The organism is Monashia sp. HAY1-5C, assembly GCF_056755255.1.
Window position 1 is genome coordinate 1 of sequence record NZ_JBPGXG010000022.1, and the last position, 41,049, is coordinate 41,049.

The window sequence follows — 41,049 nt, forward strand, 5'->3', positions numbered from 1 at the left end:
GGTGTCCAGGCTCTTGATGGCGTAGGAGGTCTGCTGCCCCGCCGCCCAGTCCTTGGTAGTCGGCCGCGGTGTACCTGTACCCGTAGATGGCGAACAGGCCGGCGGCGTTCACGTCGGCGACTGCGTGGACTGCACCCGTCGCCTTGTCGACGGCGAGATAGGTGCCGTCGCCGGCGGCGATGTGGACGACTGCCTGCGCGGAGGCGCCGTTGGACGGGTAGTCGGCGAACCGCTGGGCGATGGGATAGTCGACGGCTGGCTCGTCGGTGACGGAGGCGACCTGCACCCATGGCCGGTCCGCCGCATTCGGCGCACGCGTGGAGTAGACGTCGGTGCCGGCGATCGTGAGATCGTCGACTGCGGTGGTCGTCAGATGCACCGTGAGCACGTCGCTGTGCGCCGCCTTCGCAGACTTCGCCAGTTCCGTGATGTCGAGCGGCACGGCGGAGGTGCCCTGCGGTGCCGTCGCGGTGACGGCAGGTGAGCCCACGATGTCGAGGGGCCGAGTGTTCCAGGTGACGTTCGACTCAGACCATCCGGTGGTCGTCGGCGAGCCTGCGTTCGTCAGGTACTCGCTGCTTCGCGTGGCGACCAGTGTCGCGGCGTTGTTGTACTTCGTGATGTTGAGGACGACCGAATCGAGCACCGCGACATCGAGCTGGGAGATGTCCAGCCGGAAGTAGGCGTGCCCGCCCTTGCCGACCACGAGGTTTGCGGCAGTACCGAAGTTCGTCGCCGGCGAGGTCGACCGCACGTAGACGTTGTCCTCGAGCAACGCCGCTGCTCCGGTCGCCCGGCTGGGCGTCGCGGTGGCGGTGACGGACGCGATGGGGAGCAACGCCGCGAGGACCAGGCCGACGATGGTTCGCACGCCGCGACGCGCCGTCGGTGGGGCGTCGCCGCCTGATACAGGTGGAGTCGATCGGTGGGACATCATGCTCCTTCGCATTCAGGGACATAGGGGCCGCCGTCACAGGCCGCCACAATGGATACGGCGCGACATCCGGCCGGTAAGGAAAGCGCCTTCCTGCAACCGCGAAGGGGCTCGGTAGCGGCGTTCCGTCTCGGTGTGTCTTGTCGGTCAGGTGACGGTGACGGTCACCGGCGTGCGCGTGACGTCGTGGCCGTCGTCGCCGATCAGGACGATCGGCTGGTCACCGCTCTGGCGCGGCGTCCACACGATGACGTTCCCCTCGAGTCGAGCGCCCGGCGGCAGTGTCTCGGCACTGATCTTGACCGGGTGCCCATCGGGGTCGTAGGCCGTCACCGGGACACGGACCTCGGAACCGGTCTTCACCGAGTCGGGGACCTGCACCGTGACCTGCGGCGGTGCGGCGTTCACCGGGTCGGCCTGCACCTGCTCGAGGACCAGCGGCGCATCGACGGAGATGAACAGCATGTGCGCCCGCTTCGGCGACGGCGTGAGCGGCAGCCGTGCAGTCCTGAGCAGTCCGTCGGGCGACGCGGGCAGCACGCCGACCGCAATCGGGTTCGATTCCACCGTGTCCGAGTACACGTTCACCGAGACCGGCAGGGCGCTGCGGTAGGTCATCGCCAGGGTCTCCGCACCCGACTTGAACTCGACGAGCGGCAGGGCGATCGTGCTCTGTGCCTGCACGAGCAGGGCGGAGTCTGAACCCATGACGGTTGACCGCCCCGCGGGGGTGCCCATCACGGCGGTTGCGGGGGTGGCGAGGTAGGGGTCGACGCCTTCGGTCCAGCGCACCGTTCCCAGCGACACGTCCGCGCCCCCGGTCTGCACGAGGTAGACGTCCTTGCGGCCGAGGACCGCTCGCGCCTTCTGCGCGCGCTGCACCGGCAACCAGGCGCCGCGGGTGTCCGGCAGGGCGTAGGTCGCAACGGCCGGCCCGTCCGGTGATCCGGTGCGCAGCTCGAGCGTGGCCGGACCGGTCGTCCGGACGTTGGCCGTGAAGGACTGGGATCCGCTGTCGAAGTCCAGGTCCTTCCAGCCGAGCGAGGAGCCGGTCGAGAGAGTGACCGAGCCGTCCGGGCCGGGCTTCGTCCCATGCTGGACGGGTGCGGCGGCCGCCGCGTTGTCCAGCTGAGCGGAGCCGGACGCGACCTTGATCCAGTCCACCGCGCCCTGCCAGTGGTACACGTTGTTCGACCCGGTGAACGTGAGCACGATGGTGTGCTTGCCGCTGAGCGGCCGGGTGAGCCGCGTCGCGGTGGTCTGGAAGATCGTGTACCACCCGGTCGGGGCGATCGTGGCGTTGCCGATGAGCTCACCCGTGGGCGAGTCGAGGTGGATGGCGACCTGGGTCGGCACCGTGGTGCTGGCTCCGCCCCGAAGCAGGAACGTGTCGCGCGGGATGTCACCGAAGTCGAAGTCGGCGTACTTGATCCACCCGCCTTGCTGGATGTCACGCACGATGAGACGGGAACCGTCGGCGTCTACCCAAGGGTCGTTGCGGATGTCGTTCTTGCCGGACGTCTCCGTCCAGTCGGCGGCGGCGACCCGCTCGAAGGAGGGGTCCGGGCCGTAGTTGCCGTCGGGGGCCGGCGGACCGGCGGGCGGCACGGACGACGCGGCCGCGGCCGGGCTCCAGAGCAGGTCGTTCCAGTCGGAGCCGATCTGCTTGGCCATGGCGGACAGGTACGGCATGTCCTTGTCGGGCACGCCGAGCTGGTAGTGGTAGTGGTTGTAGATCAGGGCCTTCAGCGGCGAGTTGACGTTGAACTCGCTGAGCTTGCCGGTGAACTCACCGCGAGTGGTGGGCGACACCGTCTTGTAGACGGTGGTGGGGTTGAGCTGGTGCGGCGTCCATGGGACGTCGTAGCCCAGGTTGTACTTGGCGAAGAACTCCGCACCCGAGAGCAGTCGGTTGTCGTGGTAGGTGAACAGGTCCTTCCCCGCGTCGCCGAGCCGGCCCTCGCGGGACTGGATCCATGTGGTCTGGGCGATCTCGGCAAGTGTCGTCAGGTCGCCGTGAGCGTGGGGCTGATCACGACCCATCTCGTTGAGCTGGCCGTTGTCGCGGATCTGACGGTCCAGGGAGAAGTCCTGCCCGGGAACGGGGTTCGTCCCGATGGTGGCACGGTTCAGATACTTCGCGTAGAGCGCCTTGTCGTCGAGGAAGACCGCAGCAGCGAAGAGCGCGGTGTGTCCGTAGCCGGCCTGGTTCTGGAACATGTCGTCCCGGTCGACGCCGACAGGAGGTGGCGATGCCACGATTCGCAGTAGGTGGCTGAACGCGGCAGTGTCCGCGTCGGTCCAGCCGGATCCTTTGGTGTACCTGAGGATCTCGGCGGCGCTGGCCATCCGTGCAACACCCGGTGCGGCATGGATGAACTCGGTCAGGTTGGTCAGCTTGGCGGACCACTGACGGATGATGTCGAGCGCCTTGTCCCGGTGGGCCGGGTTGCCGGTGACGTACCACTCCAGGGCGTTCGCGTGGGCCGCGAAACCATCCGTGCCGATGGTGTACTCGATCGGGCGATTGAACCCCTCGACGACCGCCAGCGGCCCCTGCAGCTGGTAGCTGCTGCTCGCGCGTGGGTCCTGGCGCACCGACTCGTAGGCGCTACGCCAGGGTTCCACACCCTTCTGCACCATGTCGCGCATGAGGTTGAGCTCCTCGCGGGAGCTGACGATCCCGGGATGAGCGAAGCCAGCGTCGCTGACGACGGTGCCTTCACCGCGGCCGATGTTCGGATCCACGATGGCCGAGCTGCCGGCTGCCGAACTGACTACACCATCAGCGCTTGGAACGGCGGCGTTCGCCGGAGCGCCGGAGCCGATACCGCCCAGGGCGAGTGCAACCGTGGCGGTGAAGAGTGTTGCGAGCAGCCGACGCTGGCTACCCAGGGAAACGTGCATTGCGATCTCCTGTGACCTTCTCGATGTTTCGGCCGCCCCTGCACGTGCGCGCAGGCCAGCGTCAAAGCGCCGGGCTCCCGTTCGCTCAGCCGGCCAGACAAGCCGCCGCGGTGTCGCCGATTCCTCTGTGCCAGTTGGTCGCAGAGGTGTCCACTGAAAGTGCCAGACGGGAATGCGCTTTCCAAGTTCGTCGATCACGGTACTCGCCGGGGTCACCGAAGATCAACCCCCGACCTGCAATGGATGACATCCGGGTCACCAGGGAGGGCCGTCACCGACGTTCCGTGGGACTTCCCGCCGGGCAGGCGCGAGTCCGCACCGCAGTGGTGTCCTGTCAACCGAGCTGGGCGCGGCCGTGCGCGCGGAGGCCGTCCGGCTGCTGAAGGGGAAGGACCCTGTCGCGGTGGCTCATCACGCTCCTGGGGCCTCTTCACGGCCGCAGGCACTCCGCGTGGTGCTGTGTTGCCCGTTCACTCAGAAGGCTGGCAAGGGCTGCTGGGCGTTGGGGCCCTGCCTGCGTGCCTCGAGCACTGCGTCTCCCAACCGCTCCCGAGCCACCGCCAGGCACGCGTACACCGCTCCTCGTGCCACCGACAGGCCGAGGACCTGGGTCACCGTCCTGACCTCGGGGACCGCCGGAAGGCTCTTGTCGAGCCGGCTTCGCACCTCGGGGAGGACTTCGTCGACGAGCGGGCTGAGCCGACCCACGAAGAAGACCGACTCCGGGTCCAGCGTCACGGCGACGGCGGTGACGGCGGTGACGACTGCCGTGGTGAAGGCATCCAGCACCTCGGCACGCGGACCGTCGTCGTGGGGTTGCAGCCACAGGTCTTCGACGCGCTCGAGGGCCAGTCCCCGCTCTCGGGCGAACCGGAGCAGACCGCTGACGCTGAGGAGCCCGTCGAGGGGCTCGGCGCCGACCCCGGAGAACAGCACACCGATGTCGCCGAAGGCAGGCGTCCGCCCTCGGAGGAGCTCCTGGTCGGTGCAGCTGGCGACGTTCAGGATGCTGCTCACGCTGAAGAGAGCAGCGTCTCGCAGGGTGGTGTCCTCGACGAGGACCCCGAGCAAGGACGCGTTGGCATCGCTGTCGAGGAGCACGGGAGCGTCGACCAGGTCGGCCAGGGCTCGCTGGAGGCCAGAGCCCGCGAAGACCGTCATCGACTCCGCCGGGCCGAAGATCTCTGTGCCGTTCCGGACCCGGCCGGGCACCGCGACGACGACCTGGCGCAACGGCCCCTCTGCCGCGGCGCTGGTCTCCGCCATCAGGGCGACCAGCCACTGCGCGGTGTTCCCGACCTCCTCGCGGGTCACCGTGGGCACGATGACCTGTCCCAGCTCGCGACCCCTGAGGTCGGCGACCAGGACACAGGTCGTCTGCATGCCGAAGCTGATGCCCACGACGTGCCCCATCGTGCCGGGCACGTCCAGGTACGTGGACCGGCGGCCACGGCCGGCGACCTCGTCGACTCCGCCGTCGACGACGAAGCCGTCCACCCGAAGCTCCTCCACGGCGCGCGACACCGTGGCCTTGCTCAAGCCCGTCAGGTCGATGACCTCGTTGCGCGTCAGCGGCGCCCGAGACAGCAGCACGTCGAGGACGGATGCCTTGTTGTAGTCGCGGGACGTGGGGTTGCTGCTCACGCGAGGACCCTAGCGATGCGGAGTCGGTCAGGGCTGCTCACGACGGCGAACCCCGGAGCTGGGCAACGACGTCCGCCAGGGGCACCGCCAGGGCACGTTCGACGTTGACCCAGTCGTCCTTGGCGTGGGCCAGGAGGTAGTCGCGCCGTTCCGGCACGCGCTCCGCGCGCCAGTTGGTGATCAGCGCGCGGAGCGTGAGCCGCGCCAACGCGGTCGCCGGCAGCAGGGGCAGCTCCCGGTCCCTGATCGGCCGGGCGCTCTCGTAGCCGGCGACGAAGCCGCAGGCCTCCCGCCACGGCTGCTCCGACGTCCGGCCCAGCAGGTTCGCCATCGCCACCGCGGGATCGAAGATGACGGCGCTGCGCATGGTGTCCCCGAAGTCGATGACACCGGTGACGTAGTCGACGCTCTGCTCGTCGACGACCACGTTGTACGGGCTGTAGTCACCGTGGATCACCTGCGTCTCGAGGTCGTCCAGCCTCGGGACGATGGTTGCCTCGAACAGCTCGAACACCCTGTCGGCCAGCCGCCGGTGCTCGGCATCCGGGGTGTGCTCGACGAGCTCGGTCAGCTCGTGGAAGTGCCGGATGTCCCACACCAGGCCCCGGCGGTCCGCCGGGTGCGCAAACGCCTCGAGCGCCACGTCGACTCGTCCGAGCATCTGGCCGACCTTGGCGAGCTGCTGGCCGTCCGGGTTCACCTGAGCCCAGACCGCACCGTCGACGAAGTCGAAGACGCGCAGCACCCGGGCGGTGCCGTCACCTGCCTCGATGAGCACGTGGTCGCGTCCGTCCACGGTCAGCCTCACCCGCTGGACGGGCAGCTCGGGCGATGCGCTTTCGAGGAAGCGCATCGCGGCCGTCTGAAACTCGACGACCGCCCGGGCCTCGTCAGGTGGTGAGACCTTCACGAGGTAGCGGGCCGAGTCACCCCTGAGCCGGAACGTGTCGTCCTTCTCCGTCGCCAGCGGGTGGAGCCGTCCGGAGAGGTGGTAGTGCTCGTCGAGGAGGAGCCTGACGAGCCCCACGTCGATGGGCGTGTGCGACGACCCCATGCCGCTTTCGGCGAAGAGCCGTTCAGCCGGGCTCGAGCGTGGTGAGGCGTGCACTGTCGGTCCCTTCGGCCGGGCTGCTACAGACGGTCCTTGGCGACCTCGGCGAAGGTCTCCAGGAACCGGGTCACATCGGCGGAGCTGAAGGCCAGCGGAGGACGGACCTTCAGGACGTTGGCACCCCGGGCAGTGCCGCTGATGAGGATTCGACGATCCCGCATGTCGTTGATGACGTCCTCGGCTCGGGCCCGGTCCGGCGCCCGCGTCTCCAGATCCTCGACGATCTCCACGGCGACGTACAGACCGCTGCCGCGCACCTGGGCGACGTGCGGTGACTCGCGGGTGATCTCCTCGAGTCCGGCTCGCAGCGCCGCGCCGTTCTCGAGGACGCGCTGCTGCACGTTCTCCTCCTCGAACACGTCGAGCACCGCGGCCCCGGCCGCCACCGGGATCGAGCTGCCGGCGAACGTGTTGAAGTAGCGGACGTTGCGCCCGAACTCCTCGGACACCTCGGGCCGGAAGACCACACCCGAGAGCGGCACTCCGTTGCCCATCGGCTTGCCCAGGGTGACGATGTCCGGCAGCACGCCGTGGCGGGCGAACCCCCACATGGCGTCCCCGAGGCGGGCGAAGCCCGACTGCACCTCGTCCGCGATGTAGACGCCTCCGGCGGCGTGGACCTCCTCCACCACGGCCTGCATGTAGCCGACCCTGTCGGTGAAGATCCCGTCGCTGCTGTAGGCGCTGTCCGTGACCAGGGCCGCGAGCCGGTAGCCGTGGCGCTCGAGGTCGTCGATTGCGGCACGCACCTGGGCGCGCATGTGCTCGGCCAGCGTGGATCCGGGAGCAACGAGTCGCGGGTCAGGCGGATCGATGAGCCGGACGTTCGGTCCCAGCGGTGAGCCCTTGCCCAGAGTCGGTGAGAACCGCGAGACCTCGCTGGTGATGCCGTGGTAGGCCCACCGCGTCACGACGATTCCCTCGCCGCCGGTGTGGTACTTCGCCACCCGCATCGCGAGGTCGTTGGCCTCCGAGCCGCTGCAGGCCAGGCTCAGCTTCGACAGGCCCTCGGGGAACGTCGCCAGGAGCCGCTCCGCGTAGTCGACCAGCGCCTCCTGGACGTAGCGCGTGTTCGTGTTGACCGCCGCCATCTGGCGGTGGACCGCTTCGACGACGTGGGGATGGGCGTGCCCCACGCACGGCACGTTGTTGTAGGCGTCGAGGTAGTCGTTGCCGTCGAGGTCGAACAGGTGCGCTCCGCGACCGCAGACGAACTCCACCGGCTCGCGGTACATCAGCATGTAGCCCGGGCCGAGCACCTCGTTCCGCCGCCGGATGGTCTCCTGGAGATGCTGCGGAAGTGTGCCCACCACCCCGGGGTCGAACCCGTTGGGAAAGCCGGCGATCGCTCGGCTGAGGCTGGAAGACATGGTGAGGACCTTCGTCGCAGCTCAGATGCCGAGCAGCGTGTTGAGCTCGTCCAGGGACTTCACGACGGTGAGGCCGTAGCCCGGCGGCACCGGGTCGTAGCCGCGGTCGAGGAGCACGAGGTTGCGGAAGCCCATGTCGTGCATCGGCAGCGGGTCGTAGCGGGTGTGCGAGGACACGTGGACGAAGTCCTCGGGCTTGGCGTCGAGCTGGTCGAGCATGTACTCGAACGCGGCGTACCGGGGCTTGTAGTAGCCGGCCTGCTCGGCGGTGAAGACGGCGTGGAAGGGCGCCTCCAGCCGCGGCACGCTCTCCTCGAGGAAGTCGTTGCTGGCGTTGGAGAGGATGACGAGCTTGTAGTGCTCGGCCATCTTCTTCAGCGGCTCGACGACGTCGGGGTGCGGGCCCCAGCTGCGGACGCCGTCGGCGAACCGCTTGCCCGCCGTGGGGTCGGACTCGATGCCCCACTTGCGGCAGACCCGGTCGAAGGCGCTCTGCAGCACCTGCTCGTAGGGGTAGTACGCGTCGAGGACGGCGTCGTAGCGGTAGCCGCGGAACTCGGCGACGAACTGGTCCCACTGCTCCGCCGGGATCTGGTCGCCGACCAGCTCCTTGGTGATCGGGGTCATCGGCCAGCTGATCAGCGTGCCGTAGCAGTCGAACGAGACGTACTTCGGCCGGAAGGTGGAGGTGCTCATGGTGCGCCTTTCGATGAGTGTGCGTGGGGAGGACGGACCCTCGTGCTGGGCTCAACACTAGCAGACTTAGTTCCAGTTGCAAACTGAAACATAAACTGGCAATGCCGAGCAGCCCTGCGCTCGCCCTCCAACTCACAGCCGGCCAATCTCCCACCGAGCGCGCGCGTGTGTCACCGTGGAGATCCGGACCGGTGACGCGGCCCCGCGGGCCTGCTCACCCCGGACCGGAACTGCACGGACTCGCTCGCCCCGCCGCGGCGCCCCCGGACCCAGGCACTCGCCTCCCGGACCTGGCCACCCGAACGCGGCGGGGCGCGCCACGTCCCGCCCCGGGGCGCCCGACGCGTCCGGCGCCCTCCCCGACCCATGGTGTCCCGAGCGCCCGACCGGGTACGGCTCCACGGCACCAGCGTCGGAGAAAGGACGGACAGCATGAGTGTCACGAGCTTCCAGGATCTGCCGCTCGCCGACCGCGACCGCGAGTGGGACGGCGACGCCGCCGAGAAGCGGGTCCGCGCCTGGGCCGGCGCCGAGGAGGAGCCGAACGAGAAGTACCGCGACGCCCACGTCTGGTACGACAAGGACAAGAAGGACAACTTCACGGCCTACAAGCTGCTCATCGCCGACGTCGTCGACGGTCGGCTGCGTGCGGTCCCCCGTGGCGTCATGGCGGCCGCCGCCGTCATGCAGGGTTCCCGCGGTGGTGTCGACCTGCCCTCCTCGGATGTCGACCGGGTCCGCAGCCATCTCGCGAAGTACTACGCCAAGATGGGCGAGGACGCCCCATGGGAGCGGGACTGAACGCGTCCGCAGGCAGTCCGACGCGCCCGCAGGGAACTCGCGGGCGACCCGGCCGAGGTCACGTGCCGACCTGTTCCAAGCCGGCGGGCGGCGGGTACGGCGGGCACATGAGCAGAACGGTTGCAGCGATCGTCGCCGAGCTGGCGCAGGTCGAGGACGAGGTCCGCTGGGCCTCGCTCGCCTCCGGTACCCGAGCCCCCGACGCCTCGCGCCTCGCCGAGCTGAGTGCTCGCGAGGACGCGCTGGTGCGAGAGCTGCGAGCCGTCGACGTCAGCATCGACCTGTCCGTCGCGCCGACGCCTGCCTGACCAGCCCGATCGGCCGGGCCTGAGCGCGCCCGGCGCCCAACGGCCCCTGCAGGATCGGCCCACACTCCGCGTCAGCCCGTGCCACGATGAACGCGTCGCACGACGAACGGAGCGCCTGATGGCCACCGACCCCGCCCACGGGTTCCTCACCGAGCCGCCGCTGACCGACGCCGTCCGCGCCTCCTTCGAGGGCGACCTCGGCACCCAGGGGTTCGTCATGAACCTGTCGCACCTGTGGGCGCACGACCCGGCGGCGCACGACACGCTCTTCGGACTCCTCGCCGACATGGTGCGCCTGGGCGGCCTCACCTTCCGGCAGCGCGGCATCCTCATCAGCGCCGCCGCGGCCACGGGCAGCGACTCCTACTGCGCCCTGGCGTGGGGCAACCGGCTCGCCGGCGAGGCGGGCCCGGACGTCGCCGCGGCGGTGCTGGCCGGCGACGACGCTCCGCTCGACCCCGCCGATGCCGCACTCGCCGGCTGGGCGCGCACCGTCGCCCGCGACGCCAACTCCACGACACCCGCCGACCTCGAGCCGCTGCGCGCCGCCGGCTTCGACGACCGGCAGATCTTCGCCATCACCGTCTTCGTCGCGCTGCGGCGGGCCTTCTCGATGGTCAACGCCGCCCTGGGGGCGCTGCCCGATGCCCAGCTGCGCTCGGCCGCGCCAGGGCCGGTCGACGAGGCGGTGTCCTTCGGCCGCCCCAGCGCCGGGGCGCCCTCGGCGAAGACGCTCGGGGACGCGTCGCCGACCGCCGCCGGCTAGCTACGCCTCGTCGCCACCCTGCACGGCGACCCCGCGCAGCAGGGCGAGGTAGTCCTCGACCGGGCGGGCCCCCGGTACGGCGGCGAACCCGTTGGCCAGGACGAACGGCGTCACCGTGATGCCGAGGTCGCGGGCCTGCCTCTCGTCGGCGCGCACGTCGTCGGCGTACGTGTCGGACGCGAGCACGGCGGCGACCCGCCGCTCGTCGAGGCCGCACTCGGCGCAGAGGCGCTGGAGCACCTCGTGGTCGTCGAGCGCCAGCCCCTCGCGGAAGTGCGCCGAGAAGAAGCGCTCGACGGCAGCCGCCTGCAGGGCCCGGCCGCCCATCTCGCGCGCCAGGGCCACGAGCCGGTGCGCGTCGAAGGTGTTGGCCATGACCGCGGTGTCGAAGTCGAAGACGAGGTCGTGGGCCTCGGCCGCCTCGATGGCCTTGGCGTTGAGGATGTGCCCGGCGACGGGGTCACCGTTGGTCCGCGAGCCGATCTGGTCCTGCGCGCGGTCGTTGCGCCCGACCGGCCACTCGGGGTCGAGCTCGTAGGCCCGCAACCGCACCGACACGTCGTGGGGCCGCTCGAAGGCGTGGATCGCGGCCTCGATCCGGTGCTTGGCGATCCATGACCACGGGCAGACGAGGTCGCCCCAGACGTCGAGCTCGATGAGGGTCGTGGACTCTGCAGCAGCCTGGACGGTCATCACGTCATCCAACCACGCCGGCGAGGAACGACGTCGCGCCCCGGACCCGTTCGGGTCGGGGGCGCGACGGAAGCCACGGGTCGGTCAGGCGCGGCCGTAGCCCGACGGCGTCGTCCAGATCGAGTGGTACCCGATCGTCGTGCCGGGGCGCTGCGCGTCGATCATGACGCCGGGGCTGACGTAGATGCCGACGTGGTAGACCGGCGAGCCGAAGAAGACGAGGTCACCGGCGCGGGGGTTGCTCACCGGCGTCGTCGCGGCCTTCTGCTGCGAGGCCGTGCGCGGCAGCGAGATGCCGGCCTGGCGGAAGACGTACTGGACGAAGCCGGAGCAGTCGAAGCCCGACGGGCTCGTGCCGCCGTAGACGTACGGGACGCCGAAGTAGGACTGGGCGATGCCGACGATGCCGGACGCGGTGGGCGCCGGGTCGGACAGGGCCGTGCGGGAGGCCGAGCGGGAGGAGCGGTCCGCAGCCTGCTGGCGCGCGTCCTCGGCAGCCTTCTCGGCGGCGCGCTGCTTCTCGACGGTGACGTCCTTGATGACGAGCGGCTTGACGCTCGCCTGCTTCGCCGCCGGCTTGGCGTAGCCGATCGCCGAGAGGGCGCTGGCCGCCTTGAGCGTGCCGACCTGCGGGCCGACGACCGACGGGGCCGCGGTGCTCGAGCCGTCGGCGGCGCTCGCCGGCCCGGCGAACGTCGCGACGAGCCCACCGGAGGCGGCCACGATCGCGGCCCCCTTGACGGCGGGCTGAGCGGACTCCTTGGCGATGAGCTTGAGCTCGGCGATCGCGTTGAACCGACCGGGGGCGCGGTGGCGCCCGGGAACGTTCTGAGCCACGTTTGACCTCTCGACGCCTACGAGGTGAGCTGTCGGGTTCGGGCGGAATGAGGTGCTGCTCGCCCGGCCTTCACTCGGACCTTGCGGTCCACGGAGGGCTTCACCCCGAGGACGTCGTGCGACGCCCGAAGGTGGGTCCCCCGCTCCTGCCATGCGGATCGTTCAGGGGCTCAGGGTCGATGGCAGGACTAGGCGGTTCGACCCGAAGCACTCGCCCGACGGGGAGAGCGAGCGGGGCTCACGCTACCCAAGTTCCCCGCGGCTTGTCACGCCGGGAGTCGGTGATTTCAACAGATTTTCGGACAGGCCACCGCACCTCGCCCCAAATCCCCACAGTCCCAAGGCGATCCGGGCCCGATACGAGGGCCCGATACGAAGGCCCGATACGAGGGACAGAGGGCGTGCGGGCCGGTCCGGCCTCAAAGCGGGGCAGGGCGGGCAACGGCCGGGCTCGCGTCAGGCGACCTGGCAGAAGACGTGCGCCGCGACCTCGTCGGGCAGCGACACGCCCTCGCCGGCGTCCGCCGCGTCGCTCACGGCCAGCACGCGTCCCTCCTCGCGGACGACCCGGACCCGGGCCCCCGGGAGGACGCCCGCCGAGGTCAGCAGGGCCAGCGCCTCGGGGTCGACCTGCACCGGCTCGCCGATGCGACGGATCGTCACGGCCGCGGGCTCGTCGCCCGCCGCCGCAGTCAGGGACATGAGGCCGGTGAGGAAGCCGTGCGCGGCGTCCTCGGGCACACCCAGCTCGTCCAGGCCCGGGATCGGGTTGCCGTACGGCGACTCGAGCCCGCCCTTGATGAGGCCGAGGATCTTGCGCTCGACCTTCTCGGACATCACGTGCTCCCACCGGCACGCCTCGTCGTGGGCGTACTCCCACTCGAGGCCGATGACGTCGACGAGCAGCCGCTCGGCGAGGCGGTGCTTGCGCATGACGCGGGTCGCCATGAGGCGGCCGCGGTCGGACAGCTCGAGGTGACGGTCCCCGGAGACGGCGACGAGACCGTCGCGCTCCATGCGGGCCACGGTCTGCGACACCGTCGGGCCCGAGTGGCCCAGACGCTCCGCGATGCGTGCGCGCAGGGGGACGATGCCCTCCTCCTCGAGCTCGAAGATGGTGCGCAGGTACATCTCGGTGGTGTCGATCAGGTCCGTCACGGTCATACCTTCTCAGAATCAGGACGCCCCGGGCGTCGCGTCCGGGCCGGGACGGGCCGCCCGCCCCCGGAGAGGGCGCGTCGGGTCGTGGCGCGGCACCCAGATGCGCAGCCAGCCCGCACCGAGGACGGCCCCGACGCCGAGGACGACGGCCGACGCACCGAGGGACAGCACGGCCGTCAGCGCGGACAACGCCAGCGGGCCCGCGGCCCTTCCCAGGTCGGCGCACAGGCGCCAGCCGCCGAGGAACTGGGCGCGTCCGTCGGCCGGCGAGGCGTCGGCCCCGAGGGTCATGATCAGGCCGGCGCCGAGCCCGTTGCCGACCCCGAGGACAGTCGCGGCCGCGGTCACGGCGACGAGGCTCGTCGCGAGCGGCAGCAGCGCCATGCCCAGACCGAGCACGAGCATGCTGGGCACCGCGGCGGCAACCCGCCCGTACCGGTCCATGAGCCAGCCCGAGGGGTAGAAGAGCAGCATGTCGACGGCGCCCGCGACGCCGAAGACGAGCGAGGTCTGGGCCGGGCTGAACCCGACCGACTCGGCCCAGAGGGGCACGAGCGCCTCGCGGATGGCTCGGGCTCCGGCCACGCACATCGCGCCCGTGCCGAGGGTCAGCAGGACGTCCCGGTGCTCGAGGAGCACCGACGCGACCGACCGCGGCACGCGCGTCCGGCCCCGGGCGCTCCCGGAGCCCCCGCCGGTCCGGGCGTTCCCGCTGTTCCCGGTCGTCCCGCTGTTCCCGATGGTCCCGGCGTCCGCGACACCGCTCCGCGACGCCCGGGCGTCGTGGCCGGCCGTGATGTCGGGCGCGACGAGGACGAGGACGAACGCGGCGACGCTCGCGACGCCGCCGACGGCATAGGCCGACTCGGTCCCCCACCGGGAGATGACGAGCGAGCCGACGAACGGGCCGATGAAGTAGCCGATGCGGTGCACCCCGCCGAGCGTCGACAGTGCCCGCGCCCGCATCGCCACCGGCACCGCCTCGGTCAGGTAGGCCTGGCGGGCCAGACCGAAGAGCGAGCCGGCCAGCCCGATGACGAGCACCCCGGAGAACAGCGCCGTCACCGTGCCGGCGAGCGCGGCCACGACCATGCCGACCGCCTCCACGACCGCGGCTGCCATGAGGGCACGCCGCTCGCCGATGCGGGCGGCAAGGGCCCCCGACGGCAGGTCGCCGAGCAGCTGGCCGAGGCCGAGCGTCCCGACGAGGAGCGCCGCCACCCCCACCGACGCGCCCATCTCACGGGCCGAGACGGCGATGATGGGCGAGACGGCACCGGCACCCGTCGAGCCGAGGAGCGTCGGTCCGTAGGCCGACAGCGCGATGGCGCGCAGCCGGACCGGGGGCCCGCCGGGAGAGCCGGGCTCGCGGCTGCCGGGCTCGCCGGGAACGCGCCCGGTCCGTCCCGGTTCGCGCCCGGCACGGCCCGCCGGGTCGCCCTGAGTCTCGGTCACGCCACAGGACCCTAACGATCGGGTTACTCGGGTGGCCCGGGCATCCCGGGCGACGGAACGATGGGCCGATGACGACGAGCGAGCGGGCGACGGGGGCCCTGGCGGTGGCTGCGGCCGCCGCCCTCGTCGTCGCGCTCGCCTCGCCGGTGGCCACCGCGGTCTTCGGTCTCATCCTGCTCGGGACGCTCGCCGTCCTGCTCGAGGTCCGCTACCTCGTGGGTCGCCTGCCGGTCATCGCGCGCCGTGACGTCGTGAGTGGCCTCGCGGTGCTCCTCGCCGGCACGAGCGTGCTCCGGCTGGCCGAGCACCTCGTCGGCAGCCAGGCGCGGCGCGCCGAGGCGGTCGTGGGCTTCTGCGTCGTCGCCCTCGTCGCCCGGGTCGGGCTGCGCGGACGCCGACGCCTCGCCGCGTACGCCGTCGCCGGCATCCTCGCGGCCGCCTCCCTCGTGTGGCCCGACCACTACGCGTTCGCGCTCCTGCACCTGCACCAGCTCGTCGTGCTCGTCTTCCTCTGGGACTGGGCCGCGCGGCTGCCGCGGGTCCGCGACCGCCGCCTCTTCCGCGGCGTGCAGCTGGCGTGGGGCCTGCTCGTGCCCGCGCTCGTCCTCGTCGGCACGGTCGACGGCTGGCTCACCGGCGAACCCGGCGTCGCGCGCAGCGTCGTCGGGGACGGGCGCTCGATGCTCGCCGCGGCGGCGCTGCCCGGTGACGCGTCCGGCCCGCTCGGGCTACGCCTGCTCACCGTGTACGCGTTCCTCCAGACGGTCCAGCTGCTCGTGTGGGTCGCCTTCATGCCGCGGTTCGCGACCGAGGAGTCGGCCCACTTCGAGCGCCGGTTCCCGTGGCTGACAGGGGCGCGGGTGTGGACCGTGGGGTTCGTCGCCGCGGCCACCTTCGCCGTCGTCTTCGCGCTCGGTTTCCGGCAGGGGCAGGTTTTGTTCGGGGCGCTGTGGTCCTGGGCCGTGCACCTCGAGATGGCCGCCGCGCTCGTCGTCGTCGCGGCCGGCCGCCGGGTCCCCTCCGCCCCGCGCCTGCGGCTCGTGCGCACACCGGCAACGGCGCGGGGCGACGCCGCGGACCGGCGCGACCGGCGCGACCGGCGCGACGGGCGCGGGGGCGGTGACGCGGACGGGCCCGGCGCGAACGGCGCCGGCGACGTGGGCCGCACCGGTGCCGCGGGCCGCGTCGGTCCCGGCCGGCGCGGCGGTCACGGAACGGTGACCGAGCCCGAACCGGCGACGGCCGTGGCCCCCGACGCCGAGGTCGGCGGCTGACCGAGCCCGCGAGCGTCACCTCGCGCCGGTGGAAAAGTCCTTGCCCCCTCCTGCGGGCCGGTCGTACGGTCGTTGCATCGACAACGGAAGGAGGTGATCCGAGAAGTGATCTCTTCCGGAACGTGTGAGGTGGCCACGCGATAGTCGCGTCCCCACCTGCACCCAGGAATGAGGCAGGGCGGTCCGGTCAGCCGGGCCGCCCTGTTCCGTGTCCGCCCTCCTGCGGCACGCGCGTCACGGCTGGAGCCGTGAGCTCGCCCAGGCCGACGCATCGGCCAGGGTGCCCTCGCCGGTACGCCTGAAGACGATGCGGTCGTGCAGCCGGTTGGCGCGCCCGGCCCAGAACTCCACCTCGTCGCAGACGATGCGCCAGCCGCCCCAGAAGTCGGGCACCGGCACGTCCGAGTCGCTGCCGGTGTCGGGGAACCGGTCGAGCGCCTCCCGCCAGCGCCGCTCGAGCTCGGCCCGGTCGGCGGCCGGCTGCGACTGGTCCGAGGCCCAGGCCGACAGCCGGGCCCCGTACGGCCGCGTGGAGAAGTACGCCTCGATCTCGGCGCGCCCGACGAGCTCGGCCCGACCGCGGAACCGGATCGCCCGGTACAGCGACGGCCACGTCAGGGACGCTGCGACGTGCGGGTTGGCCCGCAGCTCCTCGCTCTTGGCCGACCGGAGGTTCGTGACGAACCCGGGACCCCGCTCGTCGAAGAACCGCATGAGGACGGTGCGCACGTTCGGCACACCGGACGCGTCGACCGTGGCCACCGAGAGCGCCGTCGGCTCGGGGACGTCGTCACGCTCGGCGGCCGCCCGGACGGCGGTGTCGACCCAGTCGCGGGCCTGCTCGTACGGGCTGGGGGCCACCTGCGACTCGTCGAGCCCCTGCCCCGCGTAGTCGACGCGTCGTACCTGCAGCGGCACGGCCGCGCCGAACGTGTCCGACGCGCCCGATGCGGTGCCGCGGACGGCGGCGTGGTCGGCCTCCCTGGCGGCGGCGCCGGCGGGGTGGGCGGCCTCCCTGGCGCCGTCGGCGTCGGGGACCGCCGGGGACGACGGGTCGGCGGGTGTCTGCATGACCTCAGACTAGGGTTTGGACCAGACGGCCCGGGGCGGGCGTCAGTCAGGCAGCGGCGGCACGCGGAGCGATCGATCGGCCCGGCGGCGGGCAGGAGGAGGACGCGCGATGGCAGGCAAGGGCAAGCTGATCGGCCGGGGCGTCCGGCTCGGGATCAAGTACGGCCCCCAGATCTGGGTCGCGACGCAGGCCCTGCGGGAACCGGCCAAGGAGGCCGTCGGCAAGGCGGTCTCGAGCGAGAAGGCCCGCCGGCAGGCCATGGCGCACGCGACGTCGCTGTCCGAGGGCAGCATCCTCAAGGTCTACAAGGGCGACCGGGCGCACTGGGTCGTCTTCGGCGGCGACGAGCCGGTCGGCGTCTACCCGCCGGCCGACCTGCCGCTGGCCACGCTCGTCGAGCGGGCCGACCTCACCAAGCGGATCCGCCCGCAGGACAAGGTGGGGATCAAGGGACGCGCCAAGGACGCCGCCACCGCGGCGCTGCGTCGGGGCAGGCCCAACCAGCTCGGCTGACAGCCCCGCCTGCCCCGCCGTTCCCGGGCCTGCACGGGGCTCAGTCGGCGACGACGATGCCCAGCTCGGCGGCGAGCGCGTCGGACAGGTCGATGACCTGCGGACGCGACAGCGTCGCCCCCTTGAGCCCGGCGATCCCGTGCGGCGACCGCAGCGTGGCGCCGGACAGGTCGAGGCGCCGGTAGGTCCCGCGGCCGAACGAGGGCTCGACGAGGGTGCAGCCCTCGAAGCTGAGACCGTCGACCGTGGCCTCCTGCAGGTCCAGCTCGACGACGACGCAGTCGATGAAGGCGACGTCCTTGAGCCGGGCCCCGCGCAGGTTGAGGAAGTCGACCTTGCCGCCGCGCACGGTCACGTCGCGCCACGTCGAGCTCCACGCCGACACCGCGCCGAGCCGGCAGCCGTCCAGGCTCGTCTCGACGAGGCTCGCCTCCTGCAGGCCGACACCGACGCCGTGGACGCGGTCCCACTCGCACTCCGACCAGCGCGACGCCTCGAGGTGGGCCTCGTCGAGGCACGCGTCGACGAGGGTGCACTCGAGGAAGGTGAACCCGCCCGCGCGAGCGCCGCTGAAGTCGGTCCCCTCGAAGCGGACGGCGTCCTGGTTGGCGTCCCGTGTGGTGAACACCGCGTCGCGAAAGGAGGTCTGGTCGGCTGCTGACGGCATACGGTGAGTCTCGCAGCGGTCCCGGTGCTCACCGACGGCCCCCGGCCGACGCGACCGCTGCCTCGCCTCCACACCGCGGTGGTACCGCCTGCACAGCAAGGACCGTCATGGCAGACAGCACACCGGACCCTGACTTCAAGCCGGGTCTCGAGGGAGTCATCGCGTTCGAGTCGACGATCGCCGAGCCGGACAAGGAGGGCGGCGCCCTCCGCTACCGCGGGGTCGACATCGACGACCTCGTCGGCCGGGTCGACTTCGGGCACGTCTGGGGCCTGCTCGTCGACAACGAGTTCGACCCCGGGCTGCCCCCGGCCGAGCCCTACCCCCTGCCCGTCCACACCGGCGACGTCCGGGTCGACGTCCAGTCGGCGCTCGCGATGCTGGCGCCCGTCTGGGGCTTCCGTCCGACCCTCGACATCGACGCCGAGGAGGTCCGCGACAACCTGGCCCGGGCCGCCGTCATGGCCCTGTCGTTCGTCGGGCAGTCGGCGCGCGGGCTCGGCAAGCCGATGGTGCCGCAGCGAGAGGTCGACAACGGCCGCACCATCACCGAGCGGTTCATGATCCGCTGGCGCGGCGAGCCCGATCCGCGCCACGTGGAGGCCGTCGACGCGTACTGGGTGTCGGCCGCGGAGCACGGCATGAACGCGTCGACGTTCACCGCGCGCGTCATCACCTCGACGGGCGCCGACGTCGCGGCCGCGCTCTCCGGCGCGGTCGGGGCGATGTCGGGTCCCCTGCACGGCGGCGCGCCCTCGCGCGTCCTGCACATGCTCTCGGGCGTCGAGGAGCAGGGCGACGCGTCGGCGTACGTCAGGGGCGTCCTCGACCGGGGCGAGCGGCTCATGGGCTTCGGCCACCGCGTCTACCGCGCGGAGGACCCGCGGGCCCGCGTCCTCCGCGCCGCGTGCGAGCGACTGGGCGCGCCGCGCTACGAGGTCGCGGCGGCGCTGGAGAAGGCTGCGCTCGAGGAGCTGCAGGCCCGGCGCCCCGACCGCGTCCTCGCCACCAACGTCGAGTTCTGGGCCGCCGTCATCCTCGACTTCGCCGAGGTGCCGCCGCAGATGTTCACCCCGATGTTCACGTGTGCGCGAACGGCCGGCTGGTCGGCGCACATCCTCGAGCAGAAGCAGACCGGCCGCCTCATCCGTCCGTCGTCGCGGTACGTCGGCGAGGGCCCGCGGCGGCCCGAGGACGTCGCCGGCTGGACGCCCGAGGTCGGCCGCTGACCGAGGCCTGAGCCCCGGCGCCTCCGGGTGCCGGGGCGGGACGACGCGCGTACCGTGGCGGGAGGAACCTCGCAAAGAGGACACCGACAGCGCCCAGACTCGGGAGGCACCATGGTGCGGCGTGCGGTCGTCAGAGCGTCCATCGCGGCGGGAGGGGTCGTCCTCGCCGCCGGCGCGGTGACGGCGTCCGGCCCGCCGGCGGCCGTCGCGTCGCCGGTCGCGCCGGCAGCGGCCACGGCCACGGCGGCCGCCCCCACGGCCACGGCGGCCGCGCCCAAGCTGCAGGTGACGACGGTCGTCTCCGGACTGGCCTACCCGTGGGACCTCACCTGGGTCGGCGGGCTGATGCTCTACGACCTGCGCGGCGGCCAGGTGTGGTCCAAGCGCGAGGGCGCGGCGCCGCGTCGCGTCGCGATCACCGGCTTCCCGTCGGTCTACGTCAACAGCGAGGGCGGCCTGCTCGGGATGGTGGCCGACCCCGCCGCGGCGTCGAACAAGCGGTTCTACACCTGCCAGGCGGTGCGGGACGGCGCGGGCAACCCGCTCGACGTCCGGGTGCTGCGGTGGCGCCTGACGAGCGACACCACCGCGGTGTCCGCCGGCGCGCCGCTCGTCACGGGCCTCCCGCTCACGAGCGGCCGGCACAGCGGCTGCCGGCTGCGCTTCGGCACCGACGGGAAGCTCTACGTCGGCACCGGCGACGCCGCGGTCGGCACCAACCCGCAGAGCCTGACCTCCCTGGGCGGCAAGGTCCTTCGGGTCGGTTCGGACGGGACGATCCCGACCGACAACCCCTTCTACTCCCGCGGCGGCAACGCCCGGTACGTGTGGAACTACGGGCACCGCAACGTCCAGGGCCTCGCGCTGCGGCCCGGCACGAGCGAGCTGTGGTCGGCCGAGCACGGCACGAGCGTCGACGACGAGATCAACCTGTCGGTCCGGGGCGGCAACTACGGCTGGGACCCGGTCCCCGGGTACGACGAGTCGACGCCGATGACCGACCTGTCGAAGTTCCCGTCGGCGCGTACGGCCCAGTGGTCCTCGGGTGACCCGACGGTCGCCACGAGCGGCGCGACCTTCCTGCGCGGCGCGGCGTGGGGGCAGTCGCAGGGCGCGCTCGCGGTCGGGCTGCTCAAGGGCCAGGGCATCTACCTCATGCGGCTGAACCCGTCGCCGAGCACCGGGAAGGTGGCCCGCGTCGAGCGGCTCGCCGTCGCGCAGGGGTACGGACGCATCCGCGCCACGCAGCTCGGACCCGACGGCTCGCTGTGGTTCACGACGTCGAACGGCACGAACGACCGGATCGTCCGGGTCCGCCCGACCGGCACCGTCCCCCGCAGGAGCGCCGGGCAGCTCGTCTCGACCGTCGGTGTCACGGCCGCACGCACCGGAAGCGAGGTCCTCGCCTTCGCGCGCGGGGCCGACGGCTCGGTGCGCTTCACCCGCTCGACCGACGACGGTTCGACGTGGGCGTCGTGGGCCAACACGTGGGTCACCTCAACCGATGCTCCGTCGGCGACGAGCTCGCGTGCCGGACGCGTCGACCTGCTGACCCGCAACGGCTCCGGCCAGGTCGTCCACTCGTGGTACGTCGGCGGCGTCCGCAAGGGTGCGACCAACCTCGGCGGACGCGTCGTCGCCCAGCACGCGTCGTCGCTCGGTGACGGGACGCTCGACGTGTTCGCGGTGGCCCCCGACGGCACCGGCTGGCGTCGGCACTTCGACGGACGAGCCTGGCATGCCTGGCTGCGGGCCGGTGGCGTCTTCACCTCCGGGCTCTCGGCGTCGGCCTCACCCTCGACAGGGGGAACGGTCGTCAGCGGTCGTGGCACCAACGGTGCGACGTACGAGACGCTCTTCCTGCCGAGCAGCACGAGTCGCCGGACGTGGACGATGCGCCGGGACTCGCTGTCCCTCTTCTCGGACCGGGCGCTCGGCGACACCTTCACCGGGCACGCGCGGGTCGCGGTCGGCGTCGGCATCGACGGCCACCTCGTCGTGCAGCGTGGCAGCGTCCTCACCGGGACCACGGCCCCCTTCACCTCGGCGCCCGACGTCGTGACCCGCTCCGACGGCGGCTTCCTCGCCTTCGGTCGGGCCGTCGACGGGACCCTGTCCCTCTACGACGCGCGTCCGGGCCGCTACGTCACGCGGTCGCTCGGCGGCACCGTCCGCTGACGACGCTCGGTTGCCTCAGGAGTGCGCGGTTCCCTCAATGGTGCGGCCCACAGGCCCCGCCCCTCGAGGAACCGAGCACTCCTGGGGCTGAGCCGCATCGCGGCGCGGGCAGGCTCATGCCGCCCAGCGACGCGAGTCGGCGACCGCCTGCGCGGCCCGCGCGCCGATGAGTCGGATGTCGTCGAGCTCGCTCCAGACGTACCGGGCGAAGAAGAAGCCCCTGCGACGCATCGCGTCCTCGCGCCGCTTCTCCTCGAACGCGGCCTCGCGCCCGCCGTACTTCCGCGCACCGTCGAACTCGACGAGGACGCGTGTCCCGCGGATCCGGAAGTCGGCGAACCGCGGGCCCAGGTCGGTCGTCACCTCGAACTGCGGGTCGAGCGTGTAGCCAAGGCCGCGGAGCCGGTGACCGATGATGCTCTCCCCCGGCGACTCGATGCGGTCGTCGGCCTCCCGCAGGATCGCCCGGACCGGGCCGATGCCTCGGCGGCCGGCCAGCAGCCCGCACGCGGCGTCGAGCTGCTCGGTCGTCACGAGCGCCCGGTGCAGGGCAGCGTCCGCGGCCACGAGAGCGCTGAGGGGCAGACCTTCGAGGCCGGCCTGGACGATCCCGACGGCCGTCGGCACCCGGTCCGGCAGGGCACCGGACAGGGCCGGCGGCAGCTCGGGGAGGGGCCGGTGGATCTTCAGGCCCCTGCCGTTGCGGGTCGTCCCCCGGCCCCTTCTCGTCAGGTGGACCACGCCGAGATCGAGGGCGTGGTCGGGCAGGTTCTGGGCCACGAGCAGCGACTGGTGGCTGAGCAGCGCGCGGCCTCCGAAGCGCTGCCACCCGGCCGTGGCCCGCAGCCAGTGCAGGTCTCGCGCGTCGCGCGCCGGCCGGACCGAGTACCAGCCCCGGAGCAGGGGCACGAGGAGCCCGGCGCGGACCGCTGCGGCGATCGCGCCGTCGGAGTGCCCGGCCTCCGACAGCCGTGCGGCGCTGACGACGTCGCCCTGGGCCAGCTGCTCCACGTCCATCGCGCCATGATGGCGCGGTGGGCAGCATCCGCGCGGATGGCCTGTGGACGGTGACGGGCCGTGCCGCCAGCAGTGCGACTTCCCCGCAGGTGTGCGCGGTTCAGCCGCCACTCGTGCGGGAGACGCGCACTCCTGACGCGAACCCGGACCCGTGGGTGAGCGAGTGGCGGCGTCCACACATCGGGCAACGGTGTCCAGTACGTGGGCACCTGGGGTTCAATGTGGCGGGTGACGCCGACGCCGCCCGTGTCCCGTGGTGGCCAGCATCCGAGGTGAGACAGACGTGACCGAAGCACCCGCCGTGAACCCGACCATCACGATCCCCGACGAGCTGCTGCCGAGCGACGGACGCTTCGGCTCGGGGCCCTCGAAGGTGCGCAGGGAGCAGGTGGAGTACCTCGGGTCCCTCGCCCGGACCGTCCTCGGCACCTCGCACCGCCAGCCGCCGGTCCGGGCCCTCGTCGGTGAGGTGCGGCAGGGTCTGCGCGACCTCTTCTCGCTCCCCGAGGGCTACGAGATCATCCTCGGCAACGGTGGTTCCACCGCGTTCTGGGACATCGCCGCCTTCGGCCTCGTCCGCGACCGCGCCCAGCACCTGTCGTTCGGTGAGTTCTCGAGCAAGTTCGGCAAGGTCACCAAGGCCGCGCCGTTCCTCGGCGAGCCGACCGTCATCACTGCCGAACCGGGCACGCTCGCGGCGCCGCGGGCCGAGGCCGGCGTCGACGTCTACGCCTGGCCGCACAACGAGACCTCGACCGGTGTCATGGCCCCGGTCGTGCGCGTCGAGGGCGCCGACGACGACGCGCTCCTGCTCGTCGACGCGACGTCCGGCGCCGGCGGCCTGCCGGTCGACATCACCGAGGTCGACGTCTACTACTTCGCCCCGCAGAAGTGCTTCGCCTCCGACGGCGGCCTCTGGCTCGCGGCCTTCTCCCCCGCCGCGCTCGCCCGCGTCGAGGAGATCGCCGGCACCGGCCGCTGGGTCCCCGACTTCTTCAGCCTGCCGACGGCCGTCGACAACTCGCTGAAGAACCAGACGTACAACACGCCTGCGCTCTCGACGCTGGCGCTGCTCAACAGCCAGCTCCGCTGGATGCTCGGCAACGGCGGCCTCGACTGGGCGACGTCGCGCACCCGCGACTCCAGCTCGCGCCTCTACACGTGGGCCGAGCAGAGCGGGTACACGACGCCCTACGTCAGCGACCCGGCCGCCCGCTCGCAGGTCGTCGGCACCATCGACTTCGACGAGCGCATCGACGCGGCCGCCGTGGCCACGGTGCTGCGCGCCCACGGCATCGTCGACGTCGAGCCCTACCGCAAGCTCGGTCGCAACCAGCTGCGGGTCGCGATGTTCCCCGCCGTCGAGCCGGAGGACGTCTCGACGCTGACCCGGGCCATCGACCACGTCGTGGCCCAGCTCGGCTGACGTCCCGACCCGCGAGCGCGACCCACAGACATACAGCACACGACGCACCACGAGGGGCCGGTCCCGCACGGACCGGCCCCTCGTCACGTCCCGACCTACCACGACGCGTGACCTTCCGCCTCCCGACTCGTTGACCCTCCGACCGCCAATGGGGGCGGCTGTCCTCGAGGAGTCACCATGGTCCGCATCGTCCGAGCCGGTCGCGTCAGCCGACGCGTCGCCGCGGCGCTGCCCGTCATCGCGCTCGCGGCCACCGTCATCGCCGTGGCCGCCCGTTCCGGGGCCGACACCGTCGCGTCGCCCACGTCGCTCACCGTGCCCGACCAGGCCGTGACGCAGTCGGCCGGCCCGGACTACCCCGACGCCGGTCCCGCACCGGCCCCGATGCAGCTGCCGCCGGTCTACGACACGTACACCTCCGACTTCGCGAGCGTCGCGGTCCCGAGCGCGGCGCAGGAGGCCGTGCACGCCCTGGGCAGCTTCATGCCCGTGCGGCTCGACGCCAACGGCATCCCGAGCCTGGCTCTCGAGGCCTACCAGCGCGCCGCCGGGCTGCTCGGCCGCGTCGACCCCGCATGCGGCGTCGACTGGGCGCTGCTCGGCGCCATCGGCCGCGTCGAGAGCAACCACGCGCAGTTCGGCGGCAACCGGCTCGACGCGTCGGGCGTCGCCCGCCCGGGGATCATCGGCATCCCCCTCGACGGCAGCCGTGGCACGACGCGCATCACCGACACCGACGGCGGCCGACTCGACCGTGACGGCGTCTTCGACCGGGCCGTCGGTCCGATGCAGTTCATCCCCACGTCGTGGGCCTCGATGGGTCGTGACGGCAACGGCGACGGGGTGGCCGACCCGCAGAACCTCACCGACGCCGTGACCGCGGCGGGTGCCATGCTGTGCTCGGGGCACGCCGACCTGCGCGACCCCCGCGCCGCCTACGACGCCGTGTTCCGCTACAACCACTCGGACCGCTACGTGCGCAGCGTCCTGTCCATCGCCGACGCGTACCGCCGCGGGGTCTCGGTCGTCCCGGTCGGGGCCCTGCCCGCGGCGCGTCCGGCCGCCGGCACGGGAACCGCCACCCCGGACGGGTCGGGGTTCGCCTACCCCGGCCCGCCGGCCCACCAGCCGACGGCTTCGCCGAGCGCCCGTCCCACACCGGGTCCCTCGGCGAAGCCGTCGCCCTCGGCCTCGCGTCCCGCCCCGAGGCCGTCGTCCTCGGCCGGGCCGACGCCGGCACCCGCGCCCGCCAAGCCGCGCCCGGCGATCACCGTGCCGGTCCCCAAGGTGCCGGGGGCACCGCTCCCGACGCCGACGGTGCCGCTGCCGGACGTCCCGTCCGTCCCACTGCCCGCCGCCACCCTGCCCGCCGAGATCGTGCGGCTCCTGGCCCTGCCGCACCTGCCGCTGCTGCCCGGCGACCCCACCGGCCTGGTCCGCGTGCTCGACCCGCTCACGGCCAAGGTCGTCTGCGTGCTCGACGAGAAGGTGGTCACCTGCCCGGGCGGCGGGCTCCTCGGCTGAGGCCGAGTCACCCCTCACACGGAAGCGGCCGCCGCTGCTCGGGCGGCCGCTTCCGTCGCGCGTGGCATCCGGGCGGACGGTGCGCGCCGGTCAGCGGTTCACGACCGCCGCGATGACGGCGATGACGAGGAACAGCACGAGCGCCGCGACGGTGATGCGGTGGCGGAACTTGAAGTTCACCGCGTCACCTCGGGTGCCGTCGGCACCTCCGACGGCGTCGCCGTGGCCAGCCGGATCTGGAACCGCGGCCGGGACTGGGTCTGGAAGGTCACCGCGACATTCTGCCGACGTGCGAACCACAGGGCCACCGCCACCAGGGACAGCCCGACGGCGATGGTCCCGATGCCGATGGTCCACCGGGCGCCCCACTCGTCTCCGATCCAGCCGATCATGGGCGCCCCGATCGGGGTGCCGCCCATGAAGATCGCCATGTAGAGGGCCATGACGCGTCCGCGCATGACGGGGTCGACGCTGACCTGCACCATGGCGTTGGCCGTCGTCAGGGCGGTGAGGGCGGACAGGCCGGTGGGCACGAGGTAGAGCCCGAAGAGGACGTAGCTCGGGGCGGTCGCGAGCAGGGCCGTGGAGACGGTGAACCCGACGAGCGCGGTGAGCAGGACCCGGAGCCGCGGTCGGGCCCGGCGGGCAGAGAGCAGGGCCGCGGTCAGCGACCCGACGGCCATGATCGAGCCGAGCAGGCCGTACTCGCCGGGGCCCTTGTCGAAGACCTTCGTGGCCATGAGCGCCATCGTCACCTGGAAGTTCATGCCGAAGGTGCCGAGGACGAAGACGAGGACCATGACGAGCACGAGGTCGGGGCGTCCGCGCACGTAGCGCAGGCCCTGGCGGATCTGCCCCTTGCCACGGGCGAGGGGCGAGGGCCTCAGCTCGGCGGCGTTCATCCGCACGAGGGCGGCGAGGACGAAGACGAACGTCGCCGCGTTGACGAACAGTGCCGGGGCGATCCCGAACGCCGCGATGCCGACGCCGGCGACCGCGGGACCGATGAGCCGCCCGAGGTTGAACGAGGCGCTGTTGAGGGCGACCGCGTTGGGCAGGTGGTCGACGTCGACCATCTCGGAGACGAACGTCTGGCGCGCCGGGTTGTCGACCGCGGTGGCGACGCCCTGCAGCAGGGCGAGGACGTAGACGTGCCAGAGCTGGACGACGTCGGTCGCGGTGAGGACGGCCAGCAGCAGCGCCGTGACGAGCAGCGCGGTCTGGGTGCCGAAGAGCAGCCGCCGCTTGGGCAGCCGGTCGACGAGCATCCCCGCGAAGGGCGCGAGGAGCAGGAACGGCAGGAACTGCAGGCCCGTGACGAGGCCGAGGGCCGTCGCCGAGTGGTCGGTGAGGACGGTGAGGACCAGCCAGTCCTGGGCGACCCGACCCATCCACGTGCCGACGTTCGACACGATCGCGCCCGAGGCGTAGATGCGGTAGTTGCGGATGCCGAGGGAGTGGAAGGTGGGGCTCACTTGGAGGCCACCTTCGCCAGCACGACGGCGGCGCGCTGCAGCAGGTCCCTCTCGTCGTCGGTGAGGGCCTCGAAGCGCTCGAGCATCCACTCGTCGCGGTGGCGGCGGATGCGGCGCACGGCCTTGCGGCCCTCCGGGGTCAGCGACAGGATCACCTGCCGGCCGTCCTCGGGGTCGTCGGCCCGGGCGACGTAGCCGCCCTCGACGAGGGCACCGGTCGTGCGCTTCATGCTCGGGGCGGAGACGCGCTCGATCTCGGCGAGCTCGCTGTTCGTGCGCGGGGCGTCCTCGAGCCGGCAGAGCACGGAGAAGTGGTGCGGCGGCAGCTCGCGGTCGGACTCGAACCGGACGCGGCGCGAGATCCGCATGCACGCGAGGCGGATGTCGTTGCTCAGCGAGACGAGCTCGCTGCGGGAAAGGGTCTTGGTACGCAAACGAGTGCTTTCGGACGTGATGCTCGGTGGGATGCTTAGCCTAACTCATTACCTCGGCTAACTATTCCGGAACACGCCGAGCATGGAAACGCGAAGAGCCCCCGCCCGGGTGGGCGGGGGCCCTTGCGAGGCAGGCGGGGCGCGGGTCAGCCGAAGAGACCCTGCAGGGGCGTCTTGACGAAGTAGACGACGAAGAAGGCGGCGACGACCCACAGCAGCGGGTGCACCTGGCGCGCGTGGCCCTTCGCGATCTTGAGGAGGACCCAGGCGATGAAGCCCGCGCCGATGCCGACCGTGATGTTGTACGTGAACGGCATGAGGACGATGGTGAGGAAGGCCGGGAGGGCGACCTCCATCTCGGTCCAGTCGATGTTCGTGACCTGGCTCATCATGAGGAAGCCGACGATGACGAGCGCGGGGGCCGCCGCCTCGGAGGGCACGACCGCGAACAGCGGGGCCAGGAACGTCGCGAGGAGGAACAGGACACCGGTCACGACCGACGCGAGGCCGGTGCGAGCGCCCTCCTCGACGCCGGACGCCGACTCGATGTAAGACGTGTTGCTGCTGACCCCACCGGCGCCACCGGCGATCGCCGCGACGGAGTCCACGACGAGGATGCGGTCGGTGTGCGGCGGGTTGCCGTCCGCGTCGAGCAGCCGTGCCTCGGTGCCGATGGCCACGACGGTACCCATCGTGTCGAAGAAGTCGGCGAGCAGCAGCGAGAAGACGAACATGACGGCGGTGACGATGCCGAGCTTCTCGAAGGAGCCGAGGAGGCTGAACTGGCCGAGGATGCCGAGGTCGGGGGTCTGGGTCACCGAGTCGGGCAGCTCGGGCACGGTGAGCGACCAGGCCGAGGGGTTGGTCAGCGCACCCTTGTCGTTGAAGACGCGCGGGCCGATGTGGAAGATCGCCTCGAGGACCATCGCGAGGACGGTGGCCCCGACGATGCCGATGAGGATGGCGCCCTTGACCTTGCGGATGAGCAGCATCGCGATGAGGAAGACGCCGACGACGAAGACGAGGGTCGGCCAGCCGTCGAGGCTGCCGCCGATGCCGAGCTCGCTCGGCACCGAGCCGGGCGTCGTCGGACGGCGCGCGAAGCCGGCGTCGATGACCCCGATGTAGGCGATGAACAGGCCGATGCCCACCGAGATCGCGACCTTGAGCGGGGCCGGGATGGCCCTGAAGACCGCCTTGCGGAACCCGGTGAGCACGAGCACGAGGATGATGACGCCCTCGATGACGACCAGGCCCATGAGGTCGGCGTACGTGATCTTCTCGGCCGAGTGCGTCAGCACCATCCCGGTGATGAGCCCGTTGATGCCGAGACCGGCCGCGAGCGCGATCGGGAAGTTGGCGACCAGTCCCATGAGGATCGACATGACGCCCGCGACCACGGCGGTGCCGACGGCGACGAGCAGCTTGCTCTGCCCGAGGTCGGTGGTCCCGCCGATCATCTGTCCGGACCCGTCGACGACGCCGGAGAGGATGATCGGGTTGAGCACGACGATGTAGGCCATCGTGAAGAAGGTGACGACGCCGCCGCGGATCTCGCGCGCGAGGGTCGACCCGCGCTCGGTGATCCGGAAGAAGCCGTCGAGCCCGGAGACGCCCGAGCGGGCGTGGGTATCGGTCGACATGGCGCACACCCTAGTGGCGGGGCGTTTCGTGCGCGTGACCAGACCCTAGGCTGTCCGCGTGACCGACGAGAACGTCCCGCACGACTCCCAGCCCGACGCCCGGCCGACGCACGCGTCGCAGCTGCGCCCGCTGCCCGTGCCGATGCGGCGGATCGTCGAGGCCGGGGTGCTGGCGTGGGTCGTGGCCCTGCTCGTCGTGCTCGTCGTGCCGGGGCTGCACTCCGGCGACCGCTCCTGGTGGCCGTGGACGTGCGTGGCCGGCATCGGGCTCGGCGGGATCGGCTGGACCTACCTGCGCCGTGGACGCGGCAACGCCCGGAACGCCGGCTGACGCGTCCGCCTCACTCGGCGTCCGCCGACGCCTCACCCTGCGGGCCCTCGGAGGGCTCGGACGGCTCGGACGGCTCGGACGGCTCGGACGGCTCGGAGGGCTCGGAGGGCTCGGAGGGCCCAGCGGACTCAGCGGGCTCAGGGGGTTCGGAAGTCTTCGGTGCCTCGGTCGTCTCGGTGGTCTCGGAGGTCGGCGTCGCCGCCCGCTCGACCGGCTCGAGGTCGACGGCGAGCTCGTCGACGACCGGCTCGCCGACCGGCACCGGGGCCTGGTGGTCGAGGTCGGTCTCGGAGTGCGCGCCGCACCCGTGGTCCAGGCTCACGACCCGGCCGTCGGACGGGCTCCACTCGTTGGCGCAGACACCGAAGACGGCGCGCAGCGCGCCCGCCATCGGCACGAAGTAGCCGCACGAGGAGCACCGCTCGGTGGCCTTCTGGGCGATCTCGGAGCTGGGGCCGTTGTCGCCCTCGTACCAGCGCGTCGCCGCGGTCTCGCGACCCTCGGCCGACAGGACCCGCCTGCGTCCGAGGCCGAGCTCGACGATCGCCACCTGGTCGACGTCCTCGTCACCCGTCGCCTCGAAGCCCGCCTCGAGGTTGGGGTCGTCGAGCCGGTAGGGCAGCACGTCGCCGGCACCGAGGTCGCCCGGAGCCAGCCGGTCGGCGTACGGGACCCACTCGGGGGCGAGGACGGCGTCCGGCCCCGGCAGCAGGTTGGTCTCGCAGACGGTCGCCACCTTGCCGCGCGGCACACGGGCGAGGCTGACGCCCCAGCGCCAGCCCCGGTAGCCCGGCGACGTGCAGCCGAACCAGTGCATGGCGAGGCGCTCACCGAGCGGCTCGACGCCGAGGTGGTCTCCCACCGTGCCGGGCTCGGCGATGCCGTCGAGGGCGTCACGGGCGAGGTCGACGGCCGCGGCGAGCACGGCGTCCTGCTTGGTGGCGGTGCCGATCATGGACGTCACTTCTCCAGCTCGTCGGCGAGGCCGCGCAGGGCTCGCGCGACGTTCGAGGCCAGCTTGCGCTCGGGCCGGCGGCCCGCGCGGTAGGTGTTGCCCACGCCGTCGAGGAGCTGGACGACGTCCTCGATGATGACGGTGAGCTCCTCGACCGTCTTGCGCTCGCGCTTGCTGATGTTCGCGGCCACCGACTGCGTCGGCTCGAGCACCTTGACCTGCAGGGCCTGGGCGCCCTTGCGCCCCTCGACCACGCCGAACTCGACGCGGGCGCCCTTCTTCAGGGTGGTCACACCCTGCGGGAGCGCGTTCGCGTGCAGGAAGACGTCACGGCCGTCGTCCTCGGAGATGAACCCGAAGCCCTTGTCCGCGTCGTAGAACCTGACCTTGCCAGTCGGCACAGCCCACCTCGTTGATCTCGGTCGGTCGCCCCTTCGCGGGCACGACTCGATGGCGCTCGTTGCGCTTCCCTCCAGCCTAACCGCTCGGTGCAAACGGGATTTCGCCTCCGCCGCGCTGGGCTCCCACGTGTACGCTGCGCTCAGCTCGGGACCGCGGCCGGGCCACCGCTCGGGCTGATCCCCCACGTGCCGGTCCACTCCTCCCCCGGCTCGAGCACGACGAGCCCGTCGCCGGAGTTGAAGGCGTCGGCCGGGCAGCTCATCGGCTCGACGGCGATCCCCGGCACGCCCTTGCGGTCGCGGGCCACGGCGGTGAAGACCTGCAGCCACGGGAAGGACTCGTCGGCCCAGAGGGTCACCGTGCCCGATGCCGTGCCGACGCTCGCACGCCAGGCGCCGTCGGGGTCGCGCACGACGTCGGTGTAGGCGGTGTCGAGGTCGGTGCCGCCCACCGGTCGCGTGGTGCGGAAGTCGAGCTCGCCGCCGTCGACAGCGGTCAGTCCGGTCGGCAGCAGCCGGTCGTCGACCTCCACGCGCGTCGCGGCCGGCACCCGCAGCTCGACGTCGGGCAGCAGCGTCTCACCGATCGCGAGGTACGGGTGGGCGCCGTACCCGAACGGGGCCGGCTCGGTGCCCACGTTGCGGGCGGCGACGGTGACGACGAGGCCGGAGTCGTCGAGCAGGTAGGTCGTGCGCAGGTCGAGGTGCCAGTCCCAGCCGGGTTGCGGATGCAGCCGGTAGCCGACGGTCACCGCGTCGTCCTCGAGCTCCACGAGCTCCCACAGGGCCCAGCGGACCAGACCGTGGCTCGCGTTGCCGAGCGGGACCTCGGTGATTGCGAGCTGGTGCTCGGCACCGGCGAAGGTGAAGCGTCCGTCCCGGATGCGGTTGGGCCACGGCATGAGCTGCTGCCCCCGCCCGGACCGGCACGGCTCGTCGGGGCCGTACCCGGCCAGGAGGTCGACGCCGTCGCGGGTCAGCGTGCGCAGTCCGCCGCCGACCTCGACGACCGTCGCCTCGAAGGGGCCGTGCCCGACGGTCCACTGCTGGCCGGTCGGCGACGGCGGACCGGACGCACCGGGCGAGGCGGGGCTGAGCGCGCTCATGAGGCCCACGCTAGCGGTCCGCCGTGGCGCAGGAGGACGGGCGGGCACCGTGCGGGCAGTAGGTTGGGAGGATGGCCACCCCCGCCCGCAGCCTGGCCGACGACATCCGCGCCCGCAGCGACGCCGAGCTGGTCGACCTCGTGCTGGCCCGGCCCGACCTCGCCCGCCCGGCGCCCGCCGACCTCACCGGTCTCGCGGCCCGCGCCAGCACCCGCGCCAGCGTCCAGCGCGCCGTCGAGGCCCTCGACCGCGGCCACCTCCAGGTGCTCGAGGTCCTGATCGTCGCCGGCGACGGGGCTCCGCGGGAGCGGGTCCGCGAGCTGTTCGGCACCGACGACGCGTCGCTCGTCGACACGCTCGTCGACGACCTCTGGCGCCGGGCGCTCGTGTGGCGCGGCGCCGACGGCGAGCACGTCGTGCGCACGGTGCCCGACGTTCTCGGCTCGACGGTGGCCGGCCTGGGCCCACCCCTGCGTGAGCTGCGCCAGACGTTCGTGCCCGAGGACGCCGACCCGGCAGCCGTCCGGCGTGCGCTCGCCGAGGCGCCCGAGGACGCGCGCGCCATGCTGGAACGGATGACGTGGGGCCCGCCCTTCGGCGTCATGCCCTCGGGGCCGGCGGGTCGCTCCACCGCGCGGTGGCTGCTCGAGCAGCACCTTCTCGTGTCCGTCGCCTCCGACCGGGTGGCGCTGCCCCGCGAGGTCGGGCTCGCGCTGCGCGGCGGGCACGTGCACCGCCGACCCGAGCTGACCCCCCCGCCGATCGAGGCGCGCACGGTGTCGCTCGTGGACGCCGTGGCCGGGGGCGCGGCGAGCGAGCTGCTCACGCACGTCGACGAGCTGGCGGCCGCCTGGGGCGCCGAGCCGCCGCGGGTGATGCGCGCCGGCGGGCTGTCGGTGCGCGACCTCCGGGCCACCCAGGACGTGCTCGACCTCGACGCGGACCGCGCGGCGTTCGTCGTCGAGGTGGCCCACGCCGCCGGCCTCGTCGCCGACGACGGCGAGGTCGTGCCGGTGTGGGCGCCGACGTCGGAGATCGACGACTGGTCGAGCGCCGAGTCCGGGCACCGCTGGGCCACCCTCGCCGTCGCCTGGTTCGCCTCGACGCGCGCGCCCCACCTCGTGGGCCGGCGGGCGTCGGGCAGCGGCGCCGTCAACGCGCTCGGGCCCGACGTCCAGTGGCCCGCCGTCCGCACCGTCCGCCGTGACGTGCTCCGCGAGCTCGCCTCGCTCGGGCCGGGCCAGGCGCCCGACGCCGAGTCGCTGCGCGCCCGGCTCACGTGGCGTCGGCCCAACCGGCCCGCCGCCGTGCTCGGCGAGGCCGTCGACGCGGTGCTGCGCGAGGCCGAGTGGCTCGGGGTCACCGGCCGCGGGGCCCTCTCGCCGGCGGGGCGACTCCTCGTCGACGCGCCGGGCGCCGAGCGTGACCGGCTCGAAGCCGTGGCGGCGGCCATGTCGCCGCACCTGCCGGCCCCCGTCGACCACGTGCTCGTCCAGGCCGACCTCACGGCGGTCGCGCCGGGACCGCTCGTCGGTGGTCTCGGGTCCTTCATGCGGCTGTCGGCCGACGTCGAGTCGCGCGGCGGCGCGACGGTCTACCGGTTCACGCCCGAGTCGGTGCGCCGGGCCCTCGACGCCGGGTGGACCGCGGCGGAGTTCCTCGACACGGTGCGCCGGTCCAGCCGCACCCCGGTGCCGCAGCCGCTCGAGTACCTCGTCACCGACGTGGCGCGACGCCACGGCCAGACCCGGATCGGGAGCGCCGCCGCGTACGTGCGCTCCGACGACGAGTCGGTGCTCGACACCATGCTCGCCTCGCGCGACCTCGCTCCCCTGCAGCTGCGCCGCCTGGCCCCCACGGTCCTCGTCTCGACTGCCCACCCCCGCACGCTCGTCGACCTGCTCCGCGACAGCGGCTTCGCGCCGGTCCACGAGGGGTCCGACGGCACCGTCGTGCACGCCGAGACCCCGAAGCGTCGGGCGGGCTCACGCCGGCGCGGGCCGGGCCCGGTCGTCTCGCCCGTCGACCGCGACTTCACGAGCTCGCTCGTCGCCGGCCTGCGCGTCGCCGAGGCCACCGCCGTGCAACGTCGCGCCGAGGAGGAGGCCCGCCCCGGCCCGCGCCTCGAGGCGATGGACCCGGTGGTGACGCTGTCGCTGCTGCGCGACGCGGTCGCCGACCGGCACGGGGTCTGGATCGGCTACTCCGACGGACACGGCGCGACGACGCGTCACCTCATCCACCCGCAGCGGGTCGACGGCGGACGCGTCCGGGCCACCGACGAGTCCGGTCACGAGCGGTCGTGGTCGGTCCACCGCATCACCGGCGCCAGCCTCGACGCCTGAGCGCCGGGTTCGCGTCAGGCCCCCGCGAGCGCACGGACGACGTTGCTCGGGGAGGGCCGGCCCAGCTGGGCGGCCATCCAGACCGAGGTCTCGACGAGCGCGTCGAGGTCGACCCCGGTCTCGACCCCGGCGCCCTGCAGCGCCCACACGAGGTCCTCGGTCGCGAGGTTGCCGGTGGCCGACCTCGCATACGGGCAGCCGCCGAGACCGCCCGCAGACGCGTCGACGACCGACACCCCGTCGCGCAGGGCCGCCATGGTGTTGGCGAGCGCCTGGCCGTACGTGTCGTGGAAGTGAACGGCGATGCGGTCGGTACCGATTCCCTTGCGGGACAGAGCATCCAGGAGCCGGTGCACGTGCCCCGTCGTGCCGACGCCGATGGTGTCGCCGAGGCTCAGCTCGTCGCAGCCGAGGTCCATGAGCCGCTCGGCGGTCTCGACGACCTGGCCGACCGGCACGGGCCCCTCCCAGGGGTCGCCGAAGCACATGGAGACGTAGGCGCGCACCCACATGCCGTCGGCGAGGGCACGCTTCACGACCGGCTCGAACATCGCGTACTGCTCGGCGACCGACCGGTTGAGGTTCTTCTGCGCGAAGGTCTCGGTGGCCGACCCGAAGATGGCGATGGCCTGCAGACCCAGCTCCTCGGCCCGGTCCAGGCCCCGCTCGTTCGGCACGAGGGCCGGACGCCGCCGCCCGACGCCGCCGGGCCCGAGCGCGCCGAGGACCTCCTCGGCGTCGCCCATCTGGGGCACCCACCGCGCAGGCACGAACGAGGTCGTCTCGATGGTGTCGAGACCGGCCGCCTCGAGCCGCCGGATGAACTCGACCTTCGTCGCGGCCGGCACGACCGTCTTCTCGTTCTGCAGGCCGTCACGGGGGCCGACCTCGTAGATCGTCACCTGCGCCGGCAGCCCCGTCGCCGCCTCGACCTGTGGGGATCGCATTCGCCCATACTGTCACCAGCACCAGCGGCACCCGCACGCCCGGGTCGAGGCACTCGGCGGTCACGGGTGACCGCGGAATACATCGGACCGGGAAGCGGGTTGAGCACTGACGATGAACGACGGACCCCTCATCGTCCAGAGCGACAAGACGCTGCTCCTCGAGGTCGACCACCCCCGCGCGGAGGCAGCGCGCCGGGCCATCGCCCCCTTCGCCGAGCTCGAGCGCGCGCCCGAGCACGTGCACACCTACCGCATCACGCCGCTCGGCCTGTGGAACGCCCGGGCCGCCGGGCACGACGCCGAGCAGGTCGTCGACGCGCTCATGACGCACAGCCGCTACGCGGTGCCCCACGCGCTGCTCGTCGACGTCGCCGACACGATGGACCGCTACGGCCGCCTCACCCTCGAGAAGGAGGGCGTCGCCGACTCCCCCGAGGGGACGCGGCTGGTCCTGCGCACGACCGACCGCCCCGTCCTCGAGGAGGTGCTGCGGCACAAGAAGATCAGGCCGCTGACCGGTGAGCGCATCGACGACCTCGCGGTCACCGTCCACCCGAGCGAGCGCGGCACCCTCAAGCAGGAGCTGCTCAAGGTCGGCTGGCCCGCCGAGGACCTGGCCGGCTACGTCGACGGGGAGGCGCACCCGATCGACCTGCGCGAGGACGGCTGGGCGCTGCGGCCCTACCAGCAGCAGGCCGTCGACGGCTTCTGGCACGGCGGGTCCGGCGTCGTCGTGCTGCCCTGCGGCGCCGGCAAGACGCTCGTCGGTGCCGGTGCCATGGCCGCCGCCAAGGCGACGACGCTCATCCTCGTGACGAACACCGTCAGCGCGCGGCAGTGGAAGGACGAGCTGCTGCGCCGCACGAGCCTCACCGAGGACGAGATCGGCGAGTACTCCGGCGCCCGCAAGGAGATCCGCCCGGTCACGATCGCGACCTACCAGGTTCTGACGACGCGCCGGAAGGGCGCCTACACCCACCTCGACCTGCTCGACGCCCGCGACTGGGGGCTCGTCGTCTACGACGAGGTGCACCTGCTGCCGGCGCCGATCTTCCGGATGACGGCCGACCTGCAGGCCCGCCGACGGCTCGGCCTGACCGCGACGCTCGTGCGCGAGGACGGTCGTGAGGCCGACGTCTTCAGCCTCATCGGCCCCAAGCGCTTCGACGCACCGTGGAAGGACATCGAGGCGCAGGGGTACATCGCCCCCGCCGACTGCGTCGAGGTGCGCATCACGCTGCCCGACGGTCAGCGGATGGCCTACGCGACGAGCGAGCCGGAGGACCGGTACCGGCTGGCGTCGTGCACCGACGCCAAGCTGTCGGTCGTCGAGCAGCTGGCGAAGCGGCACGACGGTGAGCCGACGCTCGTCATCGGCCAGTACCTCGACCAGCTGCACGAGGTCGCCGAGCGGCTCGGCGCCGACGTCATCACCGGCGAGACGACCGTCCGGGAGCGCCAGCGCCTCTACGACGCGTTCCGCGCCGGCGAGATCAGCACCCTCGTCGTCAGCAAGGTCGCGAACTTCTCCATCGACCTTCCCGAGGCGAGCGTCGCCATCCAGGTCAGCGGCACGTTCGGGTCGCGCCAGGAGGAGGCCCAGCGCCTCGGGCGGGTGCTGCGTCCCAAGGGTGACGGCCGCACGGCCCACTTCTACACCGTCGTCTCGCGCGACACCGTCGACGCCGACTTCGCCGCCCACCGGCAGCGGTTCCTCGCCGAGCAGGGCTACGCCTACCGCATCGTCGACGCCGACGACCTCTGAGCGTCGCGCGCCGCGAGGACCCGGCGAAGGCGCGGCCGAGCGACCTGCCCGGCGCAGGGGCGGGGCCCCATCCCGGTGTCGGACGAGGCCCCTGTGGGGAAGCCGGCACGCTGGTGCCGGTGAGGTCCGCGACCCGGTGCCCGCCCCGTGGCCGGGCCGCGGACCGGCTCGGTCCTCGAGCGCCGGCCCGAGGGGCCGGTGCCGTGGCTGAGCCGTCTCGGGGGACGGGCCCGGTGCCCCCCCGTCCTTGACTCGGCCTCTTCCAGTCTGCCCGAAATGTCCGGATGTGCCACCCCGGGTGCTCTCGCCCAGCCTGGTCACAGAGAACGTGCAGGCTTTTTCCCAGCCAACTCCCAGCAAACGTGCTGAGACTGTTCACGTGGACACCCAGACCGCCGCGGCCCCCGAGGCCAGACTGCTCATCGTCGAGGACGAGCCGAACATCCGTGAGCTGCTCGCCACCTCCCTGCGCTTCGCCGGTTTCGAGGTCGAGACGGCCGCGGACGGCACGAGCGCCCTCGCCATGGCCGAGGAGACCGAGCCCGACCTCGTCGTCCTCGACGTCATGCTGCCCGACGTCGACGGCTTCGAGGTGACGCGTCGCCTGCGCGACCGCGGCCGCCAGCAGCCGATCGTCTTCGTCACGGCGCGCGACGCCACCGGTGACAAGATCCAGGGGCTGACCGTCGGTGGTGACGACTACGTCACCAAGCCGTTCAGCCTCGAGGAGGTCATCGCCCGCATCCGTGCCGTGCTTCGCCGCACGAGGGGGGCCGTCGACGAGACCGCGACACTGCGCTTCCACGACCTCGAGCTCAACGAGGACTCCCACGAGGTGCGCCGCGGCGGACGCGTCATCGACCTGTCCCCCACCGAGTTCAAGCTGCTGCGCTACCTGCTGCTCAACCCCAACCGCGTGCTGTCCAAGCTGCAGATCCTCGACCACGTCTGGGACTACGACTTCCGCGGCGAGTCGGGCATCGTCGAGTCCTACATCTCCTACCTGCGGCGCAAGATCGATGCCGACGGCCCCTCGCTGATCCACACGAAGCGGGGCGTGGGCTACGTCCTGCGCGTGCCGCCGGAGACCTCGAGCTGACCCGACCCGACGGAGCCGACATGAATCCCGAGCCGGCGAGCGGAGCGCCCGACCGCCGCGCGCGTCCGACCCGTGGGCGTCGCCGTCCCTTCGGTCGGCTCCGAGCCCTCCCGCTGCGGTGGCGCCTGCTCGGCGTCGCGCTCGGCCTCATCCTCGTCGCGCTGTCGGTCGTCACGCTCGTCGTCAGCGCGCTCCTGCGCCAGTACCTCGTCGGCCAGTCCGACCAGGAGCTCGACGTCTACGCGACGAGCATCGCGCGCTACCAGGCCCAGGACCTCGTCCAGGGCAAACCCGTCCTCCCGAGCGGTTTCACGCTGCGCCTCATGCCCGTCGGGTCCTCCCGGACGATCAACCTCGGCGAGGCCGCGACGGAGGACGACTCGCCGCTGCTCCCCCGGCTCAACCCCGAGGACCCCCTCGTCGAGGACGGCTCGTCGTTCGAGGTGCCCTCCGAGGGCGGGGGCAGCTCGTGGCTGGCGATGGCGCGCTCGACGGCCGACGACAAGGCCACCTTCATCGTCGCGCTGCCGCTGCGGGGGCTGCAGAGCACCGTCCAGCAGTTCATCTGGTACGCCGTCGCCATCGGCGTCATCGTCCTGCTCGTGTGCGCGGCGCTGGGCTGGTACCTCGTCGGGCGCACCTTCCGACCGTTGACCCGCATCGAGGACACCGCCGCCCAGATCGCCGGCGGCGACCTGACCCAGCGCGTCGCCGTGCCCGACACCGAGGACGAGGTGGCCTCGCTGTCGCGCTCGCTCAACGCGATGCTCGGCCGCATCGAGCAGAGCTTCGCGGTCCGGGAGGCCAACGAGGCCAAGATGCGACGGTTCATCGCCGACGCGTCGCACGAGCTGCGGACGCCACTGGCGGCCGTCGGCGGCTACGCCGAGCTGTACCGCCAGGGCGCGCTGCCGACCGCCGAGGCCGTGACGGGGGCGATGGGCCGCATCGAGAGCGAGAGCCAGCGCATGAGCGGGCTCGTCGAGGACCTGCTCACGCTCGCGCGCCTCGACGGCGAGAGGCCGCTGGAGATCCAGACCGTCGACCTCGCGGTCCTCGCCGCCGACGCCGCGCAGGACGCCCGCACCATCGCGCCGGACCGGCACGTGACGGCCACCGGCATCCACGGCCCGATCGGTCCGACCGAGCTCGAGGCCGACGAGCGCCAGCTGCGCCAGGTGGTGACGAACCTCGTGACCAACGCGCGGCTGCACACACCGCCTGGTACACCCGTGGAGATCCTCGTCGGCCGGGTCGACACCGCCCACGTCGCCCTCCACGTCCGCGACCACGGGCCGGGCATCCCGCCCGAGGCACGGGCCAGCGTCTTCGAGCGCTTCTACCGTGCCGACACCTCGCGCAGCCGGGGCAAGGGCGGCGGCAACGGTCTCGGGCTGGCCATCGTCGAGGCGATCGTCGAGGCACACCGCGGCTCGGTCCGGGTCGAGGAGACCCCCGGCGGGGGCGCCACGTTCGTCGTCGAGCTGCCCGTCCACGCGACCCGCGAGCATCGCACAGGCGATTCCTAGGGACGCCACAACGCCGTCAAAAGCTGCCTCGATGACATGGGTACCAGGCAGGTACAGCCACATGAGGAGGAGCCATGACCCTGGCACCGGACAACACCCAGCGCATCCCCGAGGGCGCCGACTACTACAGCCAGGCCGCCCCGCCCGTCCCGCCGGCGTTCGGGCCGACCCAGCAGCAGACGCCTCCCCCGCCGCCGCGCCGGGACCGCCGGATCGGCCAGACGGCCGTGACCGCCCTCCTCGCCGCGGTCCTCGCGAGCGGCGGCACGTACGCCGCGACGCAGTACGCCGGGCACGACGGCTCGACGGCGAGCAGCTCCTCGAGCACGACGCAGAGCTCGAGCCAGGGCTCCTCGCCGACCGTCATCCAGGGCAACGCCTCGAGCCCCGACTGGTCCGCGGTGGCCAAGGCGGTGTCGCCGAGCGTCGTCAGCATCGACGTCACGACGCCGCAGGGTGAGGCCGCCGGCTCGGGCGTCGTCTTCGACAAGACCGGCCACATCCTGACGAACAACCACGTCGTCGGTGACGCGACGGGCGGCCAGGGACAGATCACCGTGACGCTGTCCGACGGGCGCACCTACAGCGCCACGATCGTCGGCACCGACCCGTCGACCGACCTCGCCGTCATCAAGCTCGCCTCGGTCCCGAGCGACATCGTCCCGATCTCGGTCGGCGACTCCGAGGCGCTCAAGGTCGGCGACCCGGTCATGGCCGTCGGCAACCCGCTCGGGCTGTCGGGCACCGTGACGACGGGCATCGTGTCGGCGCTCAACCGCCCCGTCAGCACGAGCACGTCCGAGCAGAACCAGTCGCCGTTCGGCCAGCAGGGCAGCGCCGGCGACGAGGTCGTCACGAACGCGATCCAGACGTCCGCGGCGATCAACCCGGGCAACTCCGGCGGTGCCCTCGTCAACGCCAAGGGCCAGCTCGTCGGCATCAACAGCTCGATCGCGTCGCTGAGCCAGGGATCGAGCGGCCAGAGCGGCAACATCGGCATCGGCTTCGCGATCCCGGTCAAGGAGGCCAGGTCGATCGCCGAGCAGCTCATCAGGAGCGGCAAGGCCGAGCACGCCTTCCTCGGGGTGACGCTGCGCGACACCGTCGTCACCGACGGCCCGGCCAGGCGCGCCGGGGCCCAGGTGGCCTCGGTCCAGGGCGGGACGCCTGCCGCGAACGCCGGCCTGAGGAGCGGCGACGTCGTCATCGCCGCCGATGGCCAGCGCATCGACTCGGCCACGGCCCTCGTGGCCCAGATCCGCGAGATGACGGCCGGCGACAAGACGACGCTGACGATCGTCCGCGGCGGCCAGCGCCAGGACGTGCAGGTGACCCTCGCCGTCAAGCCCAGCTCGTCGAGCTGACCCGGACGCGGCGGCGGCCCGACGCTCCCTGGGCCCTGTCTCTTATACACATCTGACGCTGCCGAAGACGGA

At 72.5% G+C, this 41,049-nt stretch carries 35 protein-coding genes and 1 riboswitch; of the genes, 15 read left to right on the top strand and 20 right to left on the bottom strand.

Annotated elements, in window-relative coordinates; genetic code table 11:
• The 6 genes from ACR9ZK_RS05405 to ACR9ZK_RS05430 all read right to left on the bottom strand — a co-directional run.
• On the bottom strand, positions 1–871 hold an 871-nt coding region (locus ACR9ZK_RS05405; protein ID WP_481340859.1), incomplete at its 3' end, for a DNRLRE domain-containing protein.
• Positions 872–1,081: 210 nt separating this feature from the next.
• A complete protein-coding gene (locus tag ACR9ZK_RS05410) occupies positions 1,082–4,039 on the bottom strand; it encodes a carbohydrate-binding protein (RefSeq protein WP_481340860.1) in 2,958 nt (985 codons plus the stop codon).
• Between the two features lie 276 nt (positions 4,040–4,315).
• Positions 4,316–5,485: an ROK family transcriptional regulator gene (locus ACR9ZK_RS05415; RefSeq protein WP_481340861.1), complete on the bottom strand. Its 1,170-nt coding sequence runs from the start codon at positions 5,483–5,485 to the stop codon at positions 4,316–4,318.
• Positions 5,486–5,522: 37 nt separating this feature from the next.
• Positions 5,523–6,593, bottom strand: a complete 1,071-nt coding sequence (locus ACR9ZK_RS05420) for a phosphotransferase (RefSeq protein ID WP_481340862.1) — start codon at positions 6,591–6,593, stop codon at positions 5,523–5,525.
• Positions 6,594–6,616: 23 nt separating this feature from the next.
• Positions 6,617–7,966: an aspartate aminotransferase family protein gene (locus ACR9ZK_RS05425; RefSeq protein WP_481340863.1), complete on the bottom strand. Its 1,350-nt coding sequence runs from the start codon at positions 7,964–7,966 to the stop codon at positions 6,617–6,619.
• Positions 7,967–7,987: 21 nt separating this feature from the next.
• Complete coding sequence (locus tag ACR9ZK_RS05430; protein WP_481340864.1) at positions 7,988–8,662, bottom strand: haloacid dehalogenase type II; 675 nt, start codon at positions 8,660–8,662, stop codon at positions 7,988–7,990.
• Between the two features lie 432 nt (positions 8,663–9,094).
• Here ACR9ZK_RS05430 and ACR9ZK_RS05435 point away from each other — a divergent pair, with 432 nt between their 5' ends.
• The 3 genes from ACR9ZK_RS05435 to ACR9ZK_RS05445 all read left to right on the top strand — a co-directional run bounded on the left by ACR9ZK_RS05435 (position 9,095) and on the right by ACR9ZK_RS05445 (position 10,537).
• Positions 9,095–9,463 carry a hypothetical protein gene (locus ACR9ZK_RS05435; protein ID WP_481340865.1) on the top strand — a complete coding sequence of 123 codons (369 nt, stop codon included), beginning with the start codon at positions 9,095–9,097 and terminating at the stop codon, positions 9,461–9,463.
• Between the two features lie 107 nt (positions 9,464–9,570).
• Positions 9,571–9,771 carry a hypothetical protein gene (locus ACR9ZK_RS05440; protein ID WP_481340866.1) on the top strand — a complete coding sequence of 67 codons (201 nt, stop codon included), beginning with the start codon at positions 9,571–9,573 and terminating at the stop codon, positions 9,769–9,771.
• A gap of 118 nt (positions 9,772–9,889) precedes the next feature.
• Positions 9,890–10,537, top strand: a complete 648-nt coding sequence (locus tag ACR9ZK_RS05445) for a carboxymuconolactone decarboxylase family protein (RefSeq protein WP_481340867.1) — start codon at positions 9,890–9,892, stop codon at positions 10,535–10,537.
• Here ACR9ZK_RS05445 and ACR9ZK_RS05450 read toward each other — a convergent pair whose 3' ends face one another.
• From ACR9ZK_RS05450 to ACR9ZK_RS05465, 4 genes are all read right to left on the bottom strand, one after another.
• Positions 10,538–11,230 (bottom strand): DsbA family oxidoreductase, encoded by a 693-nt coding sequence (locus ACR9ZK_RS05450; protein WP_481340868.1) that lies wholly within the window; start codon positions 11,228–11,230, stop codon positions 10,538–10,540.
• 84 nt (positions 11,231–11,314) lie between these two features.
• Entirely contained in the window at positions 11,315–12,067 is a 753-nt protein-coding gene (locus ACR9ZK_RS05455) for a C40 family peptidase (RefSeq protein WP_481340869.1), read from the bottom strand.
• 2 nt (positions 12,068–12,069) lie between these two features.
• A riboswitch (cyclic di-AMP (ydaO/yuaA leader) is annotated at positions 12,070–12,253 on the bottom strand.
• 270 nt (positions 12,254–12,523) lie between these two features.
• Entirely contained in the window at positions 12,524–13,225 is a 702-nt protein-coding gene (locus tag ACR9ZK_RS05460) for an iron-dependent transcriptional repressor DtxR (protein ID WP_481340870.1), read from the bottom strand.
• An 18-nt stretch (positions 13,226–13,243) separates the two neighbouring features.
• Positions 13,244–14,683 (bottom strand): MFS transporter, encoded by a 1,440-nt coding sequence (locus tag ACR9ZK_RS05465; protein ID WP_481340871.1) that lies wholly within the window; start codon positions 14,681–14,683, stop codon positions 13,244–13,246.
• Between the two features lie 68 nt (positions 14,684–14,751).
• Here ACR9ZK_RS05465 and ACR9ZK_RS05470 point away from each other — a divergent pair, with 68 nt between their 5' ends.
• On the top strand, positions 14,752–15,957 hold the full coding sequence (locus ACR9ZK_RS05470; RefSeq protein ID WP_481340872.1) for a hypothetical protein: 1,206 nt from the start codon (positions 14,752–14,754) through the stop codon (positions 15,955–15,957).
• Between the two features lie 234 nt (positions 15,958–16,191).
• On the opposite strand, the gene pdxH is transcribed toward ACR9ZK_RS05470, so the two are convergent.
• A complete protein-coding gene (gene pdxH / locus ACR9ZK_RS05475) occupies positions 16,192–17,028 on the bottom strand; it encodes a pyridoxamine 5'-phosphate oxidase (RefSeq protein ID WP_481340873.1) in 837 nt (278 codons plus the stop codon).
• A gap of 109 nt (positions 17,029–17,137) precedes the next feature.
• Here pdxH and ACR9ZK_RS05480 point away from each other — a divergent pair, with 109 nt between their 5' ends.
• Positions 17,138–17,542, top strand: a complete 405-nt coding sequence (locus ACR9ZK_RS05480) for a hypothetical protein (RefSeq protein ID WP_481340874.1) — start codon at positions 17,138–17,140, stop codon at positions 17,540–17,542.
• A gap of 40 nt (positions 17,543–17,582) precedes the next feature.
• Here ACR9ZK_RS05480 and ACR9ZK_RS05485 read toward each other — a convergent pair whose 3' ends face one another.
• The gene (locus tag ACR9ZK_RS05485) at positions 17,583–18,209 is read right to left on the bottom strand and encodes a pentapeptide repeat-containing protein (protein ID WP_481340875.1); all 627 of its coding nucleotides are present in this window, start codon (positions 18,207–18,209) and stop codon (positions 17,583–17,585) included.
• Positions 18,210–18,316: 107 nt separating this feature from the next.
• Between ACR9ZK_RS05485 and ACR9ZK_RS05490 the strand changes: the two genes are divergently transcribed.
• Both ACR9ZK_RS05490 and ACR9ZK_RS05495 read left to right on the top strand, forming a co-directional pair.
• The gene (locus ACR9ZK_RS05490) at positions 18,317–19,438 is read left to right on the top strand and encodes a citrate synthase 2 (RefSeq protein WP_481340876.1); all 1,122 of its coding nucleotides are present in this window, start codon (positions 18,317–18,319) and stop codon (positions 19,436–19,438) included.
• Positions 19,439–19,549: 111 nt separating this feature from the next.
• Positions 19,550–21,616, top strand: a complete 2,067-nt coding sequence (locus ACR9ZK_RS05495; RefSeq protein ID WP_481340877.1) for a PQQ-dependent sugar dehydrogenase — start codon at positions 19,550–19,552, stop codon at positions 21,614–21,616.
• A gap of 114 nt (positions 21,617–21,730) precedes the next feature.
• Here ACR9ZK_RS05495 and ACR9ZK_RS05500 read toward each other — a convergent pair whose 3' ends face one another.
• A complete protein-coding gene (locus tag ACR9ZK_RS05500; protein WP_481340878.1) occupies positions 21,731–22,633 on the bottom strand; it encodes a hypothetical protein in 903 nt (300 codons plus the stop codon).
• A 283-nt stretch (positions 22,634–22,916) separates the two neighbouring features.
• Between ACR9ZK_RS05500 and serC the strand changes: the two genes are divergently transcribed.
• A complete protein-coding gene (gene serC / locus ACR9ZK_RS05505; protein WP_481340879.1) occupies positions 22,917–24,059 on the top strand; it encodes a phosphoserine transaminase in 1,143 nt (380 codons plus the stop codon).
• A 177-nt stretch (positions 24,060–24,236) separates the two neighbouring features.
• Positions 24,237–25,583 (top strand): lytic transglycosylase domain-containing protein, encoded by a 1,347-nt coding sequence (locus ACR9ZK_RS05510; RefSeq protein ID WP_481340880.1) that lies wholly within the window; start codon positions 24,237–24,239, stop codon positions 25,581–25,583.
• A gap of 176 nt (positions 25,584–25,759) precedes the next feature.
• Here ACR9ZK_RS05510 and ACR9ZK_RS05515 read toward each other — a convergent pair whose 3' ends face one another.
• The 3 genes from ACR9ZK_RS05515 to ACR9ZK_RS05525 form a co-directional block, all read right to left on the bottom strand.
• The gene (locus tag ACR9ZK_RS05515; protein WP_481340881.1) at positions 25,760–27,058 is read right to left on the bottom strand and encodes an MFS transporter; all 1,299 of its coding nucleotides are present in this window, start codon (positions 27,056–27,058) and stop codon (positions 25,760–25,762) included.
• Positions 27,055–27,492: a MarR family winged helix-turn-helix transcriptional regulator gene (locus ACR9ZK_RS05520; protein ID WP_481340882.1), complete on the bottom strand. Its 438-nt coding sequence runs from the start codon at positions 27,490–27,492 to the stop codon at positions 27,055–27,057. The genes ACR9ZK_RS05515 and ACR9ZK_RS05520 overlap by 4 nt, the downstream gene beginning before the upstream one ends.
• A 146-nt stretch (positions 27,493–27,638) precedes the next feature.
• On the bottom strand, positions 27,639–29,135 hold the full coding sequence (locus tag ACR9ZK_RS05525) for an NCS2 family permease (protein ID WP_481340883.1): 1,497 nt from the start codon (positions 29,133–29,135) through the stop codon (positions 27,639–27,641).
• A gap of 58 nt (positions 29,136–29,193) precedes the next feature.
• Between ACR9ZK_RS05525 and ACR9ZK_RS05530 the strand changes: the two genes are divergently transcribed.
• Entirely contained in the window at positions 29,194–29,466 is a 273-nt protein-coding gene (locus tag ACR9ZK_RS05530; protein WP_481340884.1) for a DUF2530 domain-containing protein, read from the top strand.
• Between the two features lie 10 nt (positions 29,467–29,476).
• Here ACR9ZK_RS05530 and ACR9ZK_RS05535 read toward each other — a convergent pair whose 3' ends face one another.
• The 3 genes from ACR9ZK_RS05535 to ACR9ZK_RS05545 form a co-directional block, all read right to left on the bottom strand.
• A complete protein-coding gene (locus tag ACR9ZK_RS05535; protein WP_481340885.1) occupies positions 29,477–30,421 on the bottom strand; it encodes a DUF3027 domain-containing protein in 945 nt (314 codons plus the stop codon).
• Positions 30,422–30,426: 5 nt separating this feature from the next.
• A complete protein-coding gene (locus ACR9ZK_RS05540) occupies positions 30,427–30,822 on the bottom strand; it encodes a cold-shock protein (RefSeq protein ID WP_481340886.1) in 396 nt (131 codons plus the stop codon).
• Positions 30,823–30,962: 140 nt separating this feature from the next.
• On the bottom strand, positions 30,963–31,928 hold the full coding sequence (locus tag ACR9ZK_RS05545; RefSeq protein WP_481340887.1) for an aldose 1-epimerase family protein: 966 nt from the start codon (positions 31,926–31,928) through the stop codon (positions 30,963–30,965).
• 71 nt (positions 31,929–31,999) lie between these two features.
• Here ACR9ZK_RS05545 and ACR9ZK_RS05550 point away from each other — a divergent pair, with 71 nt between their 5' ends.
• Complete coding sequence (locus ACR9ZK_RS05550) at positions 32,000–34,273, top strand: helicase-associated domain-containing protein (RefSeq protein WP_481340888.1); 2,274 nt, start codon at positions 32,000–32,002, stop codon at positions 34,271–34,273.
• A gap of 14 nt (positions 34,274–34,287) precedes the next feature.
• On the opposite strand, the gene ACR9ZK_RS05555 is transcribed toward ACR9ZK_RS05550, so the two are convergent.
• On the bottom strand, positions 34,288–35,220 hold the full coding sequence (locus tag ACR9ZK_RS05555) for a hydroxymethylglutaryl-CoA lyase (RefSeq protein ID WP_481340889.1): 933 nt from the start codon (positions 35,218–35,220) through the stop codon (positions 34,288–34,290).
• A gap of 112 nt (positions 35,221–35,332) precedes the next feature.
• Here ACR9ZK_RS05555 and ACR9ZK_RS05560 point away from each other — a divergent pair, with 112 nt between their 5' ends.
• The 4 genes from ACR9ZK_RS05560 to ACR9ZK_RS05575 all read left to right on the top strand — a co-directional run bounded on the left by ACR9ZK_RS05560 (position 35,333) and on the right by ACR9ZK_RS05575 (position 40,977).
• Positions 35,333–36,985, top strand: coding sequence for a DNA repair helicase XPB (locus ACR9ZK_RS05560; RefSeq protein ID WP_481340890.1), 1,653 nt, complete (start codon positions 35,333–35,335; stop codon positions 36,983–36,985).
• A 379-nt stretch (positions 36,986–37,364) separates the two neighbouring features.
• Entirely contained in the window at positions 37,365–38,084 is a 720-nt protein-coding gene (locus tag ACR9ZK_RS05565; RefSeq protein WP_481340891.1) for a response regulator transcription factor, read from the top strand.
• Positions 38,085–38,104: 20 nt separating this feature from the next.
• Positions 38,105–39,613: a sensor histidine kinase gene (locus tag ACR9ZK_RS05570; RefSeq protein WP_481340892.1), complete on the top strand. Its 1,509-nt coding sequence runs from the start codon at positions 38,105–38,107 to the stop codon at positions 39,611–39,613.
• A gap of 74 nt (positions 39,614–39,687) precedes the next feature.
• Entirely contained in the window at positions 39,688–40,977 is a 1,290-nt protein-coding gene (locus ACR9ZK_RS05575) for a S1C family serine protease (RefSeq protein ID WP_481340893.1), read from the top strand.
• The last annotated feature ends 72 nt before the right edge of the window (positions 40,978–41,049 follow it).

Coding starts and splice junctions, on each gene's coding strand:
- ACR9ZK_RS05425 (WP_481340863.1), bottom strand. CDS start 7,966: ATGTCTTCCAGCCTCAGCCGAGCGATCGCCGGCTTTCCCAACGGGTTC.
- ACR9ZK_RS05430 (WP_481340864.1), bottom strand. CDS start 8,662: ATGAGCACCTCCACCTTCCGGCCGAAGTACGTCTCGTTCGACTGCTAC.
- ACR9ZK_RS05435 (WP_481340865.1), top strand. CDS start 9,095: ATGAGTGTCACGAGCTTCCAGGATCTGCCGCTCGCCGACCGCGACCGC.
- ACR9ZK_RS05440 (WP_481340866.1), top strand. CDS start 9,571: ATGAGCAGAACGGTTGCAGCGATCGTCGCCGAGCTGGCGCAGGTCGAG.
- ACR9ZK_RS05445 (WP_481340867.1), top strand. CDS start 9,890: ATGGCCACCGACCCCGCCCACGGGTTCCTCACCGAGCCGCCGCTGACC.
- ACR9ZK_RS05450 (WP_481340868.1), bottom strand. CDS start 11,230: ATGACCGTCCAGGCTGCTGCAGAGTCCACGACCCTCATCGAGCTCGAC.
- ACR9ZK_RS05470 (WP_481340872.1), top strand. CDS start 14,752: ATGACGACGAGCGAGCGGGCGACGGGGGCCCTGGCGGTGGCTGCGGCC.
- pdxH (WP_481340873.1), bottom strand. CDS start 17,028: ATGCAGACACCCGCCGACCCGTCGTCCCCGGCGGTCCCCGACGCCGAC.
- ACR9ZK_RS05480 (WP_481340874.1), top strand. CDS start 17,138: ATGGCAGGCAAGGGCAAGCTGATCGGCCGGGGCGTCCGGCTCGGGATC.
- ACR9ZK_RS05485 (WP_481340875.1), bottom strand. CDS start 18,209: ATGCCGTCAGCAGCCGACCAGACCTCCTTTCGCGACGCGGTGTTCACC.
- ACR9ZK_RS05490 (WP_481340876.1), top strand. CDS start 18,317: ATGGCAGACAGCACACCGGACCCTGACTTCAAGCCGGGTCTCGAGGGA.
- ACR9ZK_RS05495 (WP_481340877.1), top strand. CDS start 19,550: ATGGTGCGGCGTGCGGTCGTCAGAGCGTCCATCGCGGCGGGAGGGGTC.
- ACR9ZK_RS05500 (WP_481340878.1), bottom strand. CDS start 22,633: ATGGACGTGGAGCAGCTGGCCCAGGGCGACGTCGTCAGCGCCGCACGG.
- ACR9ZK_RS05510 (WP_481340880.1), top strand. CDS start 24,237: ATGGTCCGCATCGTCCGAGCCGGTCGCGTCAGCCGACGCGTCGCCGCG.
- ACR9ZK_RS05525 (WP_481340883.1), bottom strand. CDS start 29,135: ATGTCGACCGATACCCACGCCCGCTCGGGCGTCTCCGGGCTCGACGGC.
- ACR9ZK_RS05535 (WP_481340885.1), bottom strand. CDS start 30,421: ATGATCGGCACCGCCACCAAGCAGGACGCCGTGCTCGCCGCGGCCGTC.
- ACR9ZK_RS05545 (WP_481340887.1), bottom strand. CDS start 31,928: ATGAGCGCGCTCAGCCCCGCCTCGCCCGGTGCGTCCGGTCCGCCGTCG.
- ACR9ZK_RS05550 (WP_481340888.1), top strand. CDS start 32,000: ATGGCCACCCCCGCCCGCAGCCTGGCCGACGACATCCGCGCCCGCAGC.
- ACR9ZK_RS05555 (WP_481340889.1), bottom strand. CDS start 35,220: ATGCGATCCCCACAGGTCGAGGCGGCGACGGGGCTGCCGGCGCAGGTG.
- ACR9ZK_RS05560 (WP_481340890.1), top strand. CDS start 35,333: ATGAACGACGGACCCCTCATCGTCCAGAGCGACAAGACGCTGCTCCTC.
- ACR9ZK_RS05570 (WP_481340892.1), top strand. CDS start 38,105: ATGAATCCCGAGCCGGCGAGCGGAGCGCCCGACCGCCGCGCGCGTCCG.
- ACR9ZK_RS05575 (WP_481340893.1), top strand. CDS start 39,688: ATGACCCTGGCACCGGACAACACCCAGCGCATCCCCGAGGGCGCCGAC.